This window comes from Anoxybacillus sp. TBDG-1, assembly GCF_054815885.1.
Window position 1 is genome coordinate 1 of sequence record NZ_JBTZSY010000002.1, and the last position, 57,105, is coordinate 57,105.

General features: G+C 38.4%; 66 protein-coding genes, 1 tRNA gene, 1 other RNA gene and 1 pseudogene (1 of these 69 only partly in view). 16 read left to right on the forward strand and 53 right to left on the reverse strand.

Annotated features, from left to right (window positions below; all coding sequences use genetic code 11):
• Positions 1-473: 473 nt before the first annotated feature.
• Complete coding sequence (locus tag ACYQY7_RS00870) at positions 474-1,607, forward strand: diglucosyl diacylglycerol synthase (RefSeq protein ID WP_461200279.1); 1,134 nt, start codon at positions 474-476, stop codon at positions 1,605-1,607.
• Positions 1,608-1,682: 75 nt separating this feature from the next.
• Positions 1,683-2,603: a CobW family GTP-binding protein gene (locus tag ACYQY7_RS00875; protein WP_461200280.1), complete on the forward strand. Its 921-nt coding sequence runs from the start codon at positions 1,683-1,685 to the stop codon at positions 2,601-2,603.
• Between the two features lie 12 nt (positions 2,604-2,615).
• On the opposite strand, the gene ACYQY7_RS00880 is transcribed toward ACYQY7_RS00875, so the two are convergent.
• The 19 genes from ACYQY7_RS00880 to ACYQY7_RS00970 all read right to left on the reverse strand — a co-directional run bounded on the left by ACYQY7_RS00880 (position 2,616) and on the right by ACYQY7_RS00970 (position 18,309).
• Positions 2,616-3,212 carry a ribonuclease H1 domain-containing protein gene (locus ACYQY7_RS00880; RefSeq protein ID WP_461200281.1) on the reverse strand — a complete coding sequence of 199 codons (597 nt, stop codon included), beginning with the start codon at positions 3,210-3,212 and terminating at the stop codon, positions 2,616-2,618.
• Positions 3,213-3,287: 75 nt separating this feature from the next.
• Positions 3,288-3,380: transfer RNA gene (locus ACYQY7_RS00885), tRNA-Ser, on the reverse strand.
• Positions 3,381-3,430: 50 nt separating this feature from the next.
• Positions 3,431-4,390: an MBL fold metallo-hydrolase gene (locus tag ACYQY7_RS00890; protein WP_461200282.1), complete on the reverse strand. Its 960-nt coding sequence runs from the start codon at positions 4,388-4,390 to the stop codon at positions 3,431-3,433.
• Positions 4,391-4,392: 2 nt separating this feature from the next.
• Positions 4,393-5,025, reverse strand: a complete 633-nt coding sequence (locus ACYQY7_RS00895; protein WP_461200283.1) for an NUDIX hydrolase — start codon at positions 5,023-5,025, stop codon at positions 4,393-4,395.
• Complete coding sequence (locus ACYQY7_RS00900; protein WP_461200284.1) at positions 5,025-6,005, reverse strand: ABC transporter permease subunit; 981 nt, start codon at positions 6,003-6,005, stop codon at positions 5,025-5,027. The genes ACYQY7_RS00895 and ACYQY7_RS00900 overlap by 1 nt, the downstream gene beginning before the upstream one ends.
• Positions 5,998-6,909: an ABC transporter ATP-binding protein gene (locus tag ACYQY7_RS00905; RefSeq protein ID WP_461200285.1), complete on the reverse strand. Its 912-nt coding sequence runs from the start codon at positions 6,907-6,909 to the stop codon at positions 5,998-6,000. Before ACYQY7_RS00905 ends, ACYQY7_RS00900 begins: the two co-directional genes overlap by 8 nt.
• The gene (locus ACYQY7_RS00910; RefSeq protein ID WP_461200286.1) at positions 6,909-7,700 is read right to left on the reverse strand and encodes an SGNH/GDSL hydrolase family protein; all 792 of its coding nucleotides are present in this window, start codon (positions 7,698-7,700) and stop codon (positions 6,909-6,911) included. The genes ACYQY7_RS00905 and ACYQY7_RS00910 overlap by 1 nt, the downstream gene beginning before the upstream one ends.
• A 98-nt stretch (positions 7,701-7,798) precedes the next feature.
• Positions 7,799-9,160: a type I glutamate--ammonia ligase gene (gene glnA / locus ACYQY7_RS00915; protein WP_461200287.1), complete on the reverse strand. Its 1,362-nt coding sequence runs from the start codon at positions 9,158-9,160 to the stop codon at positions 7,799-7,801.
• Between the two features lie 270 nt (positions 9,161-9,430).
• Positions 9,431-9,631, reverse strand: coding sequence for a cold-shock protein (locus tag ACYQY7_RS00920; RefSeq protein WP_003398700.1), 201 nt, complete (start codon positions 9,629-9,631; stop codon positions 9,431-9,433).
• A gap of 188 nt (positions 9,632-9,819) precedes the next feature.
• Complete coding sequence (locus ACYQY7_RS00925; RefSeq protein ID WP_461200288.1) at positions 9,820-10,380, reverse strand: thioredoxin family protein; 561 nt, start codon at positions 10,378-10,380, stop codon at positions 9,820-9,822.
• Positions 10,381-10,463: 83 nt separating this feature from the next.
• Positions 10,464-12,929 (reverse strand): U32 family peptidase, encoded by a 2,466-nt coding sequence (locus ACYQY7_RS00930; RefSeq protein WP_461200289.1) that lies wholly within the window; start codon positions 12,927-12,929, stop codon positions 10,464-10,466.
• 128 nt (positions 12,930-13,057) lie between these two features.
• The gene (locus ACYQY7_RS00935; protein ID WP_461200290.1) at positions 13,058-13,675 is read right to left on the reverse strand and encodes a hypothetical protein; all 618 of its coding nucleotides are present in this window, start codon (positions 13,673-13,675) and stop codon (positions 13,058-13,060) included.
• An 83-nt stretch (positions 13,676-13,758) separates the two neighbouring features.
• Entirely contained in the window at positions 13,759-14,253 is a 495-nt protein-coding gene (locus ACYQY7_RS00940; RefSeq protein ID WP_461200291.1) for a zinc metalloprotease, read from the reverse strand.
• 251 nt (positions 14,254-14,504) lie between these two features.
• Positions 14,505-15,170, reverse strand: a complete 666-nt coding sequence (locus tag ACYQY7_RS00945; RefSeq protein WP_461200292.1) for a nitrous oxide reductase accessory protein NosL — start codon at positions 15,168-15,170, stop codon at positions 14,505-14,507.
• Positions 15,171-15,271: 101 nt separating this feature from the next.
• Positions 15,272-15,481: a DUF6501 family protein gene (locus ACYQY7_RS00950; protein ID WP_461200293.1), complete on the reverse strand. Its 210-nt coding sequence runs from the start codon at positions 15,479-15,481 to the stop codon at positions 15,272-15,274.
• A gap of 14 nt (positions 15,482-15,495) precedes the next feature.
• The gene (locus tag ACYQY7_RS00955; protein WP_461200294.1) at positions 15,496-15,699 is read right to left on the reverse strand and encodes a hypothetical protein; all 204 of its coding nucleotides are present in this window, start codon (positions 15,697-15,699) and stop codon (positions 15,496-15,498) included.
• A 111-nt stretch (positions 15,700-15,810) separates the two neighbouring features.
• Positions 15,811-17,019: a threonine ammonia-lyase gene (ilvA, locus tag ACYQY7_RS00960; protein ID WP_461200295.1), complete on the reverse strand. Its 1,209-nt coding sequence runs from the start codon at positions 17,017-17,019 to the stop codon at positions 15,811-15,813.
• 171 nt (positions 17,020-17,190) lie between these two features.
• Positions 17,191-18,087, reverse strand: coding sequence for a manganese catalase family protein (locus ACYQY7_RS00965; RefSeq protein WP_461200296.1), 897 nt, complete (start codon positions 18,085-18,087; stop codon positions 17,191-17,193).
• A 15-nt stretch (positions 18,088-18,102) separates the two neighbouring features.
• Positions 18,103-18,309, reverse strand: coding sequence for a YuzF family protein (locus ACYQY7_RS00970; protein WP_461200297.1), 207 nt, complete (start codon positions 18,307-18,309; stop codon positions 18,103-18,105).
• Positions 18,310-18,483: 174 nt separating this feature from the next.
• On the opposite strand from ACYQY7_RS00970, the pseudogene ACYQY7_RS00975 reads away from it, so the two are divergent.
• Positions 18,484-18,634, forward strand: a pseudogene (locus tag ACYQY7_RS00975) (ATP-binding protein); the annotation flags it as partial.
• A 24-nt stretch (positions 18,635-18,658) separates the two neighbouring features.
• Here the strand turns inward: ACYQY7_RS00975 and ACYQY7_RS00980 are convergent.
• On the reverse strand, positions 18,659-20,074 hold the full coding sequence (locus tag ACYQY7_RS00980) for an alanine/glycine:cation symporter family protein (RefSeq protein ID WP_461200298.1): 1,416 nt from the start codon (positions 20,072-20,074) through the stop codon (positions 18,659-18,661).
• 152 nt (positions 20,075-20,226) lie between these two features.
• Between ACYQY7_RS00980 and ACYQY7_RS00985 the strand changes: the two genes are divergently transcribed.
• The gene (locus tag ACYQY7_RS00985; protein ID WP_461200299.1) at positions 20,227-21,567 is read left to right on the forward strand and encodes an MATE family efflux transporter; all 1,341 of its coding nucleotides are present in this window, start codon (positions 20,227-20,229) and stop codon (positions 21,565-21,567) included.
• 27 nt (positions 21,568-21,594) lie between these two features.
• On the opposite strand, the gene ACYQY7_RS00990 is transcribed toward ACYQY7_RS00985, so the two are convergent.
• The 4 genes from ACYQY7_RS00990 to ACYQY7_RS01005 form a co-directional block, all read right to left on the reverse strand.
• A complete protein-coding gene (locus ACYQY7_RS00990; protein WP_003398685.1) occupies positions 21,595-21,708 on the reverse strand; it encodes a YjcZ family sporulation protein in 114 nt (37 codons plus the stop codon).
• A gap of 26 nt (positions 21,709-21,734) precedes the next feature.
• A complete protein-coding gene (locus ACYQY7_RS00995; RefSeq protein WP_021094060.1) occupies positions 21,735-21,839 on the reverse strand; it encodes a YjcZ family sporulation protein in 105 nt (34 codons plus the stop codon).
• 105 nt (positions 21,840-21,944) lie between these two features.
• Positions 21,945-22,841 (reverse strand): EamA family transporter RarD, encoded by an 897-nt coding sequence (gene rarD / locus ACYQY7_RS01000; RefSeq protein ID WP_461200300.1) that lies wholly within the window; start codon positions 22,839-22,841, stop codon positions 21,945-21,947.
• A 21-nt stretch (positions 22,842-22,862) separates the two neighbouring features.
• Positions 22,863-23,741 carry a cation diffusion facilitator family transporter gene (locus tag ACYQY7_RS01005; protein ID WP_461200301.1) on the reverse strand — a complete coding sequence of 293 codons (879 nt, stop codon included), beginning with the start codon at positions 23,739-23,741 and terminating at the stop codon, positions 22,863-22,865.
• 226 nt (positions 23,742-23,967) lie between these two features.
• On the opposite strand from ACYQY7_RS01005, the gene ACYQY7_RS01010 reads away from it, so the two are divergent.
• Together ACYQY7_RS01010 and ACYQY7_RS01015 are read left to right on the forward strand one after the other, a co-directional pair.
• Positions 23,968-25,278 (forward strand): Na+/H+ antiporter family protein, encoded by a 1,311-nt coding sequence (locus tag ACYQY7_RS01010; RefSeq protein ID WP_461200302.1) that lies wholly within the window; start codon positions 23,968-23,970, stop codon positions 25,276-25,278.
• 80 nt (positions 25,279-25,358) lie between these two features.
• A complete protein-coding gene (locus ACYQY7_RS01015; RefSeq protein WP_461200303.1) occupies positions 25,359-25,691 on the forward strand; it encodes a hypothetical protein in 333 nt (110 codons plus the stop codon).
• Between the two features lies 1 nt (position 25,692).
• Here ACYQY7_RS01015 and ACYQY7_RS01020 read toward each other — a convergent pair whose 3' ends face one another.
• From ACYQY7_RS01020 to ACYQY7_RS01030, 3 genes are all read right to left on the reverse strand, one after another.
• Complete coding sequence (locus ACYQY7_RS01020; RefSeq protein WP_461200304.1) at positions 25,693-26,499, reverse strand: M15 family metallopeptidase; 807 nt, start codon at positions 26,497-26,499, stop codon at positions 25,693-25,695.
• A gap of 69 nt (positions 26,500-26,568) precedes the next feature.
• Positions 26,569-27,273: a purine-nucleoside phosphorylase gene (gene deoD / locus ACYQY7_RS01025; RefSeq protein WP_035046461.1), complete on the reverse strand. Its 705-nt coding sequence runs from the start codon at positions 27,271-27,273 to the stop codon at positions 26,569-26,571.
• A 111-nt stretch (positions 27,274-27,384) separates the two neighbouring features.
• Entirely contained in the window at positions 27,385-27,747 is a 363-nt protein-coding gene (locus tag ACYQY7_RS01030; protein ID WP_461200305.1) for a hypothetical protein, read from the reverse strand.
• A gap of 81 nt (positions 27,748-27,828) precedes the next feature.
• Between ACYQY7_RS01030 and ACYQY7_RS01035 the strand changes: the two genes are divergently transcribed.
• Positions 27,829-27,954 carry a hypothetical protein gene (locus ACYQY7_RS01035; RefSeq protein ID WP_280790529.1) on the forward strand — a complete coding sequence of 42 codons (126 nt, stop codon included), beginning with the start codon at positions 27,829-27,831 and terminating at the stop codon, positions 27,952-27,954.
• Between the two features lie 99 nt (positions 27,955-28,053).
• Here the strand turns inward: ACYQY7_RS01035 and ACYQY7_RS01040 are convergent, their stop codons facing one another.
• From ACYQY7_RS01040 to ACYQY7_RS01070, 7 genes are all read right to left on the reverse strand, one after another.
• Positions 28,054-28,404, reverse strand: a complete 351-nt coding sequence (locus tag ACYQY7_RS01040; RefSeq protein WP_461200306.1) for a hypothetical protein — start codon at positions 28,402-28,404, stop codon at positions 28,054-28,056.
• 108 nt (positions 28,405-28,512) lie between these two features.
• A complete protein-coding gene (locus tag ACYQY7_RS01045; RefSeq protein WP_461200307.1) occupies positions 28,513-29,283 on the reverse strand; it encodes a sporulation protein in 771 nt (256 codons plus the stop codon).
• A gap of 97 nt (positions 29,284-29,380) precedes the next feature.
• Entirely contained in the window at positions 29,381-29,554 is a 174-nt protein-coding gene (locus tag ACYQY7_RS01050; RefSeq protein WP_069201725.1) for a YozD family protein, read from the reverse strand.
• A gap of 232 nt (positions 29,555-29,786) precedes the next feature.
• On the reverse strand, positions 29,787-29,981 hold the full coding sequence (locus tag ACYQY7_RS01055) for a hypothetical protein (RefSeq protein ID WP_461200308.1): 195 nt from the start codon (positions 29,979-29,981) through the stop codon (positions 29,787-29,789).
• An 83-nt stretch (positions 29,982-30,064) separates the two neighbouring features.
• On the reverse strand, positions 30,065-31,057 hold the full coding sequence (gene bioB / locus ACYQY7_RS01060) for a biotin synthase BioB (protein ID WP_461200398.1): 993 nt from the start codon (positions 31,055-31,057) through the stop codon (positions 30,065-30,067).
• 107 nt (positions 31,058-31,164) lie between these two features.
• Positions 31,165-32,601, reverse strand: coding sequence for an NAD(P)/FAD-dependent oxidoreductase (locus ACYQY7_RS01065; RefSeq protein WP_461200309.1), 1,437 nt, complete (start codon positions 32,599-32,601; stop codon positions 31,165-31,167).
• A 147-nt stretch (positions 32,602-32,748) separates the two neighbouring features.
• Positions 32,749-33,687, reverse strand: a complete 939-nt coding sequence (locus ACYQY7_RS01070; protein ID WP_461200310.1) for a magnesium transporter CorA family protein — start codon at positions 33,685-33,687, stop codon at positions 32,749-32,751.
• Positions 33,688-34,010: 323 nt separating this feature from the next.
• On the opposite strand from ACYQY7_RS01070, the gene ACYQY7_RS01075 reads away from it, so the two are divergent.
• Positions 34,011-34,298 carry a HesB/YadR/YfhF family protein gene (locus ACYQY7_RS01075; protein WP_461200311.1) on the forward strand — a complete coding sequence of 96 codons (288 nt, stop codon included), beginning with the start codon at positions 34,011-34,013 and terminating at the stop codon, positions 34,296-34,298.
• 18 nt (positions 34,299-34,316) lie between these two features.
• Here ACYQY7_RS01075 and ACYQY7_RS01080 read toward each other — a convergent pair whose 3' ends face one another.
• From ACYQY7_RS01080 to ACYQY7_RS01125, 10 genes are all read right to left on the reverse strand, one after another.
• On the reverse strand, positions 34,317-34,736 hold the full coding sequence (locus ACYQY7_RS01080; RefSeq protein WP_461200312.1) for an acyl-CoA thioesterase: 420 nt from the start codon (positions 34,734-34,736) through the stop codon (positions 34,317-34,319).
• A gap of 102 nt (positions 34,737-34,838) precedes the next feature.
• The gene (gene tlp / locus ACYQY7_RS01085; RefSeq protein ID WP_461200313.1) at positions 34,839-35,063 is read right to left on the reverse strand and encodes a small acid-soluble spore protein Tlp; all 225 of its coding nucleotides are present in this window, start codon (positions 35,061-35,063) and stop codon (positions 34,839-34,841) included.
• Positions 35,064-35,195: 132 nt separating this feature from the next.
• Positions 35,196-35,339: an acid-soluble spore protein N gene (locus ACYQY7_RS01090; RefSeq protein ID WP_003396082.1), complete on the reverse strand. Its 144-nt coding sequence runs from the start codon at positions 35,337-35,339 to the stop codon at positions 35,196-35,198.
• 34 nt (positions 35,340-35,373) lie between these two features.
• Entirely contained in the window at positions 35,374-35,505 is a 132-nt protein-coding gene (locus tag ACYQY7_RS01095) for an FbpB family small basic protein (RefSeq protein WP_080730362.1), read from the reverse strand.
• An 80-nt stretch (positions 35,506-35,585) separates the two neighbouring features.
• Positions 35,586-36,107 (reverse strand): peroxiredoxin family protein, encoded by a 522-nt coding sequence (locus ACYQY7_RS01100; RefSeq protein ID WP_461200314.1) that lies wholly within the window; start codon positions 36,105-36,107, stop codon positions 35,586-35,588.
• Between the two features lie 46 nt (positions 36,108-36,153).
• Positions 36,154-36,294, reverse strand: coding sequence for a hypothetical protein (locus tag ACYQY7_RS01105; protein WP_461200315.1), 141 nt, complete (start codon positions 36,292-36,294; stop codon positions 36,154-36,156).
• A gap of 56 nt (positions 36,295-36,350) precedes the next feature.
• Positions 36,351-36,623 carry a YpbS family protein gene (locus ACYQY7_RS01110; RefSeq protein WP_461200316.1) on the reverse strand — a complete coding sequence of 91 codons (273 nt, stop codon included), beginning with the start codon at positions 36,621-36,623 and terminating at the stop codon, positions 36,351-36,353.
• On the reverse strand, positions 36,616-40,242 hold the full coding sequence (locus tag ACYQY7_RS01115; protein WP_461200317.1) for a dynamin family protein: 3,627 nt from the start codon (positions 40,240-40,242) through the stop codon (positions 36,616-36,618). Before ACYQY7_RS01115 ends, ACYQY7_RS01110 begins: the two co-directional genes overlap by 8 nt.
• Positions 40,243-40,316: 74 nt before the next feature.
• Entirely contained in the window at positions 40,317-40,823 is a 507-nt protein-coding gene (locus ACYQY7_RS01120; protein WP_461200318.1) for an isoprenylcysteine carboxyl methyltransferase family protein, read from the reverse strand.
• Positions 40,820-41,887, reverse strand: a complete 1,068-nt coding sequence (locus ACYQY7_RS01125) for a type III polyketide synthase (protein WP_461200319.1) — start codon at positions 41,885-41,887, stop codon at positions 40,820-40,822. The genes ACYQY7_RS01120 and ACYQY7_RS01125 overlap by 4 nt, the downstream gene beginning before the upstream one ends.
• 263 nt (positions 41,888-42,150) lie before the next feature.
• Here ACYQY7_RS01125 and ACYQY7_RS01130 point away from each other — a divergent pair, with 263 nt between their 5' ends.
• The 4 genes from ACYQY7_RS01130 (at position 42,151) to ACYQY7_RS01145 (ending at position 45,159) form a co-directional block, all read left to right on the forward strand.
• Positions 42,151-42,606 carry a chemotaxis protein CheX gene (locus tag ACYQY7_RS01130; RefSeq protein ID WP_461200320.1) on the forward strand — a complete coding sequence of 152 codons (456 nt, stop codon included), beginning with the start codon at positions 42,151-42,153 and terminating at the stop codon, positions 42,604-42,606.
• 262 nt (positions 42,607-42,868) lie between these two features.
• Entirely contained in the window at positions 42,869-43,018 is a 150-nt protein-coding gene (locus tag ACYQY7_RS01135) for a cytochrome c oxidase subunit 2A (protein ID WP_009361298.1), read from the forward strand.
• Positions 43,019-43,039: 21 nt separating this feature from the next.
• On the forward strand, positions 43,040-43,513 hold the full coding sequence (locus ACYQY7_RS01140) for a cytochrome c oxidase subunit II (RefSeq protein ID WP_461200321.1): 474 nt from the start codon (positions 43,040-43,042) through the stop codon (positions 43,511-43,513).
• Complete coding sequence (locus ACYQY7_RS01145; protein ID WP_461200322.1) at positions 43,510-45,159, forward strand: b(o/a)3-type cytochrome-c oxidase subunit 1; 1,650 nt, start codon at positions 43,510-43,512, stop codon at positions 45,157-45,159. Before ACYQY7_RS01140 ends, ACYQY7_RS01145 begins: the two co-directional genes overlap by 4 nt.
• 25 nt (positions 45,160-45,184) lie before the next feature.
• On the opposite strand, the gene ACYQY7_RS01150 is transcribed toward ACYQY7_RS01145, so the two are convergent.
• The 7 genes from ACYQY7_RS01150 to ACYQY7_RS01180 all read right to left on the reverse strand — a co-directional run bounded on the left by ACYQY7_RS01150 (position 45,185) and on the right by ACYQY7_RS01180 (position 52,845).
• Positions 45,185-46,696 carry a carboxypeptidase M32 gene (locus ACYQY7_RS01150; RefSeq protein ID WP_461200323.1) on the reverse strand — a complete coding sequence of 504 codons (1,512 nt, stop codon included), beginning with the start codon at positions 46,694-46,696 and terminating at the stop codon, positions 45,185-45,187.
• Between the two features lie 55 nt (positions 46,697-46,751).
• Entirely contained in the window at positions 46,752-48,680 is a 1,929-nt protein-coding gene (locus ACYQY7_RS01155; RefSeq protein ID WP_461200324.1) for an ATP-dependent DNA helicase, read from the reverse strand.
• A 99-nt stretch (positions 48,681-48,779) separates the two neighbouring features.
• Entirely contained in the window at positions 48,780-49,931 is a 1,152-nt protein-coding gene (locus tag ACYQY7_RS01160; RefSeq protein ID WP_461200325.1) for a THUMP domain-containing class I SAM-dependent RNA methyltransferase, read from the reverse strand.
• 6 nt (positions 49,932-49,937) lie between these two features.
• The gene (locus ACYQY7_RS01165; protein WP_461200326.1) at positions 49,938-51,653 is read right to left on the reverse strand and encodes a putative bifunctional diguanylate cyclase/phosphodiesterase; all 1,716 of its coding nucleotides are present in this window, start codon (positions 51,651-51,653) and stop codon (positions 49,938-49,940) included.
• Positions 51,654-51,731: 78 nt separating this feature from the next.
• An RNA gene (gene rnpB, locus ACYQY7_RS01170) (RNase P RNA component class B) lies at positions 51,732-52,124 on the reverse strand.
• A gap of 67 nt (positions 52,125-52,191) precedes the next feature.
• Positions 52,192-52,488 (reverse strand): cell division regulator GpsB, encoded by a 297-nt coding sequence (gene gpsB / locus ACYQY7_RS01175; RefSeq protein ID WP_461200327.1) that lies wholly within the window; start codon positions 52,486-52,488, stop codon positions 52,192-52,194.
• A 123-nt stretch (positions 52,489-52,611) separates the two neighbouring features.
• Positions 52,612-52,845, reverse strand: coding sequence for a CotD family spore coat protein (locus ACYQY7_RS01180; RefSeq protein ID WP_055441280.1), 234 nt, complete (start codon positions 52,843-52,845; stop codon positions 52,612-52,614).
• 372 nt (positions 52,846-53,217) lie between these two features.
• On the opposite strand from ACYQY7_RS01180, the gene ACYQY7_RS01185 reads away from it, so the two are divergent.
• The 4 genes from ACYQY7_RS01185 to ACYQY7_RS01200 are packed head-to-tail and all read left to right on the forward strand — an operon-like array spanning position 53,218 to position 55,598.
• On the forward strand, positions 53,218-54,585 hold the full coding sequence (locus tag ACYQY7_RS01185) for a protoglobin domain-containing protein (RefSeq protein ID WP_461200328.1): 1,368 nt from the start codon (positions 53,218-53,220) through the stop codon (positions 54,583-54,585).
• Between the two features lie 23 nt (positions 54,586-54,608).
• Positions 54,609-54,938, forward strand: coding sequence for a hypothetical protein (locus tag ACYQY7_RS01190; RefSeq protein ID WP_461200330.1), 330 nt, complete (start codon positions 54,609-54,611; stop codon positions 54,936-54,938).
• Positions 54,916-55,308 carry an ATP-binding protein gene (locus ACYQY7_RS01195; protein WP_461200331.1) on the forward strand — a complete coding sequence of 131 codons (393 nt, stop codon included), beginning with the start codon at positions 54,916-54,918 and terminating at the stop codon, positions 55,306-55,308. The genes ACYQY7_RS01190 and ACYQY7_RS01195 overlap by 23 nt, the downstream gene beginning before the upstream one ends.
• Positions 55,305-55,598, forward strand: a complete 294-nt coding sequence (locus ACYQY7_RS01200; protein ID WP_461200332.1) for an STAS domain-containing protein — start codon at positions 55,305-55,307, stop codon at positions 55,596-55,598. The genes ACYQY7_RS01195 and ACYQY7_RS01200 overlap by 4 nt, the downstream gene beginning before the upstream one ends.
• Positions 55,599-55,651: 53 nt before the next feature.
• Here ACYQY7_RS01200 and ACYQY7_RS01205 read toward each other — a convergent pair whose 3' ends face one another.
• Complete coding sequence (locus tag ACYQY7_RS01205) at positions 55,652-56,788, reverse strand: SpoIIE family protein phosphatase (RefSeq protein ID WP_461200333.1); 1,137 nt, start codon at positions 56,786-56,788, stop codon at positions 55,652-55,654.
• A 95-nt stretch (positions 56,789-56,883) separates the two neighbouring features.
• Positions 56,884-57,105 carry the 3' end of an enoyl-CoA hydratase gene (locus ACYQY7_RS01210; RefSeq protein ID WP_461200334.1) on the reverse strand. Its footprint extends 540 nt past the window's final position, so the window shows 222 of its 762 coding nt (coding positions 541-762); the start codon falls outside the window, past its right edge; its stop codon occupies positions 56,884-56,886.

Consider the following 57,105-nt stretch of genomic DNA (forward strand, 5'->3'; position numbering starts at 1 on the left):
ATTATACCAAATCAGGAACCTGTCTTTTTTTCTCCCACAAACATTTTACTCATACTTATATACTTATATAAACAAGTAAAGATTTTGTAAAGAAAAATGAAACTTCATTATTTACTCCTCTCCTTTCAATAAAAAATTCGCAAGGGACTTTTTCCCATGCAGATGGAGCGCAAAAAACGCAAGGAACTGAACCTTCCCTGCAGCATGTAAGTGCTTATTACTTAAAATTGGAAGGTTAAACAATCTCTCTTTGTTCAATTGTGCAATATACTCCCATCATTGTCGTCATGGTTCTTTTCTCCTTCCAAAATCATTTTATGTAGTAAATGATGATTCATATATGTGTTTGTAAATGGATTTTTTAAAAAAAATTATTAATGAAATATTTACATTTCCCTCCTTTCCTTTTTATATTTTCACAACATTCATTTGTTACATTACAAATACATTCGGATGAACAAGGAGTGACGTGTATGCACGAAACAAAAGTATTGATTTTAACTGCAAGCTTTGGAAACGGGCATATGCAAGTAGCAAAAACAATTGAACAGGAATGTATGCGTCAAGGTATCGAACATGTCGTTGTATCGAACTTATTTGCCGAGTCGTATCCACGTATGAACCATATGACAGAATATATGTATTTAAAAAGCTACAGCATCGGAAAGCCTATTTATCGTCTGTTTTACTATGGTATCGAGAAAATATATGACAAGAAATTTATGAACTGGTTTTATTATATGGGGAAAGAGCGGCTCATGGCACTATTAACAAGCGAAAAGCCCAATATAATTGTCTATACATTTCCAATGATTGGTGTTTCACAATTTTTATTCCAACACGGTTTCGTAATTCCGACGTTTAGTGTTCTAACAGATTATTGTTTGCACAAAATATGGATTCACCCGTACATTGATCAATATTACGTCGCTACAAACGATTTGAAGCGACAAATGGTATGCGCAGGTGTTCCTCAATCGAACGTTTGTGTAACGGGTATTCCGATCCGATCGACTTTTGAACAAGTCATGTCACCTTCTGCTATTTACAAAAAATATAATATATCTCCTGAAAAACCAGTTATTTTAATGATCGCAGGTGCTCACGGTGTATTAAAAGATATAAAAACGATGTGCAAAACGTTGATTCATGAACATGTACAATTGGTTGTTGTATGTGGAAATAACGAAATGCTCCGGATGAAGATGCAAGCGTTAGCGGCGCAATTTCCTGAACGTCTCCGCGTATTTGGCTATGTTGAACGGATCGATGAATTACTTCGAATCGCAACGATTGCAATAACAAAACCGGGTGGAATTACATTAACAGAAGCAACTGCATTAGGAGTTCCTCTTATTTTATATAAACCGACACCAGGACAAGAAAAGGAAAATGCATTATACTTTTCAAAAAAAGGCGGTGCAATTCTCGCAGAACATATCGATGAATGGCATATGCATGTTCATCGGCTGTTGCAAAGTAAAGAAGCACTATTAGATATGAAATATGCTATGCGCTCTTTGTATCATCCTCATGCAGCATCAAACGTTGTGCGTCATATGCTACAGGTGGCAAGAGAAAAGCAGTTGCAGACGCTTCCATCGTGAAGAAGCTTCTTTTCTGTTGCGATTCGACGCATTTTTGACTATGATCAAGAAAGAAGGTGAAGAAAGGAGCATTCTATGAAACATATTGATATATATATATTATCAGGATTTCTCGGAAGTGGAAAAACGACATTATTAAAGCGAATGCTACAAAATGAAAAAAAACACGGACGGAAAGTAGCAGTAGTAATGAATGAAATCGGTCAAATATCCATTGATTCACACGCTGTTTCAGAAGATGTTATACTAAGTGAGTTATTAAGCGGTTGTGTATGTTGCACAATTCAAGATCAATTTGAAGTAGAGCTTTATTCGTTGCTCCATGAACATGCATTAGATGTGATTTATATTGAGACAACAGGGGTCGCTCATCCCATCGAAGTACTTGATGCTTGCATGTCGCCATTATTTGCTGATCGCATTCAAATGAGAGGTATTATCACAACAATTGACGCCATGCGTTGGGGCGATCGTCATCAACTTTCCATCCCATTGCAAATGTTGTTAAAAGAACAAGCTCGTCACGCGGATGTGTTAATTGTGAATAAGACAGATGAATTACGTCCCGATGAACAAGCAAAATTGTCGTTTGAGTTACAAGCGATCAACAGCGAAGCACGTATTATTTTTACAACGTTTTCTAACGTACGAATCGAAGATATTGAATTGTTATCGAAGCGTATGCGGGGCGAACATGAGCGACTGAATATCGAGCGACTGCGCATTCAAACGTACGTACATACATTTACTAAACCGATTGATTTAGACATGTTTGAACAATGGGTGCGACAATTGCCTGATACTATTTACCGCATGAAAGGATTTTTGCGTTTTACCCATACGAGCGGAATTTATGCTTTTCAGTATGCGTACGGTACACCGCTTTATATGAAAGAAGAGATGAGCGTACCGTTACATTTTGTTATCATCGGTGAACAACTTGATAAACAAAAACTAAAACATGAACTTGATAGCGTGCAAAAAGGAGAGGGATAGCCCCCTCTCCTTTTACTTTCGTCCAAAATCCGCTTTAATTTCACCCCATTGTTCTGTTTCCCACTTTATAATTTCATTTACATAATGGTGTGTACGCAACCAAGCTTCAGCACGTTCAATAAGCTGCCAGACACGTTCTGTTTTAGTGGTGCGAGCAAGCGTTGTATTTGCTTTTTTCCCTTTCACCCATTTTATAGCTGTCGCAGAATCAGAATAAACGGGCAAACTTTTGTTTTGTTGTTGTAGCCATGCTAATGCATGGACAATAGCTAAGAACTCACCAATGTTGTTTGTTCCAATCATCCGCCCGACATAAAACAATTGTTCTCCTGTTTTCGTGTGTACACCCCGATATTCCATCCATCCGGGATTTCCGCTACATGCTGCATCAACGCAAATGCTTTCTTCGATATAATTCGTTAAGTGTGTTTTATTTTTTGTTGCATAGTTTACAGCCGAACCAGAGGCAAATGCTTGCTCTGCTTCTTCTTTCGATAAAAATGAGCGATATTTTGCACCTGGAATACCAATAACGTATGGTTTACACTCATCCCAAGAAGAAAAAATGCCTGTTTTTGCCCCTTCCCAAACAACGTAATATTTTTTCAATATGTCACATCCTTATAAATTGGAATAAAAAAATAAAATTGAAGATCACAAAAGGAGAAAGACAAGAGGAGAATATGGCGGAGGAGGGGGGATTCGAACCCCCGCGGGCTTTGACACCCCTATCGGTTTTCGAGACCGACCCCTTCAGCCGGACTTGGGTACTCCTCCGTATGGTGGGGTGCCAAAGAAATTATAGCGAAAACATGATTTTTCGTCAATTATCTTTTTTGTTTTTCTATATAATCGACAAGTCCCATCGCACACACTTGTAAATCAAGTTGGAGTAACTTATATACATCTGCATCATCTGGTACTTGCTGTTTACGTAAAAATGTTTGAACGATGTGAAATAAACAGTTGAAAACAGCTTCTGTTTTTTCTGCGAAAGATTTATGCATTTGTTCATTCACAATTTCGTTGCTTTCTTGAACGAAAATAGGTAGCCAATAATGGAGTTGTTCCCAAACCGTTTGTACATTTGTTGACATACCGAAATGCCCAAAATATATACGATCTGGACGTAACGCCATAAATTTCTTAATTGATGCGATCATAGCTTCTGGATCAAATTGGTTTGGTGATGTAGACGGCAAATATAACTCAACGTAGTATGAAAGTAATTGTGGGTAAAAAACACCTGCCGTATCACCTGTAAAAATGCCGTTGCTTTTTTCATCATAAATAGAAAAATGGTGATTCGCATGTCCTGGTGTATGAAGAAATGTCAGTTTGCGATCTTTTCCGATTTGCAACGTTTCTCCATCTTCTTTTACAATTAACCGATTTTCAGGAATGGGAACGATTGGGTCAAATAACGCCTCAAATTTTTCACCATAAACCGCTTTTGCTCCTTGAATGAGACGAGATGGATCTGCTAAATGACGCATACCTTTCGGATGAACAAACACGTGCGCATTTGGACAATGTTTCAATAATAAACCTGCTCCACCAGCATGATCTAAATGAATGTGTGTGACGATAATATTTTTTATATCGTGCAAATCAATAGATAATGCTTCTAATCCTTTAAGTAAATGTGGGATAGATGGACTCGCGCTCGTTTCAATAATTGTTATTTCTTCTTCCCGAAAAACGTATGCCCCTGTTCGCTGAGCAGTTTGTAAATCATATAAATCAATAAGTGAAATGCCAAATCCTAAATCAACAGGTTGTGACATGACTATTCTCCTTTCTCTTTTTGAATGAGTTGAGTGAAATGATATACAATTTTGGCTGTTAATCCCCAGATCACCTTGTCTTTGTAGTAATAAAAATGTTCCTCCATGTGCCGTGGGCGCCAATTATACTCCCTTCCCCCTGGGATATCGTCAAACGGAAAATCGTCTTCCGGTTTTGGCTCAAATGAAACACGATATATTTTTGGTTTTGTTTCTAAGAAGAAAGACAGTGGCACAGTAAACACATCTTTTACTTCTTTCTCATTTATTTGCATACAAGTAATATTAGCAAAACCAACAAATGGATAAATAACCATACCAAATGGTGAAAATATATAGTCAAGCGGGACGATATGTGTAATATGTTTCTTTTCAATCCCTAACTCTTCACACGTTTCTCGCATAGCTGTTTCCCTTGGACTTTGATCACACGAATCCATTTTCCCACCCGGAAAACAAATTTCTCCCGGCTGACGACGTAGTTGCAGTGAGCGTATTTCAAATAAAACAAACACCTCATCGTTTTGTTGGATAAGCGGGAGAAGTACAGCGTATTGAGCAAATTTGTCAAAATCCATGATCGTTGGCGTTCGTTTTTGTAATTCATTGATCAACGTGTCAATCATTTTATTCATTAGTAAACATCCCTTTTCGTAAATACATAAAAAGAAACAATTAGCGCAACAACTGCCCAAGTGGCGAGCACAGTCATTGAAAAAGAAAGTGTCATCCCATCAATAGGTGGCGCCATGCCGCTAATATAACTTGTGAGTCGTAAATTTACCATAAACAAATATTTCGCAGACTCCCACGATGATACCATACTTGATAAAATAGCTCCTGAAATCAGAGCTGCGAGCATAATCCCCATCGCTGCGGCTGTGCTACGTATTAACACCGATAACATAAATGTTAGTGTCCCAACAACGAGCGACACAAAAAAAGCGAGACCAAATTCCATAAGTAAGTATTTCCATTGGGGAATCAGATGAACTGTTGTCGTATTTAATTCTTCACCTTGAATCGAAAATCCTGTTAAAAGCGGCAAATTCCATCCACCATATCCAAATACGATACCAGAAATCGCGTATGATAAAACGGCAACAGAAAACACGATAAACGATGTGGATAAAATCAAAGCGATATATTTGCTCATTAAAATTTTCCATCGTTTCACAGGACGTGTCAACAGCAGTTTGATCGTTCCTCCGCTTGCTTCTGATGAAACAAGATCAGCTGCAATTACCATAACAAGCAGTGGCAAAAACAATTCAATCGAGTTTTCAATAAACATGCGCATAAATGTCGGAGCACCGGGCGCCATCGGATTAATATCATTATCTAAATAGTATTGTTGTTGCTGTAAACGAATTTTGAGAAACTTTTTCCATTCTTCAGAAATTCCTGTTGAGTTTAAGCGATTTTGTGTATCGATGATTTGTTGTTGCAGTTGTGTGCGCCAATCTGTTGTTCCAATGCGTTCTCGAACCGTTTCGATCTGTTTAAATTGCGCATATGTAAATAAACTAACGAGAACAGCTACGATGGCTGCAATGATAAATAGTCGTTTTTTACGAACAATTTTTAACATTTCGTTGTACACGAGATTAATCAATCGTTTCCCCTCCTGTTAATTCAATAAATAAATCTTCAAGTGTTGGAAGTTTTCGCTCGATTCCGCTGACAAGCACCCCTGCTTCAATTAACCGAGTATTGCAACGAGCAATAGTTTCGTTTGATTCATAAATCGTAACGATCGCTCCATCCTTTTCACCGATGATAGTTGTCTCATTTTCTAATATTTCTTTAGCTGTATTAATCGGGATAACATTCCAATATGTCCGTGCTTGTTCTTGTAATAAATGTTCGACCGTATCAATGCGAATAATCTCTCCTTTGGACATAATGGCAACACGATCGCACATGAGTTGTATTTCACTTAATAGATGTGATGAAACGAGCACGCTTAATTGTTCATGTTCAGCAAGTGATCGAATAAATTGTCTCATTTCGCGAATGCCGACAGGATCCAAACCATTTGTTGGTTCATCTAAAATGAGCACTGTTGGTTTTCCAAGAAGTGCTTGCGCAATACCGAGGCGTTGACGCATGCCGAGTGAATACGTGCGGACGAGATCATGAATCCGATTTTGTAAACCGACGAGTTCGACTACTTCTTGAATGCGATGATCGGTAACCGCTGGAACCATACGTGCAAAATGCTCAAGGTTTTCCCAGCCGCTTAAATATGGATAAAGTTCAGGGTTTTCTACGATACAGCCAATGTGTTGAATCGCTTTTGTAAATTGTTTTTGTAAGTTATATCCACAAATCGAAATCGTTCCGGATGTCGGTTGAATTAATCCGACAAGCATGCGAATGGTCGTTGTTTTCCCTGCACCATTTGGGCCTAAGAAACCAAACACTTCACCTTTTTTTAACGAAAACGAAAGACCTTTAATAATTTCCTTTTTTCCAATTGTTTTTCGTACGTTTCGTACAACTAACGTTTCTTCCATTATTTTTCCCCTTTCGTTAACGTAATGAGCGACGCAACACGTTCACCGATTCGTTTATATCCTTCTTTGTTTGGATGGAATTTATCTGTATACAAATAGTCGTTGACTTGCAGTTCAAATAAATCATATGTTGGAACGCAAATGATTGATTTATAGTCGGCCGCTACTTCAGATGCTGCATAATTCCAACTGCGCACAACAGCAGATGTTTCTTTTCCATTGTCTAAATCGTTAAATGGATTGTATAAAGCGATATAAAATACAGTTGCATCATTATTTACTGTGCGAATAAGTTGGAAAATCGTATGTAGCTGCTCAACAAATTTCTTTTTTTCCTTTTCAATTTGGGCATGGGATAGGTTCCTTAGTGCTTCTCCGCCTTGAAATAAGTCATTTCCTCCAATCGTCATTAAAATGATGTCCGCCTCTTTTAATTGGCGTTGCACCTCTTTTTGTTTTAGTTGATTGATGAGTTGAGGAGAGCGTTGTCCTTTAATTGCCAAATTTGTGAATTGAATGTGTTGATTTGTCCGTTTTTTTAAGTCATCTACAACATATCCAACGTACCCTTTCCCTGTTTCATCTCCTGTCCCACGTGTTAATGAGTCACCAAGGGCAACGATAGAAAGTCCGTTATTTTTCTGTATGTTTGAAGTTGCTAGTTTTGTTTGTTTGATCGAGGAAGCTTTGTAAAAAAATTGGTCTTGAATCGTGACGACTAAGCCAACAACCCATAATAACATTGTTGCGGTACAAATCAACACGATCATCGTAATGATTCGTTTAGACACAATATCACCCTTTCGTTATTCTCTATGTACCATCATAAACCATTTGTTGTACAAACACATAATGAAAATATGCAAAAAGCGAGCACAATCGCTCGCTTTTAAAATTTCGCTTGATAATGTTCAATTTCCCAAGCATGGACTGCTGTTCGATAGCTATCCCATTCGTTCTTTTTCAATGCGACATACTCACCAAATACGTGGTTGCCTAACGTATGACGTCCAATTGTTCCATTTTCTAATTCTTCAATCGCTTTTCCTAAACTACCTGGAAGGTTTTCGATACCAAGCTCCGCGCGACGTTCAACAGTCATATGGAAAATGTCTTCATCAATTGGCGATGGACAAGTGAGTTGTTTTTCTACTCCATCAAGTCCTGCCTCAGCAATGACTGCAAACGCTAAATACGGATTAGCAGATGGATCAGGACAACGAAGCTCAACGCGTGTTGCTAATCCTCGTTTCGCAGGAATGCGAATCAGTGCGGAGCGGTTCGATGCTGACCATGCAATATAACAAGGTGCTTCATATCCTGGGACAAGACGTTTATATGAGTTTACAAGTGGGTTTGTAATGGCTGCGAAACTTTTTACGTTTTGCAATAAACCAGCAATGAATTGGTATGCTGTTTCAGATAATTGATTGTCGTCCGATGGATCAAAGAAAGCATTTTCACCGTCTTTAAATAACGAAATGTTCACATGCATTCCTGAACCATTAATACCGAAAATCGGTTTTGGCATAAACGTAGCATGTAATCCGTATTTTTTAGCGATCGTTTTAACAACCCATTTGTATGTTGTCGCATTGTCGGCAGCACCGAGGGCATCGGCATATTTGAAATTAATTTCATGTTGCCCTTCAGCAACTTCATGGTGGGAAGCCTCAATTGTAAATCCCATAGCCTTTAACGCACGATAAATATCTAAGCGAACGCGTTCTCCAAGATCTTTTGGAGATGGCTCAAAATAGCCGCCGTTATCTTGAGGTGTTGTTGTCGGATTTCCATTTTCATCTGTTTTAAACAAGAAAAACTCTAATTCAGGGCCAACGGAGATCGTATATCCTTTTTGTTTCGCTCGTTCAACTGTTTTTTTCAATACGTTACGTGGATCGCCATCAAATAACGTTCCGTCTGGATTCATCACAGAGCAAAGAAAACGTGCTTCTGCATACCCCTCTCCTACTGTCCATGGTAGTACTGCAAATGTTTGTAAATCAGGAAGTAAATATAAGTCTGAGCGATTGATTGGCGAAAAACCTTTAATTGAAGATCCATCAAACATGATTTTTCCTTCTACTACATCATCTAGTTGTTCCGCTGTTACTGTGACGTGCTTTAAAACACCTTCAATATCAACAAATTGTAAATGTAATAGTTCAACATGTTTTTGTTTGATGATTTCTTTAATTTGTTCAAGCGTCGAAGTGTTTGTTTGTTCAGAGACGAGTAGTTCATTCATGTCACATTACCTCACATTATTATGTATAGTTTTATAACATGAGTTTATTATATGGAATCATTCATCATTTTTCAATAGTTTTTTATCAAATTTTCTGTATTTTTATTTAAAAAAACACACTCCTGATATGAGCGTGTTGAACAAACAAAAACGACGGAAACCCTACCTCTCTTCCGTCCTTGCAGCTCCGAAGCTGCGCCAGTGAGAATTTGTTTCGTTGCATATAAAAACGAGATCTCACGAAAAGCGAGATCCCGTACGTTTGACTATTTATGCTTTTTGCACGTTTGCCGCTTGCGGCCCACGGTTGCCATTCACGATGTCAAATGTTACTTTTTCGCCTTCTTCCAACGTTTTGAATCCAGTACCTTGGATCGCTGTGAAGTGAACGAATACGTCTGTACCTCCGTCCGTCTCAATGAATCCAAAACCTTTTTCTGCATTAAACCATTTTACTTTACCTGTGTTCATGTGAATTCCTCCAAAACAATTTTAAAAATTGACCACCGTTTCATTACTCATAAAACAAAAGCTACACTTTCGTCAAGTCCTTATAAGATGAACCTGACAAAGGTGCAGCTTATAACGATCATTGATATAACGAACGAAATGGTACTTCTTAAGTATATAGGCTTGAAACAAAAATGTCAAATGTTTTTTTATTTTTCTTTCCACTTGATACTACAACCGATACTCGGTTTTTGTTCTTTCGGAACAGGTTTCCCTAATAGCAATGCGTCTAAAGCTGTTCGAATCGAAGAACCTGTAACCGGGATTCCGTTACCTGGTCGTGAATCATCGAGTTGACCACGGTAAACACATTGTAGTTCACTATCAAATATGTAGAAATCCGGTGTGCATGCAGCTTGATATGCTTTCGCTACTTCTTGTGTCTCATCAAATAAATATGGAAATGGATAGCCAAGCTGTTCAGCTATCTCTTTCATTTTTTCAGGGGAATCATCTGGGTATTTTTCCACATCGTTTGAATTGATTGCGATAAACGAAACTCCTTTTGGTTGATAATCATAGGCTAAACGAACAAGTTCTTCTTGAACATGTTTAACAAATGGGCAATGGTTGCAAATAAACATGATTACTGTTGCAATATCCGATTTGACATCTTCTAATCGTACCGTTTTTTCAGTAATGACGTTGACAAGCTCAAACGATGGCGCTTTCTCTCCTAATGGAAACATATTTGATTCAACAGCTGGCATAGAAATCACCCTTTCTTTTTTCGTTCATTTACTATTATAGCAAAATGTACACATATGAAAAAATAAGCGAGTCCTAAGCCCGCTTATTTTTTGATTAGCTGTCCGCGCGTGACACCAAGTTGATTAATGGCTTTTAGTGTACGCCATACGCTTGTGCCGCTTCGCTTTCCTTCGAGTGCCTCGCGATATAATGTAATAACCTCTTCCACTTTTTTTGCTGGTTCTTCTAAAAATTCAACTCGATATGAACGGACACCGAGCGATAAAAAGTTCGGAATGTATTCGGCACCAGATTGCTCGATCGCATTGTACACCGTATTGCGACAGCCGATATCGACACGAACAGGATGAAGCATACCGATACGATCTCGCAAGGAGACACGATGTTTTTCACATGGTCGCCCACAGTTTGTAAAATCGGTTCCTTGACTTAAAAATGTACAATATACACAATGCTCAGTATGAAACATCGGCAAATGCTGATGAATGACAATTTCAATATGTTCGGTTGGGGCTGCCTCAAGTAGATCAATCATTTGTTGAATGTTTAAATCGTATGAAGGTGTAATCCGATCAAGTCCTCGGGATAAAAATAATTGTGCAGACAGATGGTTTGAAATATTAAGTGAAAAATCACCAATTAACGTTTGCCCAACTGATTGACTCGTATAATATTGTACAGCTCCCAAACTACGCACTAAAATGGCATCTGGCTCGGCTTTTAAAATTCCTCTCAAAATTCCGTTTTCTCCAGGCATATGAATGCGTGGAGTGGCTAAAGCAATTGGCTTATTTGCAGTTCGTGCAATCTGTACAGCCTTCGGATAATCGGTTGTAAATTCGAAATCAGCATACACCATTTCAACATCTGTATCACATACCGCTTCGACTTGTCCAAGCGTACGGCAAAGCGCCATTAAAGAAGGGGTCTTTGCTTGTTGTTTTTGCCGATAAGGAGATGTTAAATCAATCGGTTGTTTGCTGTATAATCGCGGCCGTTGTCTTTGTTCAATGAGTTGTTCAACAGCTTGTCTTCTTATTCGGTTTAATTCTTTAACAGGAACAATCACATCACCTGTGATATACATATGAACATCTTTTAGTTCAAAAATTGTTCCGCCTAATCTCCCAAATTGTTCTTTTATAAATTCTAGTGTTAACGGTCGTTTTTGAGCAACATCTAACAACTGCTCAGATTGAACGATTACTTCATTTCCTGTCGTTTCATCGTACCATGTCGAAATGAGCGGTTCCCCTGCTTCACCGTACACATGCACAGTTAGCGGAAACAGCCGATATGGTCGCTCGGTTTCAAACGTTTTACGCAAGCGACGTTCAAGTTCTTGATCGCTCGTTTTCCAAATGCGATCTCCGACATGTATACGTGTTAAATTGATGTCATGTCGGCCAGGGATAATTTCAACGACACCTTTTTCGACTTCACCCTCGACTTTTTTTCCGTGTTTTCGTAAGTCATACACGCGGCCGCCTTCTTCTTTTTCTTCTGGACGTCCTGCATCAAATACGATGCCATCCCCACGTTTTAACGGAGCTTGCACCTCACATAAAACACCGTCTTTTAATACTTTTTTAACCGTTCCAAGAAATACACCACGACTTTTTGGAAACGTTCCATCAACAAGCTGTTTGTTGTTCGTTCCTTTTAAAAATCCATGTGTAAATCCACGACTAAAACTTTGTTGAAGTTCGCGTATTTCTTCTTTCGAAGGGGTATAATGTCGCCCCGCTAAATATTCATCAATCGCTTTTCGATATTTACTAACAACATTAGCTACATATTCTGGTGATTTTAATCGACCTTCAATTTTAAATGTGCTAACTCCCGCCTCAATAAGCTCTGGAACGAGATCAAGAGCAGCTAAATCTTTCGGTGAAAGTAAATAAGCGACGTTTCCCATTTCTTTTTGCTCGCCATCAACGATTAAATCGTATGGCAGACGGCAGGCTTGAGCGCACTCACCACGATTGGCAGAACGCCCTCCCCACATTTCCGATGTTAAACATTGTCCGGAATACGATACACAAAGCGCCCCGTGAACGAACACTTCCAATGGTACATTCGTTTTCTCGGCAATTTTTTGAATGTGTGTTAAATTATTTTCCCGACCGAGCACCATGACTTCTAAATGATACGGCTTTAAAAATTCAACCGCTTCTGGAGATGTGATGGTCATTTGTGTCGATCCGTGAATCGGAAAATCAGGTGACATATCACGAATGAGTTGAACAAGTCCTAAATCTTGTACGATGAGCGCATCTACCCCTGCATCTATACATGCTTCAACTAACTGCTTTGCTTCTTCTAGTTCATTTTCAAAAACTAAAATATTAAAAGTGACATATCCGCGAACATTGTATTTATGCAAATAAGCCATGACATCCTTTAATTCTTCCATGCGAAAATTTTTTGCCCGTACACGCGCATTATATTTATCGACACCAAAATAAACGGCATCTGCACCGTTTGCGACGGCGGCACGAAGACAATCCCAATCTCCGGCTGGTGCTAATAGTTCAATTCGTCTCACAACTAGTCAACCTCTCTATTTTTTATCATGGACAACAATATATTACCGAATATACGTAGCTTTTGCCAACAACGAAAAAAAGACCTGAGCACTCAAGTCTTCAATTAAGGAATGGAGGGATAAAATGTTTAGTAAATATTAAACTTTTTCATCAATTCCTCTTTAAATTTATAATTCTTTTCTTCATGAGGCACACCAACTTTTTCGCCATCATTACCAGGAATATCAATGTTGTGTTTACCCTCATTGACACCAGAAATTACGTACAGATCATCGTATTTAAAATCGGGCACAAGAAGCAGCATGTAGCTATGGTTTTTATCCATGTTTCGGTAGTTATTAATTGAAAATTTAGTCTTTCCGGGCATAATACCATTATCGTAAACGTAGCTTGGTTCAGCTACCTTGATAATATCCCCAGCTTTATAATCGTGAGTAGTTCTATTTTCAAGGACCTTATTTATTTTAAACTGAGTAATTGTATACGCATCTACTGTAAACCCTCTCTCATCGAATGTTACGAAGTTCTCACTTTCAATTGGTTTTCCAGTGACAACAAGTTGAGAAAAGGTAATCATTTCATCTACTGTGTTAAAGCATACTTGTTTAGCATCAATAGTTGATAAACTTACTTTTTTATCAGCCGACATATACCATAGACTTGAGCCGAGAGAAATAAAACCTAACAGAGCTATTGAAACAATGATAATCTTATTTTTTTTCATATTCGTAATATCTCCTTTCATCTATTAATTTCCCCATTTTTGTTTTAGATGGTCTTTATCCGTCTGTTGAGGGGATCCGTATGTTGTTAGTTCATACTCCTTCATTACACAGAGGCACCTGAATTGTCATTATGTCTCAAGCTTAGTGCGTGTCCAAATTCGTGAATAATAACGTCAGTTGATTCAGCAGAAGTTAGTGTGTTCATTTGAGGTGTATTGAGTCGAATTCTTGAACGATCCCTTGCATCCTCCGAATTTACTTGACGCCATCCGAAAAAGCCATACGTCCAATAATCTGCGGTAGCATAAACGGTCGAGCCTGAGATAGTTCCTGCATAAACAACAATGCTATAATATGTAGGCTCAGAAGTGACTTGTGAAATAGCAACCTTTGAAGAAATGTTATTCCAAGTTGCATATGCGGTGTCTGCACGATTATGGTAACCTGCACTGGAAACACTAGCATCACGCCAATACTTAAGGTTTTGTGCCCCAGTATATCCATTAGGATTATAATGATCTGAGTGGGCGTTAACTAAGATGGTTGGTAGTAAAAAAGCTAGCGCGAGAATAAGTAATAAAATTCTTTTGACTTTCATAATTTCATTCCTTTCTATAAAATGTTAATTTCATGGATATCGTTCTCCATCGATCCTCTTCATTCCTTTCTTTTTTACAAAAATATTTCGTCACAAGCGAAGAAGCATAGAATAATGGCGAAATGTTATTCTTGGGAATCCTATACTCATTAAGCACCATTTCATTTCAATGTATATATTTCTGATTTATATCTAACAATACGTTAATTGTAGTTTTCAAAAAATAAAAAAGCCGCCCAAAAGGCAGCTTTTTAATTATGGTTATGCCCATCGTTGTTCATATTTCCATCTTGATGACCATCTTGTTGCATATTGTCGCTATGACCGTGACCTTGTCCATCGTTTTTATTTTGCATCATTTGTTTCTTTTTCATATAACGTTCGTGAGCGACTTTGTCAACATCGTCCCATGATACAATCATTGCATTCGGTTGTTCACTTATAAATTTATCAGCATCTTCTTTCTTTGCAAAAAACGCATATCCGTAGTTCATCGGTGTTTTAATATCTGCTTTCACCACTGTCGCGTTTTGTAATTCAATCCATTCTAATGTATTGTAATCACGTACATATTTTTTTGTAGCTTCACCGTGATCTCGTTCATAGTTAAACAAACACCCGATGTCATCAAAAAACGATACGTCACCGTTTTCAGTTGCAGATTTGGCAGTAAATTTTCCAAGCTCATGTTCTTTCGGATATACTTTCATATTACAAAATACGCACATCGTGTTTTCATCTGGCTCGGCCGTTGCTGCTTTCGCAAACACATCTTCTTCATTTGACTGTTCTTTGTTTTGTTCTGTTTGTTTTTCCTCTGTTTGTTTTGTTTCTTCTTGCTTTTCCTCTGCTTGATTGTTGCATCCTGCTAGAGCGAAGAAAAGAGCACCGATCAACAGTACGATCCATTTTTTCATCACTAAGATCCCCCTTATTTTCGTTCAATCCGTAAGCGAGTATAATACATAATTGTGAAATTTATTTGAGAATGTTGTGTAAAAAATGAAAAAAAGCGGCATTACACCGCTTTTTCTGTAAAATAATGCTTATAATAGCCACCGACTTTGCCTCGATTATCGATAATAAAATAAAAATCATCTGTTTCACTTTTTACTTCATACTCTTTGCCTGGTGTTAATACGTTATGTACGATGTATTTTTCGGCATTTGTATGGTTACATACAACCTTTTTTATCGTTGGACGTTCGTGCCAGTTTAAATGAATCAAGATTGATTCCTCCTTCAAGAACCTTTATATTTATTTAAAAATTTAGCAAGCTCATGTAGTGCTTGTAATACTGCTAAATGTTTATCGTTTCCGCTCGCTTGTGTTGTGGCCACATCTTTAAACTTTGCATGCGCTTCGTACGACCCGTTCTTTTTATATACATCTACTCGTACGGTTCCCCTTGGGTGCGGAACGATAAAAAACTCCATTTGTTTCATTTGTTCTCCCCACCTTTAATGTCAATCGTTTATTTAATTTAATAATAGTAAAAAAGGCATCATTTTAAAAGCATTGTTTTACGTGAAGAAAAAAATGTACGATTTACGTTTTTAATCAAGACGACGAATCACGTATCCAGATTCTATCAACACACGCTGAATTTGATCAATATGCTCCCTATTTTTTGTTTCGAGGGAAAATCGCACTTCTGCTTGCCCTGGAAGAACGTTTGTCCCTATTCGTTGATGATCAATGGACATGACGTTCGCTTCTAAATCGGCGATAATGCGCAATAATTTATTTAACTGTCCCGGTTTGTCAGAAATGACTGTTGAAAATGTGACGAATCTTCCTGATTCAACGAGCCCTCGTTCAATAATTCGTGAAATGAGCGTTACATCGACATTTCCCCCACTTAAAATGGCCACAATATTTTTTCCTTCAAGCGGAATTTTTTTATACAATAAAGCTGCTAGTGAGCAAGCCGCCGAACCTTCAACAAGTAATTTATTTCGTTCGAGTAAATATAACATTGTTCGTGAAATATCTGTTTCTTCCACACAAACGATATCATCGACATATTTCTGTATGTATGAAAATGTTAAGTCCCCAATTCGCTTCACAGCAATCCCATCTGCAATTGTATTCGATGGAGTAATGATAATCGGTTGATTATGTTGTTTCGCTGCTGTCGTGCTCGCGCAAGCAGTCGATTCAACTCCGTATACGCGGATAGCTGGATTTTTTTGTTTCATTGCAATAGCTACGCCTGCAAGCAATCCACCGCCACCAACCGGACAAATAACGGCATCGATGTCATTCAGTTGTTCGAATAATTCTAGTCCGATTGTTCCTTGTCCGGCAATAACAGCTGGATCGTCAAAGGGGTGAACAAACGTTGCTCCTGTTTCCTGTTGCAACTTTCGAGCATATTCCAGTGATTCATCAAATACGTCTCCGTGTAGAATGACGTTGGCACCATAACTTTGTGTCGCTTGAATTTTACTTAATGGTGCTCCCTTAGGCATGACAATTGTGCATGGGATACCGATCATACGGCTTGAATAAGCAACTCCTTGAGCATGATTTCCCGCCGAGGCTGCAATAACCCCTCGACTTTTTTCCTCATCACTTAATGACATAATTTTGTTATATGATCCTCGCACTTTAAATGAACCTGTTTTCTGTAAATTTTCTAATTTCATGTATACTCGATTGTTTGATAAACGGCTAAATGTTTGAGAAAATTCAAGAGGAGTTTTATGTACAACGTTTTTCATTCGTTGTTGAGCTTCTTCAATATGTTGTAGTGAGATCAATGGTTTTCATCCTCCTTTGTGTCTTCTTTATTATATGTTATTTTTAACTACTCAATCAATTGTCTATTGTTTTTTTTCTTTTTACATTGATTATTTAGAACATAGTTTAATTAATTGAAAATGACGAAAGAAAAAGCTATGCGCCCGGCACAGCTTGTTATTTTCTTATTGTTACAATCCGGCAGATCGTTGCAGACGTTTCGCGATTTCAAGAAAATCTTCGTATGAAATGCCTGGGGCAAAGGTTTCCTCAACAGCTTCTAAATCTGGAATTGGGCCACCTGCTGGCGTACCTTGAATAACTTCAAGCTGTCCTCCATCAAGCGGATGCGTACCTTTCCAAATTTGTTTAACATCTTCATAATCATGTTCGCTAAATGTATACAATCTTCGGTGCCATCCCTGCGCTTCATATTTTCTTGCTGCATCAAACTTATCGTTACTTAAATTAGGGATTGGTAGCATTTTTGTAACATCAACCCCTGTAACAATTTGAAGGGCTTTAGCATATGCGATAACGTGAACTCCTCCTCGTACAAGTAAATAACCAATCATTTCTCTTGCGACAGGATGCTCCGTCATCTCATATACACGCATTTTATGTGTACGTGCACCACATTCTAAAAAGAAATTGTGCAATAAATCTAACACTAAGTTTCCGCTATTGAACACGTAGTCACCTGACCACGATTTTCCCATCGAATCTCCTGGCAACGCTGTTTGTGCAGTTGCAATAAAATGATATGTGTTTCGCTGACCCACCCCGTTTTGCATTGGCGTAATATCCGGGGCACCTTCATGCGTTGTTCCTGTTAAACATAAGTTTATAGCTGTTGTAACAAGCTCCACATGACCTAATTCTTCTGCAGTAATACTTGCAACTAAATCGTAAAAAGGCTTCAATTTTTTCTTTTCCCGAAAATTGAATGATTGAAACAAGTAATTATTTAATGTTGACATTTCTCCAAACTTTCCACCGAGTAACTCTTGAACGGCCGCTGCTGCATTAGCGTCCGCATACGTAGATTTTGGCAACTCAATTTGAAGCTTGTTTATTCTTGTAAACATCAAGTCCCCTCCTTTTTACTTCGGCATAATCCAAACGATTTGCTGGATGCGAACAAAAAAAAGGGTATCGCTACTTTTTAACACAATATGATCTGGCTTCACGTCTTGAATGATACCTTGCATATTTCCCCGTACTGTTTCGACCACTACCTCTCTTCCTTTAATTGTTTGTAACGTTTGGTAAACATAAGGGTCGATCAGAGACATAAATTGAGGTGTCATCTTCTTCCCTCCTTCTTATTTTTTCTTTCTCATCTTATTCATTTCTATTTTCGTTTATCACTTCTTTCATTTAGAACATAGTTTTATAAAAATGAATTTACATACTAGCTGATAAGGAATAGCGAAATGAGGTTTGCATTGATCAAAACCAACTGTTGCAAGTTTTTGATCCGTTTTTTTTCGATAAAGCCTACGGGAACGGGGCTTGGCTTATCTTTATCACGTAAAATTATTGAACTGCATAAAGGTTCAATGCGTGTTCCAAGTGAATTCAGTCACGGTTTATGTTTTAATTATTGAATTACCTGCTTATTTAAAAAAATGAGACTGCAGTCATGCAGCCTCATTTTTACACGTCTTTTTTGACGTTTACCCGTTCTTCTTTCCAACATTCTACTTCATGATCTACACCGATATTCCGCGCGTAAAATACTGGATTTCCCCCTTGTTTTCGTTGTGCCATATAATCCTGCAATGCTGCAAAAGCCACTCGACCAAGCAGGGAAATTGAAACTAAGTTCACGATAACCATAAACGCCATAAATAAATCAGCTAAGTCCCATACGATTTGAATGCTCGACACAGAACCCCAAACGACCATCCCTAATACAGCGAGACGGTACATAAGCAACGATGTTTTACTTGAACGAATAAATTCAATATTTGTTTCACCGTAATAGTAGTTTCCGATAATTGAGCTGTATGCAAATAAAAACACACTTACTGCAACAAATCCTTTTGCCCATTCACCAATATGTGTGCTTAATGCTGTTTGTGTTAAAGTAATTCCATCAAGCCCTTCTTTCATATAATCGCCTGATAATAAAATCATAAATGCTGTCGCGCTACAAACAACTAATGTATCAACGAATACACCTAATGTTTGAATAAGTCCTTGTTTTACAGGATGGGAAACTTCTGCTGTCGCCGCAGCGTTCGGAGCGCTACCCATTCCAGCTTCATTCGAGAATAAGCCACGTTTAATTCCCATCATGATTGCTGCACCGACTCCGCCACCGACTGCTTGTTCAATACCAAATGCATGTTTAAAAATTAATGCAAAGATAGCTGGTAATTGAGTGATATTTGTAAGTACAACATAAAACGCGATCAATAAGTATAAACCGGCCATCACTGGAACAATAATCGATGATGCTTTCGCCACGCGATGCACACCACCAAAAATAATAAATGCGGTCAAAATTGTAAGTACAACACCAATCACTGTTCGATCCATTTGAAAAGCATGTTCAAATGCAAACGTAATCGTATTTGCCTGGACGGAGTTAAATACAAGACCAAATGAAAACGTAATTAAGATAGCAAACAATACGCCTAACCAACGTTTTTTCAATCCTTGCTCAATGTAATATGCCGGACCACCGCGATAATTTTTTCCATTTTTAACCTTATAAATTTGGGCAAGCGTACTTTCAACGAAACTTGATGCACCGCCGATCAAAGCAATTAGCCACATCCAAAATACCGCACCAGGTCCGCCAACAGAAATGGCTAGCGCTACACCAGCTAAGTTACCTGTTCCAACGCGGGACGCTGTACTCATAAAGAACGCCTGTAACGACGAAATCCCACCTTTTTTTTCTGGTCCCTCTGTGATGACGCGGAACATTTCACCGAAATAACGAAATTGAACGAACTTTGTACGGAATGTAAAGTACAGCCCGAAGATGATTAAAAGAGCGATAAGAACATACGACCATAATATGTTGTTTAAAAATGATACAACTGTTTGGAATAATTGCATATTCGTCACCTCACCTAATGTTCTAATAAAAAACGGCTTTTCTAATGTAACAAAACTTAACATGAAAAGCAAGAGGGTTATATATGAATATATAAAAATAGTATGTTATAATATCGTCTGTCCACATTTTTTACATGTATTTGGAGGAGCCGATGAAAGAAACATATACGTTAAAAGAAAAAATAAAACAATTTTTACATATACTATTTCCGATTTTTCTCACGCAAATAAGCCTATATATGATGAACTTTTTTGATGTGATGATGACTGGAAAATATGGCGCTGTTGATTTGGCAGGTGTAGCCATCGGATCAAACATTTGGGTTGCTATATTTACAGGGATTGGGGGGATCTTGACTGGTCTAACTCCGATCGTTTCCCAAGCATTTGGAGCGAAAGAACACGAACATATTTCTAAAGCAGTGGAACAGGCGGTATATGTAGCGATCGTTTTTGCCTGCTTTGTGTTGACAATTATTTATTTTCTCGTCCCTATTTTATTGAAAAACATATATATCGAGAGCAATGTGCAAACTGTTGCCTATCAATATTTGCAAGCATTATGTATTGGTGTTGTTCCAATTTTCATTTATTACGTTCTCCGTTCGTTTATGGATGCCCTCGGTCAAACAAAGATTACAATGACGTTAACATTATGCTCATTACCTTTAAATATTTTATTGAATGATATGCTCATTTTTGGACGATGGGGCATCCCAGCGCTCGGTGGAGTCGGTGCAGGATACGCTACAAGTATAACGTATTGGTGCTTATTGATATGCGCACTTTTGCTCGTTCGCTTTCGCAAACCTTTTTCCACATATAATATACTGAAAAAGTTTAGCCCCATTTCATTTTATATTTGGAAACAATTAGTTTCGATCGGTACGCCTATTGGACTATCCATCTTTTTTGAAACAAGCATTTTTTCTGCTGTCACCTTGTTAATGAGTCAATTCGGAACAATGATAATCGCTGCCCATCAAGCAGCGATGAATTTTGCTTCACTTTTATACATGATTCCGCTAAGCATTTCTCTCACTTTAACGATTATTGTCGGCTTTGAAGTGGGAGCCAATCGTCTGGAGCACGCAAAACGTTATTGCATGGTTGGCATTACTTTCGCCGTGACGATGGCTATTGCTGCCTCTATCGTCCTATTGTTATTTCGTGAAACGATCGCTTTCCTATATACGAATGATAAACATGTGTTACAATGGACGAAGCAATTTTTGTTATATGCCCTATTTTTCCAACTTTCCGATGCCATTGCCGCTCCGATTCAAGGGGCATTGCGAGGATACAAAGATGTTCGATTCCCGTTTTTTATTGCACTTGTATCTTATTGGTTAGTCGGCTTACCGGTTGGATATGCACTAGCCCATTATACCGTTGCCGGACCGTTTGGGTATTGGCTCGGTCTTATTATTGGCTTAGCTTCAGGTGCAAGTCTATTATTCATGCGACTACGTCAAAAATGGAAACATGCATAAAAGCAAGAGGGAAATCCCTCTTGCTCTTCAGCACCAAGCCGCACCGACGATAATAAGCAAGATAAAGAGCACAACGATGAGCACAAATGTTTTTCCGTATCCTGGATAACCATAGCCATATCCACATCCATATCCGTACATAACATATTTCCCCCTTTATTGTTTAATTAATATCCCCAGCCACCAATATAAGCACTACCAACAATGATTAACAAAATAAATAATACAACAATTAACGCAAAGCCACCGCCATGATGATGTCCTCCACTCATCTTTTGACACCTCCTTCTTGTACTAACAACCTATTCAACTACTAAGGAAAACGTTATGGTTTTTGAAAAAATGGGTAAAAAAATGTCTGTCCCTTCAGACAGACGCTACATGTTTAACGACTTTTCTCTTCGTTTTTCCCGTGTACTAGAAATTGAAAATAAAATCAATGCAGTCCAAATGCAGCTAAATGCATATATATGAGCATTTGTAAACGGCTCATGAAACAAAAACACTCCTAGCAGTAAACTTAATGTCGGTGAAATATATTGTAAAAATCCTAAAAGAGTTAGTGAAATATGTTGCGCCCCTTTAGCAAAATACAAAAGAGGCAATGCGGTTGCTGGTCCAGCACCAACAAGCAACAACATCGTCATCAATGAAAAAGAAGGTTCTGACCATTCACTAGAATGAACAATCCATGCTAGCGCAAAAGGAGTAACAAGCATCGTCTCTACTGTTAAACCGATTGTTGCATCAACTTTAATCACTTTTTTCACAAGGCTATACAACGCGAAGCTGCAAGCAAGCGACAGAGCGATCCATGGAAATTTACCGTATTCAATCGTCATCAGCACAACGCCAAAAGCTGCTAAAATAAACGAGACAACTTGCCATTTGTACAGACGCTCTTTTAACACAATAACACCTAATAAAACATTTAATAGCGGATTCATATAATAGCCTAGACTTGCTTCAACCATATGATCGTGATTAACAGCCCATATGTAAATAAACCAATTTGTACTAATAAGCATCGCGGCAACAATGAAAGCGACTGCTCGCTTTTTTTCTCTCCATAACCATCGACACGTATGCAAAAACGTACACCAGCTTTTTTGAATAAACAACAACGCAATCATAAATAAAAAAGAAGTGACGATACGATAAGATAAAATCTCTTCTGCCCCGATATGCTGAAGTAACTTCCAATATAAAGGTAATATTCCCCATAGTACGTACGCAGATAGTGCATAAATTACTCCAATTGTTCTGCTTTCCATTTTGTAACTCCTTTCCTCATCTCACTCCCCACGAAAAACATGGTCTTGTTCATACGGCTCAATATGCACATGGGCATAAACAACGCCATATTTTTGTTCAAGCAACCGCTCCACTTGATCGGCAATGTCATGACTTGTGACAACACTTAAATGCGGAGCAACACAAATCGTAACATCTATCACCACTTCATTCCCATACATTCTTCCTTTAATATCGACCACTTGTTTTACACCGTCAATACGCTCAATCTCCTGTTTATATCTCCTTAACATTTCATCATCAAAACCGTCCGTCAACGTATGGGACGCTTCCTTGAAAATATCCCATGCTGTCTTGCAAATTATAAATCCAATAACAAAAGCGGTAACAGGATCAAGCCAACGCATATGTAACTGAGCGCCAACCACACCAACGACGGTTCCTACACTAACAAGCACGTCAGATAAATGATCTTTAGCTGCAGCCGCAAGCGCTTGACTATTTGTAACCATCGCTAAACGTTTGTTAAACATATATACAAAAAACATAAATCCAGCTGAAGCACCTGCTGTCCATATTGCTATTACATCCGGCTTCATATACTCCCCATCTTTCAATATTTGCACCGCGTTTATTAACACATCTACCCCGATAGACATCATAATAAATGCTGCAATTAAAGATGAAATATGTTCCGCACGCGAATGACCGTACGGATGATTGTCATCCCGAGGCTTTTTTGCGATGAGCAGTCCAATTAAAATAGCGATAGAAGTAAGGATATCTGTAAAGTTATTCCACCCATCAGCTTTTAACGCCTCGGAATTTGACATATATCCGACGTATAACTTCCCCAAAGATAAGATAATATAGGAGCCGATGCTTACCCATGCCCCAATTTCAGGTTTCATTTGCGTCATATGTTCACCAACTTCTTGATCATTTTTGCGTTAACATTGTAACAGGCATATATTGTGTGGGTCTATAGCAACAAAATTGGTTCATTGAAGAACAGTAGGGAACACGCAATAACATTGCCTTTAACCAAATTTATTGTTGACGGCTGATTGGTAAATGTGATAGATTGTTTAGTGTTTCATCACTCTACCATTTTATCAAACTAAAGTATTTTGTGGAGGTCATATTATGAATGCTGTTGTCGTCTCAGTACTCGTCATGCTCATTCTTAGTTTAATGAGAACGAACGTTGTATTTTCATTACTAATTGCATCATTAGTAGGGGGATGGATCGGAAATCTCAGTCTTTCGAAAACCGTTGAAGTATTTTCTGAAGGATTAGGAAATAGCGCGGAAGTCGCTTTAAGTTATGCATTGTTAGGTGGATTTGCGATCGCTATTTCCAAAACGGGATTACCGAACGCCATTGTTCATATCATTATAAAAATCGTTGGAAAACAAGGAGAAGGAAAAAGGGCACAATATTCCAAAGCACTTGTTCTTCTTGCCATTTTATTAATGTCTTGTTTTTCGCAAAACTTAATCCCCATTCATATTGCATTTATTCCTATTTTGATTCCACCACTTTTGCACGTCTTAAATGAATTGCAAGTGGATCGTCGGTTAGTGGCATCAATCATTACATTCGGCTTAATTACGCCTTATATGTGGCTACCTACCGGATTTGGAGCAATTTTTCATGACATTGTACAGTCAAATATGGCTCAAGGTGGATTAATTGTCGCAAAGTCGGATATTCCAAAAGCGATGTTTTTACCTTCACTTGGAATGATCGTTGGTTTACTTCTTGCTTTTTTCACATATCGAAAACCGCGCACATATCAACAAGTAAAATTAGAAAGCGAAGGGGCTCAATCGTTTCAACAACGCGGAGTGTGGTTTGCAATCATTGCTGTCATCATCGCTTTAACCGTACAACTTGCTCTCGACTCCATGATTTTTGGAGCATTTGCAGGAATTGTCGTCATTTATTTAAGCGGATGCATTCGTTTAGCAGAGAGCGATCGTTTATTGACAGAAGGTATGCGCATGATGGCGTTCATTGGATTTGTGATGTTAAGCGCCTCGGGATTTGCTAATGTATTAAAACAAACTGGCCACATTGAGAAACTCGTTGAACAAGCCGCTTCACTTATTGGTCATAACGCAACGCTTGGTGCATTGCTTATGTTAATTGTCGGACTGCTGATCACGATGGGAATTGGGTCTTCGTTTTCTACTGTTCCGATTATCGCAACGATTTTCGTTCCGCTTTGTATGAAGCTTGGACTTAGCCCGATGGCAACAATTGCGATTATTGGTGCGTCTGGTGCACTTGGTGATGCTGGATCACCTGCCTCTGATAGCACGCTTGGTCCAACATCAGGCTTGAGCATTGACGGTCAACATCATCACATTTGGGATACATGTGTCCCAACATTTATTCATTACAACATCCCTGTCATTATTTTCGCATGGATTGCAGCAATTGTATTATAAAAAGGGAGCTACTGTCACACAGTGGCTCCCTTTTTTGTCGAAAATTCATCGCACATTCCGACATTCTTTTCGAATAAAATATGTTAATGTATTGTAAAGTATATTTCAAGATTGTAAATATGCACGAAGGGGGAATGAGAACGATGATTTCGCAATTTATCGATCAAACAGAGGCAACGATCCTTCGCTTTTCCGTGTCATTATTGAAAGAAATCGAATTAAAAATTATAAAAAAACAAATGATTTCACAACATCAAGCAATGAAGTACGCCAAGCAACAAATTGATTTATTTGTTAAACAAATGCATTTCCGTCAAGCACTAATCGCCGTATATCGATCGGAATTATATATATACATCTCTAAAAAGCTGGCTCTTGTATTTGAAAAATATCGCGTATTTAAATGTGTGTAATTTATATTTTCTTTACGATTTGAAAATATTCTTCCAACGTAATTTGTTTCTCATAAATGACTTTGGCCACTTTTTTACCAACATAACGCAAATGCCAAGGTTCGTATTGATATTTCGTAATATGCTCCTTTCCTTTCGGATAACGAATAATAAAACCAAATTCATGAGCATGCTGGGCTACCCATTTCCCCTCCGGTGTGTCACCAAATGCAGGCGTAATCGTATATTGAACGCTTGGGCTTGTAATATCGATCGCTAATCCTGTTTGATGTTCACTTTTTCCCGGCATCGCAACGGCAACAACTGCTTTCTCTTCCCCTAACCGTTGAACTTCAGATGCAAATAGTTGTTGTTGTCGCTCATATGAACGATATCCTGATACAGCATACAGCTCAATTTGTTGTTGTTTCGCTGCTGCAAATAGCTCTTCTAACGCCTTTGCAGCTTCTGCACGCATGTGACGCTTTTCAACATCTGTTTCTTTGAACGTAAACGGAACATTTGGAATGACTAAGTCAGTCGGCTTGTAGTCGGCCGGCAATTGTTGTTCTTTATTTACTAAGGCAAGCACGTTATCCGGATTAACAATCACTTTTACCCCGTTTTGCACTTCAACTCGATTCCAAAATTGTTCTTCAAGCACAAGTTCTTCTTGTTCCTTTGTTTCGGAAGGTGGTATCGGTATTTCAGAAGATTGTGTCGGTTGTTCAACTTGTACAGGGGGGATGGGTTTTTGTTCTTGCTCAAGTGATCCAAATGATTGACATCCACTAACTATAATTAAACAGCAACATATCCATTTTTTCATTTTTCTCCCTCACGAATAGAAGAAAGCTCCGCGGAGTGCCTCCCGCAAGAGCTTTCATTTTTTCATTTTTTATTGACGAATCGCTGTTTCAAGTGCGACTTCGATCATTTCATTAAATGTCGTTTGACGCTCTTCAGCTGTTGTTTCTTCCCCAGTTAAAATATGATCACTTACAGTTAGGACAGATAACGCTTTTCTACCAAATTTAGCAGCTAACGTATAAAGCGCTGTTGTTTCCATCTCTACTGCAAGCACACCGTAGCGTGCTAGCTTTTCAAACTGCGCATTTTCATTATAAAACATGTCAGCTGTAAATACACTACCAACCTTTAGTTGCAATCCTTTTTCTTTTCCAATTTCATATGCCGTTTTCAGCAAGTCGAAGTTAGCCGTTGGAGCGTAATCAATTCCTCCGAACGTCATGCGATTCATCTGTGAATCCGTTGACGATGCCATTGCTAAAATGACGTCACGAACTTTTACATCTTTTTGAATCGCACCGCACGTTCCGACACGAATTAATGTTTGAACGTTATAACTTTGCATCAATTCTGTAACATAGATAGAGATAGACGGAACCCCCATACCTGTCCCTTGAACAGAAATCCGATGTCCTTTATATGTACCTGTAAATCCTAACATACCACGAACTTGATTATAACAAGTAGCTCCCTCTAAAAACGTTTCTGCAATGTACTTTGCACGAAGCGGATCTCCAGGAAGTAAAATTTTATCCGCAATTTCATGCTCTTTTGCACCAATATGAACGCTCATATGTATCCTCCTTTAGCCTTTATCGCTGCATATATACTATACCACACTCTTATATTTCGCTAAAGCATTGTTTTTCATGTATAAAAAAAGAGGGGCGCCCCCTCGCCCTTATTACGATATCTTTCGAAAATACTTTGGTTTTACATATAAAACTTTTTTATCTTCACTTACGACATATTTTTTCTTCGCTTGCTCATAATGTTCATATATTAAATAGCAAACAACGTAAATCGGCAACATCGCCTCTAAAGACGCTAAATATATAAGATAAAATGGATGTGCGTTCGTTTCAAACATTCCGCTAAACACATAGTAAGCGCTTGCAATAACAACATTAGTGATGCTAATGTTTGCAAAATGAAGGAAGAAAATTTTCTTTCTCCGCCCAATTAATCGCTCCAATTCAAATTTAATAAACAATGAACAAAAAATTGCAACAATCCCGACAATCGAAGAAATGATGAACGCAAACATCGCTTTTCCCACCCCATATGTATATTTTTTATGTTCTTGTCGATGTTAATGGATGTAACTACATGTAAAGGAGGATGACGATTGGGAAAAAAACATCGCAACCGCATCAATAGTCCGAAGAAAAACAATCATGTTCCAAAGGAGACGTTAATCGCTGAAGCTGAAGCACACGATAAAGAGTACAATGCTAATAAAAGAAAAAAATAATCCCCTTGTGCACAAGGGGAATTTTTTATCATACTCTAACCTTGTGCTAATTGTCTATATACAATATAGCACAATTTTGTGAACATTTAAAGACATTTTTTAACGTACATGCATACGATGAATGCGTTCCCATCCGTTCGGACTTAAACGATAAAAAAATTGACCGTATTTTCCTTCATCAATGAGCAAAATGTCCCCCGTACCTACATAACGCGCTTCATAGTCTTTCGGTACTAAATCAGGAACATTAAACATACGATAAACTTCAGCTAATACGTCATCATGATCTTCCCCATCCACCGTCAGCCGATACACTTGTCGATATCCTTTTGTTTGACCAAATTGCGGAGTTTGAAATAGCGTGACGTCATAACATTGTGTGGGTTTTAATATTTTTCCCATAAACATCCGAATCACTAACATCCACTCCCTTTCTTCTTTACGTAACATATTAGTGATTCGTTTTGTCGATTCCTTTTGCATTTTTTTACTATTTTTGTCGAATATATATAATATTCCGACATTTATGAACGAAAAAGATTGGGAGCTCCCAATCTTTTAAGCATATCGTCGAATTAATGAAGCAAGATCTGTTTGCAATGTTTGAATATGCTGCTCATGAATGGTGACGCGGATAAATGTTTCGTCTAAATCAAGTGCCTCTGCAAATAACCCGGCTAACCCGCGCGCGCGTCGATCGACTTGTATAAGCAATTCGCATTCATCTAGTGCGTGTGGGGAAAAGATGATTTCCACCTCATCAAGCTTTCCACGAAATTCACCACTAACCGGTACAAATTCAAACTCTTGAACAAAAGGGAGGTTTTTACGAACATGATAAGCGATCTCTTTGCACTCGGCTTCTTTCAAACGGAATCCTAAGTTTTCCATTACCCGAAATACTTCGTTCATCATCCGATTAGGTTGAACACGAATATAATCTTCATCTGTCGGATCGACGGCATTTTTAATATCAAGTCCTGTGTGTAACCACACTCTTGTTTTTCCAACTGTAATTGGTGTGTCAAGCGGAAGGGAGAAAGAAAACGGAAATTGTTTCTTTTCTCCAGCACGAATCACGAATGATTGGGCAATTTTCCACTTTTCAATAATTGCTTGCTTCGTTACTTTTCGATCATCTACTTCTTTTGTATATGTAGCACAAAGGGATAAATATATATCATCAATTTGTTGGTCTATATTTCCTCCTGTCACCTCTACAACTCCTGTGACGCGTTCACCAAGTGATAATTGTGACTCGTGTAACTTCGTATCTACCTTCGCTGCCCCGATACCAATACTTGCTAAAACTTTATTAAATAATCCCATAAAAACAACCTCCCATTCTTTTTATTTTATATGTTTTACGAATAAAAAAGAAAAATGTTTCAACTTTCAAATAAAAAACGACGGAACAACCGCCGCTTTATTCGTCAATTATTTCTTCATCAATAATACACTTTTCGATCAAATAATCAAACATAATATCTGCCATTTCCTCAATTTCACGCTCTGTTGGGACAAAGCCTCGCCGAACAAGTTCATTGTAAAAGAACTCCGCAATTTCTTCCGTATCAATAACGACTTCAATTTCTTTCACAACATCGCCCCCTTTGTATTATGTTATGAAAAAATGATTCATTTATGTCATCCGATTTTATGTATATTTACTGCTATGTACACATACGTTGAAAGTAAAAAGAAACGGAGGACAAACTTATGGACGAACGAATTGATCAATGGATGGAAACGATCACGAATGCACTATTTTGCATCATATTCTTTTTTTGTATTCCATATTTCATATATTTGTTATGGCAATGTATATAGCGTTATTCGCGTCGTTTCCGTAGAGTAAACTTTTTTAGTTGTTGAACGATTTGCTTCATCATCTGTTCATACCGTTCGTCACCAAACCATTCATACAACCATTTATAGTCGTTATAAATATCTAATAAACCGTCAATAATTTCTTTTTCTTCTTGTTTTCGTCGCAATCGCTCATTTTCAAATTTTCGTGATATCACATGAACTTCACTCCAATGTTGAGCATCGTAATTAGTAATAGTATATGTATAGATAAAAAAGCCGACACACAACGTCGGCTTTTTTATCTCGCATGAGATGCTGGAGCAAAGTCAATCTCAAATCCTAAATCTTCGAGCATTTGAAAATCAGCATGTTTTTCTTGTCCGGCAGTCGTTAAGTAATCGCCAACAAAAATGGAGTTCGCAGCATACAAACCAAGTGGTTGCAAGCTACGTAAGTTTACTTCTCTCCCTCCAGAAATACGAATTTCTTTCGTAGGGTTAGTGTATCGAAATAGTGCCAACACTTTTAAACAGTAGCGCGGATGTAATTCTTTTACCCCTTCTAACGGCGTTCCATCAATCGCATGAAGAAAGTTTACAGGGATCGAATCCGCATCTAGCGCTTTTAAACTCCTCGCCATCGCGATTACATCTTGTTTTGTTTCTTTCATACCGATAATTACACCTGAACATGGGGACATCCCTACTTCCTTGACCGTTTCCACCGTACGTACCCGATCATCGTATGTATGGGAAGTCGTAATGTGAGGATGATGTTCTTTGGATGTGTTAATGTTATGGTTATAGCGATCAACACCCGCCTCTTTCAAGCGCAACGCTTGTTCCGGCTTTAATATTCCTAGACATGCACATACTTTTAAACCGTACATTTCTTTAATTTCTTTCACTGCAGATACAACGATATCAATTTCTTTATCGCTTGGTCCCCTTCCACTTGCAACAATGCAGTATGTTCCTATTTTTGATTCATACGCTCGCTTGGCTCCTTGTAAAATCGTATCTTTATTTACCATTTTATATGTCGGAACTGAAGCAGTTGATATAGAAGATTGAGAACAGTATCCACAATTTTCAGGGCACAATCCCGACTTTGCATTCATAATCATATTTAATTTCACTTTATTTCCGTAATACGTTTTACGAATGCGATAAGCGCCTTGGAGTAATAGTAACAGCTCATCATCGGGGCAATTTAATATAGCAAGTGCCTCATTATCTGTAATTTCTCCCCCATCTAACACACGATCTGCTAACGATAACCAATCCATTATTCTCCCCCTTTTACTTCTAATTACCAATAATCGTATTCGATCAATACATTTATGTCAACATTATTTTTATATAAGTTAACAAAAGAAAAGCTAGCGAACTATTCTCGCTAGCTATACGTTTCTACAATATGTCGTGCAATCCACACCCCACATGCCCCCGCTTGTGCCAAACCACGTGTAATTCCTGCACCATCTCCTCCAACATATAATCCTGAAATTTCTGTTTCAAAACGTTCACTTAACTTTGGACGAGCAGAATAAAACTTCGCTTCTACTCCGTAAAAAAGTGTATGTTCTGACGCAATGCCTGGGGTGACATAGTTCAATGCTTCTGTCATCTCAATTAAACTTTTCATCGTATTGTAAGGGAGAACGAGACCTAAATCCCCTGGAACCGCTTCTTTTAACGTTGGTTCGATGAATCCTTCTTTAATCCGTTTTTCTGTTGAGCGTCTACCTTTTAAAATATCTCCGTATTTTTGCACGATAATACCGCCGTTAGATAATGCATTCGCTAAACGAGAAATTTGATGGGCGTATTCGTTCGGTTGATCAAATGGATCTGAAAATTTATGAGAAACAAGAAGAGCAAAGTTTGTATTATTGCTTCCTAGTTTCGGATCTTTATACGCATGACCGTTTGCAAGCATAATCCCTGAATGATTTTCAACAACAACATGGCCAGAAGGGTTACTGCAAAACGTCCGAACTTGTGTCCCGACGGATGTGTTAAAAATGAACTTCCCTTCGTACAAATGTGTATTAATTTCTTCCATAACTACGTTAGACGTTTCAACACGAACACCAATATCGACTTGATTATTGATCATTTTCAATCCACGTCGTTTCAATATATTCGTTAGCCAAGCTGAGCCATCACGTCCTGGGGCGATGACAACACGATCAGCATAGAGCATCTCCCCATTTTTCAGTTGAACTCCTTTTACATAATTCGCACCATCGATTTTTTCAGTTAAAATGTCGCCCACTTCTACTTTGAACATCATATCAACATGTGTTCGCAAATATTCGTATATACTCTTTAAAATTTGTAAGTTTTGTTCCGTACCAAGATGACGAACTTGCGCACGAAGCAATTTTAATCCAGCTGCATAGGCACGTTTTTCAATTTCCCGCACTGCATCTGTAAGTGGATTGGTTAATGTATGGGTAGCACCATGCTTTAAGTTAATTTCATCAACATAGCGAATAAGTTCTAACACAGTCGAATCAGGTAAATAATCTGTCATCCATCCACCGAACTCGCTCGTAATGTTAAACTTACCATCTGAATAGGCGCCTGCCCCTCCAAATCCGTTTGTAATCGAACAAGCAGGTAAACAGCCTGCATAATCTTTTTTTCCAACTGGCGGGGGACATTTCTCAATTTTTTTCTGCAAAATTGGACAATTTCTTTTATAAATATCATGACCTTTATCAATGAGCAATACGCGCGCTCCTGGCAATTTTAACGTCAATTCATAGCAAGTAAAGATCCCTGCCGGACCTGCTCCAACAACGATTACATCATAATAATTGTTCATCTTTCATCCCTCACCTTTCTTTTTTCCGAATGTTAATATACTAAACAGTACACAATCAGTCAATAAAAACGATCTTTTTTTAATTTATTTTCATCTAATGTTCGTTTTTATTTAAGACACAGAAAAAGAACGGTGCATACCGTCCTTTTAAAAATAACGCTTCTTCCAAAAAATAAACGCTGTAACACTCGAAAAAACGAAAGAGATACTTAACGCGACTAGATAGGCGTATGGTCGATCTTGATACGGAATCGGAACGTTCATTCCGTAAAAACTTGTCACCATCGTTGGGAAAGAAATAACAATCGTAATGGCAGCTAAAAACTTCATGACGATGTTTAAATTATTCGAGATGACGGAAGCGAATGCATCCATCATTCCACTTAAAATGCTACTATACACCTCTGTCATTTCAATCGCTTGTTTATTTTCAATAATGACATCTTCTAACAATTCTTGATCGTCTTCATACATCCGTAAATAATTCAACCGAAGCAACCGTTCCATCACAATATTGTTCGCTTTTAATGATGTCGTAAAATAAACGAGGCTTTTTTCTAAACTAAGTAAAGAAAACAACTCTTTATTTTGCATCGATTGATGTAGCTGTTTTTCAATTTCGCTCGTTTTGCGATTAATTTGTTTTAAGTATCTTAAGTAATACGTTGAAATCATATATAACATTTGCAAAGCAAAACGCGTTTTCATATACGTATAAAAGTTTTTTACTTTATTTTTTGTAAACTCTTCAAAAATTGGATTTTCTTGGAGGCATACAGTAATAAAACAGGTGTTTGTAATAATCATTCCAATTGGAATAGTTTCATATGTTGGAATGTTTCCTTCATCGTACGTAATAATTGGAATGTCGACGATGATGAGCACATGGTTGTCTTCTTTTTCGATGCGTGACCGCTCTTCATCATCGAGTGCATCTTTAATCGAGTCAATAGGAATATTAAGATGCTCTGCGATGTAGCGAATTTCACTTTCTGTTGGAGAAACGAGGTTTACCCAACAGCCGTTTTTGAGCTCGTGAATTTCCTCTAATTTCCCTTGATCATTGGATAAATAAATGTTCATCATGGCGTAACTCCCCCCTATCTTCCCTACAAGAGGTAAGCGCCACTTTTTTGTCGTTGGAGCACCTGTTTCGTCTGTGAGCAGTACGTTCCAGCGCCAAAAAACGAAGCTACTTCCTCTATTATTGCTGGTTCTGGTTCATTCGTGTTCGCCCTGCTCATAACGGAACTGTCACTCCTTTCCCTTTCACAATCATTACGGATTAATGATACATGGTTTGTCATCAGTTGTATAGTTCCTTTTTTATTTTTTCTTGAATCGGGTATTCAAAAATAGAAAAATATTTCTCGTTCTTTTATAATCATTGGTGAAGGATGGTGAACATAATGAATATATACATATGCGATCGAGCGTTTCAGTGGTATAAAGAAGAACTCCAATTACAGCGTGGGGACTATGTTCGTTTTTTCGCTCGATATGGTGGGTGTAGTAACGTACAAAAAGGCTTTTCTCTAGGAGTGAATAAGGAAGAACCAATCGATGTAGCCGTAACGTTAGAAAAAGAGGGCATCATCTTTTTTATCGAACAAAACGATATGTGGTATTTCGATGGTCACGATTTATATATTGAGTTTGATGAAAAGCAAAACGAACCGATATTTATGTATAGATAAAAGCGGGAGATCCCGCTTTTATCTCTTTTTTGCGCGTTCATACGCTTCGTGCCAATCTGGAAAATATTTTCTAATTAAAACAGGTTGAAACGTTTCTTTCGTTACACAAACATGTTTTGAAGTTGCTGTTGCCGCGATTTCATTCGTTGGAGTTAATACTTCATACCCATAAACAACTCGAATACCATCATATGATTCCACCCATGTTTTGATTGTGGCTGTTTCTCCGTATCGTAACGGTTTTTTATAAGAGATTTGTAAATCTATAACTGGGGACACAATTCCCTGCTTCTCCATATCAGCATATTGAAAACCAAGTTGTTGAATAAAATGAGCTCGTCCTATTTCTAGCCAAATTAAGTAATTTGCGTGATAGACGATCCCCATTTGATCTGTTTCTGCGTAACGCACTTCAATTTCTTTTTGTGAAATCATCATTCGTTCTCACTCTCCGAAATAACAATACTTTATTTTTCTATTGTACCATACATAAGAACATGTAAACAGAGCATACAAAAAGCCGCACGTATGCGGCTTTTATCATTCATATCCTCTTTCACGAGCTCTTGCTTCATCTTTGATTTCTGCTCGCATCGCCTCAATTGCTTCTTCGCGACGATGATTTTTTTCTCTAATTTTTTCGCGCTCCTCTGGACTAGCGAATGCCATTGTTTCTTCTGCCTTCTCAATATTTTCGAGCGTGTTTTGTACCATGTCTTGTAACTTCTCTACATTATCGCGACGGTCATCATGATTAGGCTTCATTTTACCATCCTCCTTATCAAAATAAAAATGTACACCCTTTATCGTGTACGTTTTTTTTTTACGTTATACATATCATTTTGTTTATCGTAAAAATATTATGTAAACTATAATAAGGGCGAACATCCGCCCTTATTATTCCCCTTTCGTTTGAATCACTTGTGGATGTTGACCAGATTGATCTTGCATTTGCTTTCCTTTATTGCCACCTGCCGCTCTTGGCTTCGTCCCGATATGTTGCGGCACAAATGGCTGTTGATTACTTTTTGGATTACCCATTTTTCATCCCCCTCTCCCTTGTAGTATGACCACATTACTCCGCTTTATGAAGCCAGCGTGTTTCCATTTTCTCTTCCAATTTTTCTAATGCACGGACATCGTTCAATAGCTGTCGCTTATTTTCCAGTACTAGCTCTGCAAATGTTCGTTTTCTTATTTTCCGCATCACATATTCACCTACTTTTTGTTTTTTTCTATCTTTTCCAAACATAATGAAAAATATACAAAAAATAGCCGACTGCTCGGCTACTTCCCCCATTTTTCTGCATATCGCACCATTTGTTCGTATGACATGGGACCAATTTGTTTCTCACGAATAATTCCTTGGTGGTCGATAATAAACGATGTTGGAATTGGTTGAATATTATATTGTTTCATCACATCGCCATCAACATCTAATACAACAGGAAACGTTAAATTGTAATCTTTAACAAACTCACGTACCTTTTCTTGTGAATCTCTCACCATCACATTTACAGCTAAAATTTCTACTTGTTGATCATATCGTTCATAAAATTTTTGCATATCTGGCATTTCTGCACGACACGGCGGACACCACGTCGCCCAAAAATTCACAATAACTGCTTTCCCGCGCAGTTGTGAAAGTTGAACCGTTTTCCCGTCGGTTGTTTGTAAAGAAAAATCAGGAGCCTTCATTCCTACATGAATACCAGTTGCGATCGTTTGTCTTTCCGTTATATGTTCCCAAAGCATGTATGCAAAAAAACTAAATAAAATAATAATAGCGAGCCACTTTTTCATTGACATACCGCCCTTCGATTTGTCATCTCAAAAAAAGGCGCATATGCGCGCCTTATCGAATATTTTTATGCTCGTTGCTCATTTTTTTTGCTTCAACTTCAGCATATGAAGCAAACTCATTATTGAAGTCGTTTTTCTGTTTTGCGTTATTGTTTCGTTGTGCATTTGCGTTTCCTAATTTTGTTCGTCCCATTGTTTCACACCCTCCTTTTCGTACACGAATAGTATGCACGAATGGGACGTTTTACACTACGATGATTGATTATTTAATTTTTGGACATATTCCTTTACCATGTCAACCGTCACATATTTTCGTTGTGGTACAATCCCATTTTTTGCTAGTTCATTTATTTGTTTTGTCACTTCGTTAATCTTGTGTACAGAAAATGACTCGCCTCGTTGACATAAAGCAACAGCTTCTTCAATATACGCTTCCCGTTTCGCATTTAATTGTGCAAATGCGCGAATGAGCGCATGCTGTTTTTGTGAATGCGCTGTAATAGCTTGGTGAACTTCACTCATCATTCATTCCTCCAATCATGTCGTAAATACGTTGTAATTCGTCTATTGGTGCTTTAGCCGTTAATGCGGCAAATAAACCCGTAAAATGCTCATTTAGTTGTTCACGCATATGACAATGAAGTTGCTCAATAATCGTATTCCACTGTTTTGTATAATGCGTAAGCAACCGTTGCTTTTGTTCAGCTACATACGCTGCAATCGGCTCTTGTAATTGTTTTTCTAGTTCTTCTTTCATAAATCGCTTTTCATCTTTTTCAAAAAATGATTTTGCATTTTTGTACAACGATAGCGCTTGTTTAAATATATTGCGATCTAGTTGTTCAAAAGCAAGTGGAAATTCCAATGTCGGAAAAACAGGAAGATCTACTTTTGCTACAATGAGATCATGAACTTCCTCCCACCGTTTCTCTAGCGCCATAAAATGATGATCATAACGTTTGCTTATAAACGCTTCCATTCGCAAGCTAGTGGCTCGCATTTCTTGCGCTAAATCGAATCCAACGGAATACAACAATTCGTCTAAGCATAATTGTAACACTTTTTTTATATTCGCTTGTCGATCATGAAGAACGGACGGATTAAACGACTCTTTAAACCAATCTGGCAAACGGAAAAAAATGCGCTGTTGAATGTAATAAACTAACTCGTTCAACTCTTGTTCGATTGCACGAATGTCATGATTTGTTTCGTATTGTTCGATAATCCGTCCAAGCTGTTGTTGCTCTTGTTGCAATGTTTGTAGCTTCTTGCGCTTTATATCATCGCTTTGTTTTGCTTCCGCAATATATTCTGCTAACCGTTTGTGCGCTTGTTTCATTTGTAAACGAGCGGAAGCTACCGCTAATGAACCGATCTCTTGATGAATAAACGGATAAAAGACTTGCTCAAACGTGCTCATTCCTGAAGTCGATAATACGCCATGTTTGAATGTTTCCCCGTTCTTTTCGGCAAGCGCCCATTTACTCGATAATGGAAAAAGACGAGGATGGCGAATACCAAATTGTAAAAGCTGATCCCTCACATAGTGAACAACGGCTTGTAATTCCTCTGTTGTATGCGCTAAATCAGCTGCATTAATGATAAAAAACATTTTATCTAAACTAAACGTATCTTTTACCCGACCAAGCTGAATTAAAAATTCGCGATCCGCTTTTGAAAACGCATGGTTGTAATATGTGACAAAGAAAATCGCATCAGCATTTTTTATGTAGTTAAATGCAACCCCTGTATGACGAGCGTTGACAGAATCTGCTCCTGGTGTATCGACAAGGATGATGTTTTCGCGAGTTAATGGGCAATCATAATATAGCTCAATCCATTCAACAAAACACGATTTCGTTTCATTCGCTACATATTCGTGAAATTGCTCAAGTGAAATCGTAAGCAAGTGTCCAAGCTTTTCTTTCATTTGTTCATACCCACGCACAACAGCTTGTAAAAACGCCCAATGTACGCGCTCTTTTGCTTCAACATGGTGATTACAAATCGCCTTTACGCTTTCTTCGATCGCCTCCTGTAATGAATGAACTTGTACACCGAAAAAACGCAAAGAGTGTTGTAAATCGTTTAAAAGCTGTTGCTCCGTTTTTACTTGTACGACAACGGTTCCATGTGGATGCTCATCTGTTGGTGGAACAATTTTATTAATTGTCGCCGTTGTTGGATGTGGCGAAACAGGTAAGACGTGTTCGCCAATTAACGCATTTGCAAACGAAGATTTTCCAGCACTAAAGGCTCCGAATAGAGCAATCGTAAACGTCCGTTGTTGAAGCTGCCGAACCTTTTCGTTCATTTCTTTCGCTAGTTGTTTTAATCCTTCAATCGGAGCGATCATTTGGCTAACCGTACGCAATTTTTCAACCATTTGTTCAACCGTCTCGCTCGTTGTTTGTGCTGGTGGAATTGGATGTTCTTCTTGCATCTTTTCGTTCACACAGGAAACTTCTTCGGTATTTCTTTTGCTCTCTCGCATCATAAACGTCTCATGAATAAACGGATAAACGGCTTCATCGTTTCGTAGCTTTGCCGTTTCGACAGTTTTTCGCAACTGTTGACGCGTATGTTCACGTTGACGCGCAAGTTGTTTTAATCGTTCCCAACGCGCCTGTTCCTCGGTGAGCTGTGCAAGTTGTTGTTCATACATCGCTAATCGTTGTTGTGCTTTTCCTCTTTCAATCATTTGCTCCACTACTTGAAGGGCTACGTCGCGATATAACCGTTTGATCTCGGTTGCTATATCGTTTGTATACGTTAACACATAATCTCCTGTTACAAGCGGTTGACTCGTTTTCCGTTCAACAATCCATTGTTCTGAGAATGGAACCGTTAATTGTTGGATACGATGTAACAACTCATGGTCATGGACGTCATATTGTTGATAAAAACGTTTCAGCAAGTCACGAATGTGCCATTCCAACTGACTTTCAATTTTTTTATGTAAATCTTTATAAAAAACACGCAACCGCTTTTTACGTTCTTCCTCCGTTTTTTGCTTTGTAAATAAGAAACCAACTTTAAAATCAGGTTGACATGCTTCTAAATAGGCACGCGCATACTCTCGTGTTTCATAAGGCATCATATAGGCGTTATCTAATGTTGTTGCTAGCTGCTGTTCAACCTGTTGCTTAGCAATTGACCACGTTTTCTTTATGTCATTAATCGTTCGCTCCATTTCTTCGATCTTTTTCAGAAGTTCCTGCTCATTATTGAACGAAAGCAATTGACGAATGTTTTGTTCTTCTTCTTCCTGTTGCGCAATCACTAATCGCATATGTTCATCAATCATTTGCTCGACCGCAATATGTATACTTTGTAGAAGCCGCTCATTTTTCCTTCTGAAAAGCGACTGTAATAGTTGTTTTAATGCTTCGAACTCGTTATATACATTGTTTTTTTGTTTCAACGACGTATAAAAAATGCGTTCAAATGCGACGCCCCATTGCTGAAACGCTTCTTCCACCGAGCGAGCAAATAGTGAAAACGGAAGCTCTTCTTCACGATGTTTATCAATTTGATTCACAACTAAGTATATCGTTTTTCCATACTGCGACAACCGTTTGGTAAACTCGAAGTTCATTTCCGCTTGCACATGGTTGTAATCCATCACATAAAATATAACATCCGCCAAATGAAGAGCAGACTCTGTCGCCAAGCGATGCGCATCATCTGTCGAATCAATACCCGGTGTATCCATCAATACAATTCCACTCGGAATCGCATCTGTTTCATCGCTAATCTCAATCATATCAATGGTATCACCGTCTCGACAAAACGTTTTTACCTCTTCGTAATCGTAAGGAGCAACATATTCAATCGGCTGACTAGCTTTATAATATACGCGCGCATACGGTTTTCCCGCCTTTACTTTTACAAGATTTGCACTCGTTGGAATTGGACTAGATGGTAAAAGCGGAGCCCCAATCAATTCATTAATTAAACTAGACTTTCCAGCAGAAAAGTGACCACAAAAAGCAATTGTAAACTCTCCATCATACGCTTTTTTAATCAATTGTTTTGTTTTTTTAGCTTGCACTATGTCGCCTATCTCGACAAATTGATCATGAAGTGCAATTAAGCGATATATCCATTGTTGCAACGGTTCTGTTTTTGTTTTTTGCATTTTTCCCCATACCCCTTTTAAAAAATCTACATTCATTTTACTGTAGTTCACAAAAAAAATACATAAAAATTCCCCTACTTATGAGGGGATTTTAATAAACGTAGCGCCTGTTCCTCTACACGAATACGGATCAATAAAAGGTACGCGTTCCATACTGTAAATATGACTGCCGTCCAATATGCTTGAAACATAAGGGGGATAATGATAAATTCAAGGACAACAACAAGATAATTGGGATGCCGAAACCACCGATATGGGCCTTTCTGTATCCGTTCTGTATTTGGCAATACAATAATTTTCGTATTCCAACACCGTCCAAGTGAAGCGATAATCCAAAAGCGAAACAGCTGTAAAATGATAAATATGTTAAACAAAAATGACCATAAAGTCGATTCGCGTTTCTTCCTTCCTTCGAGCAATAGCGAAACAAAAAATAAGATATGCATACAGACAATATATTTATAGTGATTTTGCCCAAATTCTTTTGCTCCTCTCTCCTTCATCCATCGTTCATTTCTTTTTGCCCAGCACAACTCAACAAATCGTTGAACAATTAAAAGAAAAAATACTCCCCATTTCATACTTCATTCCCCCATTTTAACAACAAAAGCTCACAGCTAAATCCAGGACCCATCGCCATCATTAGGCCGTGTTGTTGTTGAGTGATAGACTGTTGTAAAAAACGCCGTAAAACAGCAAGCACAGTCACAGACGACATATTTCCGTACTCTCGTAAAACATGAATGGCGTGAGTTAACTTATTTTCATCTATATGTAAACTATCTTGATAGGCATCAAGCACTTTTTTGCCACCTGGATGTACAACAAAATGTTCAATTTGCGAAACGCCAAGCCCATTTTTCCGTAAAAACAATTCCACGATTCCACCAATCGATTGACGAATAATAGTCGGAATATGCCGAGAGAACACCACGTAAAACCCTTTATCTTCTATATTCCACCCCATGACATCTTCCATATTACGCATAAATACCGATTGCATATCGATCACCTGCGGGGCTATACTTCGCAACTGCACATCATCTCCTACAACACACGCACAACCTACTCCATCAGCAAATAGTGATGTGCCAATAAGATTGCTTTTTGACACATCCTCAAGTTGGAAAGTGAGACTGCAAAATTCTATCGCAAGGACAAGCACTTTCGCTTTTGGATATGCTCGACAGTAATCGACCGCGCGAGCAATGCCAGCTGCTCCCCCTGCACATCCGAGCCCCCATACGGGAATTCGTTTCGTATGTATCGAAAAAGGTAGCTCGTTCATGATTCTCGCCTCAATGCTCGGTGTAGCGATCCCAGTCGTTGAAATATAAAAGATGGCTTCAATGTCTTCAAAATGAATATTGGTGATCTGTAAACAACGTTCGATTGCCTCTTTCCCATATCGAACGGCATGTTCAATATACAGCGCATTTTTTTCAGCAAATGAATGTTCTGTCATATACCAATCTAATGGTTGTACAAACGTTCTTGATTGAATATGATCGTGTTCAAAAATGCATAATAGACGGTCAATATGTTCATAACGATGTTGAAACATACGTTTTATTGCAACCATCACTTCTTTTTGCGAAGCGCGGTAAGGAAGCTCAGCTAATTCCACCGCAACGATGCTCGGCATATATTTCCCTCCTTTCATTAATGATAATATTTTTCTGATAAAGCAATTTTATACATACTAAGTAAAAAAAAGCTTTCCCCATAAAAATAGGAGGAAAAGCTTTCGACGTTTTGAAAGGAGGTATGTTGTTGTGCACTTTCATTATAACGCAATTTATTGTTTCGTCACTATGTTTTTTATGTTTTCATTGTCTGTATTTGTCGAAAAATGATGTAATCAAAGTGAAAAATTTGTTATGATGAAGAAAAAAGGGGGTGCTTTTTATGGCTTTAGGTGAAAAAATTACAACGATTTTAAATGGAACGATCGAATCGATTCGCTCTATCATCCCACTAACGATGACAATTGACAAACCTTCCTTGTTTACACAACCTTTCACCCAAACGTCCATTAGTGTATTGGTTGGAATGACTGGAGATTTACGCGGACGCCTCATGATCGAAGGACATGAAACGATGTTTGGGAGTATCGGAGAAACGATGTTCGGTATGCCTTTAGAAGGTGAAATGCTCGAGTCATTTACCGGTGAACTCGGTAATATGATTGCAGGAAACTTAGCAACGATCGTATCTCAAAAAGGAATTACAATCGACATTACTCCTCCTACTGTCCTCGTTGGTCAAACAAAAATTTACGGTTTTGATAAAGCATTTCGCGTCCCAATTCACTTCGAAAGTAAGGGAGAATTGCAGCTCATTTTAACGATTGATAATGAGTAAACAAAAGAAGCTTGCGTTTGTGAGCTTCTTTTTTATTTCATACCCATCTTTTTCTAAACATTTCACACTTTTTTCACAACCTCACAAAATCTGTGTGACAAAAGTCACAGCTACCCCTTATTTTTACGGTTATGATGATGGTAAAGTAACGAATGAACAATTTGTGAAACATATGAAGAAAGCGTTTCATTTCACAAATTGTTTTGTATGATGAAAGTGCATACATTTCTATTTAATGTTTATTAAGGAAGGAGGGCTGAAAGTGAAAACTCAACTAAACACAAACACACCAAAAACAAAAGTGGAGAAAGAACCTGCATTAAAAGGAACGCTTGCTTCCGTTTTGTTTTTAGGATTTTTCCTCATTTTCACGTGGGTAAGCGTATATTTCTTGTTTTTAAATCGTTTATAGGGAGAAAGGAGAAGAGATGTTATGCACATGCATAAATATGAAAAGATTTGGCTGTTTTTCGGCATCGGTTCGCTATTCGTATTTTTAGCCGTTTTAGGAGTTGGAGCATTTGCACAAGGCACACAACCACCGAGCTGTTTAACAACAATCGATCCAGAAAAAGTCGACCAAACGCCACCTTTTGATAAACCAGGTCTTGTTAAAACAGGGGATAATGAATATCAATTAAACATGGTTGCTTCTGCATTTGCGTATATGCCAAATCAAGTAGAAATTCCAAAAGGGGCAAAAGTAACGATTAACGTAACCACAAAAGATGTTATTCATGGTTTTGAAATAGCTGGAACAAACGTGAATATGATGGTTGAGCCGGGGTACGTAAGCAGCTATACACAAACATTTAATAAAGTTGGTGAATATGTCGTTTTATGTAATGAATATTGCGGTACCGGTCACCACTTAATGATGGCGAAAGTGAAGGTGGTTGAACAATGATGAACGGAACTTGGAAAGTAGATGCGCGTGATGGCAAATTAGCCATGGCTCATATGTATGTCGCTTTCGTTGCACTTGCGTTAGGAGGACTTGCTGGTCTATTGCAAGTGCTTGTGCGCTCTGGAAAATTTGAATTACCGGCAGGTATTAGCTATTATACAATTTTAACAACTCACGGTGTATTACTTGGACTTGTTTTAACTACATTCTTTATCATTGGTTTTCAATTTGCGGCTGTAAGTCGTACTGCTGGGACACTTTCTGATCGCGTACGATTTTGGGGTTGGGTCGGTTTTTGGCTCATGACAATCGGTACAGCAATCACCGCATTTTATATTTTAATCGGTGAAGCTTCTGTTCTATATACGTTTTATGCACCTCTCCAAGCACATGCAGGCTTTTATATCGGTTTGACACTTGTTGTTGTCGGTAGCTGGGTTAGCGGTTTTGCAATGTTCGCCCACTATGCTAAATGGAAAAAAGCTCATCCAGGTCAAGTAAGTCCGTTGCTTACATTTATGGCCGTTGTTAACATGATATTATGGCTCATTTGCTCGCTCGGTGTGGCAGCAACTGTATTATTCCAATTTATTCCTTGGTCATTAGGTTACGTTGACCGTATTAACGTACTTGTAAGCCGAACATTGTTCTGGTATTTCGGTCACCCGCTCGTATATTTCTGGTTATTACCGGCATATATGATTTGGTATGCGATTATTCCAAAAATTATTGGTGGAAAAATGTTTTCTGACTCTCTTGCTCGTATGTCATTCATTTTATTCTTAATTTTCTCGATTCCTGTCGGTTTCCACCATCAACTCGTGGAACCTGGGATTGATCCAGCTTGGAAATACGTACAAGTCGTCTTAACGTTTATGGTTGTTATTCCATCGCTTATGACTGCATTCTCAATGTTCGCAACATTTGAAATGTATGGTCGCTCAAAAGGGGCAACAGGCTTATTTGGATGGTTACGGAAATTACCTTGGAGTGATGCGCGTTTCTTTGCACCATTTGTCGGTATGTTGTTCTTTATCCCTGCTGGTGCTGGTGGTCTTGTCAACGCATCTCACCAATTAAACCAAGTTGTTCATAATACGATTTGGGTAACAGGTCACTTCCATTTAACATTAGCAACAACGGTCGTATTAACGTTCTTTGGTGCAGCGTACTGGCTCATCCCACATTTAACAGGACGTGTGATGACAAAAGCGATGAACCGTTTAGCGATCATTCAAACAATCGTTTGGTCAATTGGTATGATTTTCATGTCTAGTGCAATGCACTTTGCTGGGTTGCTTGGCGCCCCTCGCCGTTCAGCATTTTCAACATACGGCGATGCACCACAAGCGCTAGAGTGGATTCCTTATCAAATCGCTCAAGCTGTCGGTGGAACAATCTTGTTTATCGGTATTATTCTTGTACTTATCATCGTTACAAACTTAGCGTTTTTCGCTCCAAAAGGTGAGACAGAGTTTCCTGTTGCAGAAGTTGCTGAACAGGCTGAACGTACACCGCTCGTATTTGAAAACTGGAAATTATGGATCGGTATTGCTGTTGTACTCATTTTAATTGCATATACTGTTCCATTTATCGATATGATCCAAAATGCACCTCCTGGCTCAAAAGGATTTAAACTTTGGTAAAAAAACCGGGCACTCGCCCGGTTTTTTATAATCGATAAATATGTTTATATTTTTCTTCTAAGTAATGGATTAAGTAGGTCGGATTTAGACCTTCCCCGGTTACTTCATGTAAAATATCGAGCGGTTTTTTCGTCTTTCCGAATTGGTGAACATGCTTTGTAAGCCATTCTCGAATACGAACAAGTTCCCCATTTTCAAGCAACCGATCAAATTGTAGCTCTTTCTCCATTGTGTGTTTAAACTGTGCCGCGTACATATATCCAAGTGCATACGATGGAAAATAACCAAAACTCCCTCCAGCCCAATGTACATCTTGAAGAATTCCTTCTGCATCACGTTTCGGACGAATACTTAAATACGCCTCGTATTTTTCATTCCAAATGTGTGGCAAATCTCTCACTTCAATCGCGCCATCAAACAACGCTTTTTCCATTTCATATCGAATAATAATATGTAATGGATACGTCAACTCATCCGCTTCAATGCGAATAAGAGACGGTTTTGACTCATTAATTGCACGATAAAAATCATCCAATGGAACGTCAACAAAATGCGGAGCATATTGTTGTAACAAGCGATAGTACCGCTTCCAAAACGAATAATGACGAGCAATAAAATTTTCATAAAATAGCGATTGTGATTCATGAATGCCCATTGATGTGCCATCGTAAAGAGGTGTACCCGCTAGCTCTTTAGAAATATTTTGCTCATAAAGAGCATGACCGCATTCGTGAATCGTACCAAATACAGCCGTCCGAAAATCGTTTTCGTCATATTTCGTTGTAATTCGGACATCCCCTTCATTTAACGTTATCGCAAAAGGGTGCGCGGTTTCATCGAGCCGCCCTGCATCAAAATCGTAGCCTAATTCTTTTAAAAGCGCTAAACTAAATGCTCGTTGCTTTTCTTTCGGAAACGGCTGAAATAAAAAGTTTGTTTCTGGCTTGTATCGCGACTCGCTAATTTGTTGAACGAGCGGAACAATATGGTCGCGTAATTTTGAAAACACACCGTCTAGCAAATCAACGGTCACACCCGGTTCGTATAAATCTAATAACGTATTATATGGGTGTCCATTTGTCCCCCAATATGTGATAAAGCGTTTTGTAAAATCAACAAGCTGTTTTAAGTACGGTTCAAAAAGGGAAAAGTCAGATTTCGCTTTCGCTTCTTCCCATACGCTTTCCGATTTGGACTGTAAAATGACATATTGTTTATACTCATCAGCAGGAATTTTTTTATTTCGCTCGTATTCCTTTTGGCATTCTGCTATCGTATAACGGGTGACCGATGACAATTGTTCCTGTACAGGCTTCGCTGAAAGTTCCGCAATATATGCCGCCATTTGCTCTGAGGTCGACATATGAAATACATCTTGCGATAACATCCCGATCACTTCTGAACGTTGGTCAACCCCTTTTTTCGGAGCCCCTGTACGCAAATCCCAATACATAAGCGAAATAGCTTCTTTGTATGCCATCATTTTTTTGACGTACTGCAAAAATTGCTTTTCAACTGCCTGAATATTTTTCTTCATTTTCTTCCCTCCATTCCATTGTATTTGTTATTCTACAATACTTACAAATATTCCTTTATTTTTGATGTACCTCTGTCGGTAATACACGTTTGATCGTTTCAATCACCTGCATTGGTTCATCATTTGTCACAAAAATACACACGATTCCTCGATCATCCCGTTGACGAATAAGACGCCCTATCCCTTGTCGCAATCGTAAAATCATATACGGAACATCCACTTCCCAAAACGGATTGTCCGTTTGTTTTCGCTTCGCCTGAAAAACAGGATCATTCGGTGGATAAGGAAGCGCCCAAATGATGACGTTACTTAATGATGGACCTGGAATGTCTAAGCCTTCCCATAAATGTTGGGCACATAAAACCGTTTCTTCTTCATTTTGAAAACGAGAAACAAGTTCGCTTATTTCTTGATCGCCTTCAAATAAAAAAGTGAATCCGTCTTCTTGCTGAGCACGGGCTTTAAATTCATTTAATTGTTCGCGTGTTGGGAATAACACAAGAGCACGCCCATTCGTTTCGCGTATTTTTTGCATGGCATATGCATATTTTTCTTCAAATATACGCTCATCGTTTTCAAACATTGGCATATAAATCGTCATTTGTTCATCATAGTCAAATGGAGAATCAACATGAAATGATAAATATTCGTCGATGCCAAGACTTTTTGCCATATAATCAAATGATTTTTCATTCGATAATGTGGCAGATGAAAAAATAAATGGAATATGTTTAGAAAATACTTTTTCACGCAACACTTCTTGTACCGTCCTCGGCATAATGACAAGCGTATTGCCATCTAGCGATGATTCAAGCCATGTAATGGCATCACGATTATGAATGAATAAATATAGCGAATGATGAATTTGGTCTAAATATTCGTCAACAACTTTCAATTGATAATGGTCAATCGTATACGTTTCACTCTCAAATACGAGTTCGTCTCCAATTTGTTCTACTTTTGTTCGTAACGTTTGTGCCAGTTGCAAAAGAGACGCGGTAAATGTTATCTCTTGACGATTAGATCCCGATACCGCTTTCGCATGATTCATCAATTCATCAAAAAATCGTGCACTAAGTTCCAATGTATCTTCGATTAAATAAGCTAATTGTTCGCGAATATCATTTTCTAATAAACGGGAAAGTAACGTTTCTAATGTCGTTTCTTTCATACGATAGGTTAACGCTTTTTGAGCAGCAAACTCTAATAAATGTCCTTCATCAAAAATGACACAACTCGCTTCTGGTAACAGTGGTAACTGTCCTTCACGCTTTCGTGCTTCATACGTCCAAATATGTTCCATATAAAAATCGTGAGAACAAATAATTAAATCCGTTGCTTTGCGATAATAATCGCGCGATAACGTTTGACCACAACGATGACGCTTTTCACATGCTAAACAGTCTTGAAACGGATCCCAAGCAATTTTTGACCATTGCTCGTCGCTTAAATGAGAGTAATCTTTCCGATCACCGTAATGATAAAACGTTTGAAGTGGGGCATGATCATGAACAAATGGAGGCAATTCATCAAAAATTTGCTCATACAATTCCTCTTCTTCCGTCATTAATATATCGTCCAATTTGTTTAAACATAAATATTGATTTGGTGACTTCGCTAAGCGAACATCAATGTTTATGTTTAAAACGCGCGAAATTTTCGCAATATCTCCCTCTTTTTTTACAAGCTGTTCAATTAACGTTTCATCTGCACAAGCAATAATGGCAGGTTTTCCGATATAACGTGCATAGCAAATAGCATAAAGCAAATATACGATCGTTTTTCCTGTTCCTACACCGGCTTCAGCAAACATCACTTTTTTCTCTTTAAATGCCCGCTCAAGTTGAAATGCCATAAAAATCTGTTCATCTCGCAATTCAAACCCTGCTTCAGGTAAAATATCGTAAAACACGTCCCCAATCCATTCGTTTAATTTATCAAAAAAGTTTTCGTTTTTGCTTAATGTAAACGGATATTTACTCATATTTTTTAGCCCCTCCATTAATTTTAACGAAGTACACAAACATTAATTATCGACCAAAAAAAGAAAGAAGTCAATGAAGTTGAAAAGAAAAAGAAGCTGTCAACGAGACAGCTTGTCATATGAACGCGGCGGACGAGGCCCCCAAAACTGATAATATTGTGTTTCAATGAAGCCGTTAAACAATTTGCGACGCTTCGTTGCCTGTTTTCCGTACAACTGTTCAAATTGACGATGGGATGTTAAAATATAAATCGACCACGTATCGAGTGCAACGAATGTTTTTCCTATTTCCCGATATAACTGCTCTACTTCCTCTTTTTCCCCTAATCGCTCACTATAAGGAGGATTGCCGACGATGACGCCGTACTCATCTTTCGTTCGAAAATCTTTCACCTGCATTTGTTTAAACGCAATTAAGTCGGCTAATCCTGCTTCTTGCGCATTTGTTTTTGCAATGTCTACCATGCGATGATCAATATCAAAGCCGGCAATATGTAGCGGTTGATCGTAACGCGCTAAATCTTCCGCCTCTTCTCTTGCTTCGTCCCACAATTGAGATGGAATCCAACTCCATTGTTCGGATACAAAATCGCGGTTAAATCCTGGTGCAATATTTTGACCAATCAGTGCTGCTTCAATCGCAATCGTTCCCGATCCACAAAACGGATCAACAAACGGACGATCTGGCGTCCAATTCGTTAATTGAACGAGCGCTGCTGCTAACGTTTCTTTTAATGGCGCTTCCCCTTGCTTGATACGATAACCCCTTTTATGCAACCCAGCACCACTCGTATCGATTGTTAATGTAGCGATATCTTTATGTAAAGCAACTTCAATACGGAATTGTGCACCTGTTTCCTCGAACCATGAAACGCCATAATGTTGTTTTAAATTTTCAACAATCGCTTTTTTTACGATCGCTTGACAATCCGATACACTGAACAATTTTGATTTAACCGACTTCCCAACGACAGGAAATTGGGCGTCCATAGGTAAAAACTGTGCCCATGGCAGCACTTTTGTTTGTTCAAACAACTCATCAAACGTTGTCGCCGAAAATTCGCCCACTTTGATTTTTACACGATCGGCTGTGCGAAGCCATAAATTCGTGCGACAAATCGCCCGCTCATCTGCAACAAACGTCACCTTTCCATTATCCACCTGACAGTCATACCCGAGCGCGCGTACTTCATCTGCAACAATGGACTCAAGCCCCATCGCTGCAGTAGCAATTAACGTTATGTGCCCCATATTCATTCACCTTTCATTCATATATTCATCCCATTCTTGAATAAAGTGCTGCACCTCATCTATTGGCATCGGCTTAGCAATGTAATATCCTTGTGCCATATCACATTGTTGTTTATTTAAAAACTCATATTGTTGCTCTGTCTCGACTCCTTCCGCCACGACTGATAAATGCAAATGATGAGCCATCATAATAATTGTTGAGACGATCGTCGCATCATCGCTATATAGAGATAAGCGACGAATAAACGATTGATCGATTTTTAAAATATCAATTGGAAAACGATGTAAATAACTTAATGAAGAAAAACCTGTCCCAAAATCATCAATAGCTAGTTTAAAACCACACTGTTTTAACTGTACAAGTTTTTGAACAGACTCCTCTGCATTTGGCATAATCGTACTTTCTGTTAGTTCTAATTTAAAAAAGCGCGGATGTACATCGTTTTGTTTGACAATCGTTGATAATTGCTCAACAAAATCGTCTTGTTGAAAATGAACAGCAGAAATGTTGATTCCGATTTTCATATGTGGAGCGAATTGATGCATCGCCTTGATATGTATACACGCTTGTTCGAATAGCCATTTTGTTATTGGAACAATCAATCCCGTTTCTTCTGCAAGCGGAATAAATTGCGCAGGAGAAACGAACCCGATATTCGGTTGTTGCCAACGTATTAATGCTTCAAGTGCTTCAATTTTTTTCGTTTTCATATGAACAACAGGTTGGTAGTAAACAAGCAACTCGTTTCGTTCAATCGCTTTTCGCAAATAATTTTCTAACATGACCACTTCGCTTTGGTAGTCTAACTTAGCTGTATATAATTCAAAGCGATTTCTTCCGCTTTCTTTCGCTTTTTGCATGGCGCGATCGGCTCGACGTAATAATGTTTCCCCATCATCTCCGTCGTTTGGGTACATGCTTATGCCGATGCTTGCGGACATATATACATCTTTTCCGTTTAACATAAAAGGAGCTTGTAATGATTCAACCATTTGTTCTGCTATGCTAACAGCTTCTTGAACATCTTTTAGTTTAGGTAAAATGACAACAAATTCATCTCCACCAATACGCGCTAACGTATCTTTTGTGCGCAGTAGCTTTTTTAAACGATTGGCTACCTTTTTTAACAATATGTCTCCATTGTAATGACCAAGCTCATCGTTAATATATTTAAAGCGGTCTAAGTCAAGAAACAAAATCGCTAATTGCTGATTGTAGCGACGTGCCATATCAAGTAAATGTTGAAGACGTTTCGTAAATAATTGTCGATTTGGAACGCTGGTCAACAAATCATAGTTCGATAATCGCGCAAGTTGTTCCATCGTCCGCTTATGCTGCGTCACATCTGAAAAGATCGCTACATAATGCGTTGGATTTTCGGTAGCATCATAGATGGCTTTAATCGTTAACCATTCGACAAACAACTCGCCATTTTTTCGTTTGTTCCAAATTTCTCCCTTCCAAACTCCATGATCGCGCAACGTTTCCCACATGTTTTCATAAAACTTGCGATCGTGTAAACCAGAGCGAAGAATATTCGGTTTTTTTCCGAGCACTTCTTCTTGCGTATAACCTGTCACTGTTTCAAAAGCTGGGTTAGCTAATAAAATATGCCCTTCACTATCCGTAACAATGATTCCTTCGTCTGCTTCTTGAATAATGGCATGAGACACAGATAAAAATGTATCTAAACCAAACAAAGATGCTAATTTTTTGTTCAAAGCCAACTCTCCCCTCGTACTCCCAAAAAAACAAAAACTCCCCTGACGTTATGCAGGAGAGTGATGCCATGAATCATGTTCTGTAAGCCATGTTCTGTTCCGTCGTACTGCAAACGGCTTGCGCCTCGTACTTCGGTGGTAATCATCTATCTACAGGCTGTACGCCTGTCCTTCTCTCCGTTCATTTCCTTTGAGAAGGTGCCCCTACCATCATTTGGGTTTCTCGCTCGTGGGGTTTACCGCGTTCCACTCTTGCCGTTTCCAGCAAGACTACGTCACTGTGGCACATTAAAGGTAGTCGAGCCATATCCATTGAAGGACGTAGGCTCTTTCCCTGCCGTCAGCCCAGCTCATCGCCAGACTGCCCTAGCTTATGCATTCGCTAGGCACGAACACTACGGGCATCTCAGCACCGTGCGAGCATGGACTTTCCTCTACGATGCATACACATCGCAGCGATTACCCGAACATGATTCATGTAAGCATATGTTAGTATATCCGAAACGATAAGCCAAATCAATAGAAAAGGTTGGAACATTTATTCATAAAGTTTGCTACCAAAAACATGCTTCTCTAAATTAGAGAGACGTTGTAAAATATCAAAGTTCGTCGTTCCCGTTTGAGATGGCTGACGTTTTTGTGCCTCCTGCAATTGGCTTTTCAATTTTGCATTTTCTTGTTGTAATTGTTCAATCATTTGATGAAATGTTTCATAGTCTTTAATGACTAAATCAAGAAAGCGATCAACTTCATCTTGATTGTATCCGCGCATACTTATTTTAAACTCTTTTTCAAGAATGTCTTTTGCTGTTAAGTTGATGCGATCTGAAAGCACGTTTGCTCACCTCAATTATCCATGTCTACACCTATTCTTTCAGAAAAAGCAGTCGTTGTCAATTTTTCATTTTCACAAACTTCGTCTTTTTTTCGACAAAAACCGAAGGCGAATTGCCTTCGGTTAAAATGGCCGTGGAAACGGACCAGGCCCTGGACAAACAACATGTTGATGTGATACATCGTTCACAACAGATTGTGTATGAGGAAAATAATGTTGATGCTGGAACAAATGATGATTCACATACGTCGTATGTGACGGATGAATGTGTGGCACAATTGTTGTTTGCATCTGATGTTGCGTACAACATTTTGTTGGATGAACGATTGGCGGCATCATATTCGGACGACAGCGCATATTTCATCCCCCCTTCGCATTAAAGTTTGTTACACTTCTAGCGTATGTACGAAGGGGGATACATGTACTAATGGAAATACCTATTTTACATAAACGTATAAATGTTATGTTTCATATTCGCAAAAATAACGACCGTAGCCCCTATTAAAACAAAAAATAAGTATAAAATTTTTTTACTCATCGCTTCTCTCTCCGCAGTTCATATGGTTCACAAATATACATTCTACTTTATTCTTTTTCATTCGACAAGTAGAGAAAACTTTGTCATTTTTTGCGCTTCCCTCGGAAATAAAATGAAAATTTTCCTTCTTATTTTTACAGTACATGATATAATATTATGGGGGATTTTTTATGAAAACTGGAGGGAAAATGATGTCAAAATGTCCATTTCACGCCCTTTTTAATGAACATGGGGGCATTCAATTGTTTCGCAAAAAACATCAAAAAGAAAAAGAAAACTCCACTCTTCACCTTTCTACATTTTCTCATGTTTCAACATATTATCGGCAACTTCTTTCAAGCGATCGAAAACAGCAAGTTGCTTTCGTCGCATTAACAGAAGAAGATATACAACAACTTGCTTCCATTCGCCCGCTCTTTGCTAAGCATGTCGAACGAATCGTCAATGCGTTTTACGATCAAGTTGGGCAAATGTCACATTTAAAACGCATTATTGACAATCATTCGACGATTGATCGCTTAAAACAAACGTTGCGCGCTTATTTAATGGATATGGTGTCTGGAGAAATTGGTGAACAGTACATCATTCGGCGAAAAGTGATCGGCAACGTTCATAACCGAATCGGTCTATTTCCAGAATGGTATTTAGGCGCTTATACGATCATTCAAAATGAAGTGCTTAACATATTGATGGAAGAATTACCTCCAACAGAAGCAACAAACATTTACCGATCGTTTGCTAAACTTTGTTCATTCGATATGCAAATCGCGATTGAAACATATATTGAATCGTACACATCGTCTATGATGAAGTTAAATGAAATTGCAGAGTTGCAGCATCGTTTAACAGAATCATCGACAACGCTTGCGTCAAGCGCGGAAGAAACGACTGCTTCCATTTTTGAAGTACAAAAAAATGTGCAAAGCATGTTAAATGAAGTAACAAGTATTCAACGTCAATCCGTTCAAATGAGCGAACGAGTCGAAAAAGGAAAAGAAGATGTAAAACAAACGTTAACAAAACTAGATGGTGTTGCTACATTAATTGAAGGCACAAAGTCGCTTACGAACGAACTGACCGATAGCTCGCGAAAAATTGGTGAAATCGTCAACGCGATTCGCAACATTTCCAATCAAACAAATATTTTATCGTTAAATGCCAACATTGAAGCTGCGCGTGCGGGTGAACACGGAAAAGGATTTGCCGTCGTAGCCAATGAAGTGCGAAAACTTGCAACGCAGACAGAACAATCGCTCGACTACATTCAAAATCACATCGATATTGTTCAACAAACGATTCGAAAATTTGAACATGCGTTTCAACAAATTGTCGAGGAAACGCGAGCATTCCGACAAGCAAATGAAAGCATTATTCATATTTTTGATCAGTCCGTTACTGATGTAAAATCAACAAGTAAAAAAATCGATCAATTTACTTCACTCATTGAACAGTTTCATCAAATGTTTGATGAAATTTCATCCGCTGCCTCACAAATTGCTGAAATGGCCGAACAGTTAAACGACTTAAATCAAGAACTGACTGAAAAGTTTAATTCGTAATTGTTAAACGGAGGAAGATGACGATGAAACGTCCACGGCTGAAATACGAGCAACGCACATTTGCGCATATCGATGAAATGGCGGAAACGTTGCTTCACGAAGTAAACGAGCAACTCATTCGCATCGATATGGGGCTTCTTCCAAATGATGTGCCGTCACGAAATTATGCAAAGTTTCGTCTCATGCATTTGCAACGCTCATTTGGAGAAAACGTTCCGCTCTCGTTTCGTTCAACATATAACTCTTTATGGAGTCAATTGTATCGTCTCGAGCATCAAGGGGATTATAAACATCCTTATATAAAACAACTTTTGATTCAATTAAAAAACAATGATTCAAGCTCAACTAAATGAAACAAATTATAGCACAATGATTTCAGCGATGCTCGAGCAAATACATGGTCATATTCAACTGGACGAAATACAAAAATATACAATTCAATTAATATTATGGGAGCTCGTCTCAAATGTTATTCGACACTCTACAAAAAAATATGCTGCTGTACAAATCAGTTGGTCAGATGAAGCAATCATCATTGAAGTCATTGATGAAGGAGACGGCTTTCAATGGGAGGAGAAACTCAACGCTCCTCCTCCTGATTTAACTCATCAAGGAGGACGCGGACTTTTTCTCGTTCAACAGCTTGCTTCCCATTTTTCATTTGACGAAAAAGGAAAACGCGCCGTTGTTATTGTCGCACGAAATAAAGGGGGAGAAATATGATCGACGTTGTTACATATGATGATAAAATCGTTGTCTCTTTTCAGCAAGATATTAACTTTGAAACATCACGCATCATGGAAGAAACAATTCAATCACAGCCGTGGGAAACATCTCATTTACAAATCGATTTATCTGCTGTTCGATTTATTGATAGCTCAGGCGTTCGTTTGCTGATTAGCTGGTTGTATCCATTGAAAGATCGAATGCGTATTGAAATGACAGGCGTTTCAGCACCTATTAAGCATATATTATCGATCTGTCAACTTGATCAATTTGTAGACATCAAATAAGTAGGTGCCCTGCTACTTTCAGGGCACCCGTTTTTTTAAAAGATAGATGAGCCTTATTTTACATGAATAGAGACGAATGTAACATCGTCATTTCCTTTATCATATTGTGCTTTTTCATTTATTTTTGTTACCATCTCATCAAACGTATGAGCCGTTTGCATCATATCGGCAAGCTGATTTGCACATTCTTCACCTAACACGTCGATTAATCCGTCTGTGTAAATCATAAGATAAATGTCATGTTGAAACGAAACCGTCCCTTTTTTATATGGAGCATTTGGTACAATGCCAATTGGAATGCCCCCCTCTTTAAGAAACATTGTTTTTCGATTAGTCATCAATATGGCTGGAGGATGGCCTGCGTTTACATATTCAATGACTTTCCTTTTTACATCAATTGTTCCGTAAAAAGCAGTAAAGTAATGTTTCGTTTCCTTTCCAAACAATTGAAAAGCATGTCGATTTAATTCATGCACAACAAGAAGCGGGTCTGTCACTTTCGTCATTAAGCCGTGTAATAAAGAACGAATCGACATCGCGACAAGTGCAGATGCAACGCCGTGCCCCATGACATCAATCACAATAAAAGCATACATATGCGGACAAACTTGTTGCCAAAAATATAAATCACCAGATAGTTGTGAAGAAGGAATATACGTCCCGACAAAATGAATATGTTCATTATTCAGCGGTTCAGGAAGTAAACCTTCTTGAACGAGTCGAGCTAAGTGTAAGTCTTCATTCATCTTTTTTTGCATCGTCCACATATGCCGATAACTTTCCATATATGCTTCGTTCGTTCGCTTCAGTTGATCCATCGTTTCTTTTTGGCGATATGCCAATTGAACACGCGAAACGAGTTCGACCATGGTGAACGGCTTACGAATGTAATCAAACGCCCCCGCTGCAAATGCCTCTTCTAATTTTTGTTCATCATCGTAACCGGTAACCATTAATACAGGAACGTGCTGCAATTGCTCATGTTGCTTCAATCGACGACACCATTCAATACCGTCTGTTTTTGGCATACAAATATCCATTAAAATGACATCGACATGTTGAGATAAAATATATGCATACGCCTCGTCCGCATCTTCAAACGGATGAATGGAAATGCCTTTAATATGTTCGAGCATCGCCTCCATCATTTCTAATGTCGGCGCGTAATCGTCAATAATCACTACTTTCATCTTCAGCCGCCCTTTTCGTCATATTTTCTATATCTCATTTATACACGTCACAGTCTCAAACAGGCTAGGGCAAAGATGAAAGTTTTTCAAATTTTTTATTTTCCGCTAAAATGCGGGCGACGCTTCTCTAAAAAGGCACGAATACCTTCTTCGTGATCTTTTGTTTTACGCATTTCCGCTTGATACGCCGTCTCCATTTGCAACGTGTTCAATAACTGTTCTTCACTTAAATAAGCATACAACTGCTTTGTTGCAATCATCGCACGAATCGGCTTTGCTAGCCACTCCGTTACTTTTTGTTGAATCGTTTGCTCATC

Excerpts from the sequence above, each read along its gene's own strand:
- ACYQY7_RS01160 (WP_461200325.1), bottom strand. The coding sequence starts at position 49,931 with ATGGGGCACATAACGTTAATTGCTACTGCAGCGATGGGGCTTGAGTCC.
- ACYQY7_RS01190 (WP_461200330.1), top strand. The coding sequence starts at position 54,609 with ATGAAACGTCCACGGCTGAAATACGAGCAACGCACATTTGCGCATATC.
- ACYQY7_RS01075 (WP_461200311.1), top strand. The coding sequence starts at position 34,011 with ATGAATATATACATATGCGATCGAGCGTTTCAGTGGTATAAAGAAGAA.
- ACYQY7_RS00955 (WP_461200294.1), bottom strand. The coding sequence starts at position 15,699 with ATGAAACAAATGGAGTTTTTTATCGTTCCGCACCCAAGGGGAACCGTA.
- ACYQY7_RS01105 (WP_461200315.1), bottom strand. The coding sequence starts at position 36,294 with ATGGGACGAACAAAATTAGGAAACGCAAATGCACAACGAAACAATAAC.
- ACYQY7_RS01010 (WP_461200302.1), top strand. The coding sequence starts at position 23,968 with ATGAATGCTGTTGTCGTCTCAGTACTCGTCATGCTCATTCTTAGTTTA.
- ACYQY7_RS00905 (WP_461200285.1), bottom strand. The coding sequence starts at position 6,909 with ATGGAAGAAACGTTAGTTGTACGAAACGTACGAAAAACAATTGGAAAA.
- ACYQY7_RS01115 (WP_461200317.1), bottom strand. The coding sequence starts at position 40,242 with ATGCAAAAAACAAAAACAGAACCGTTGCAACAATGGATATATCGCTTA.
- ACYQY7_RS00870 (WP_461200279.1), top strand. The coding sequence starts at position 474 with ATGCACGAAACAAAAGTATTGATTTTAACTGCAAGCTTTGGAAACGGG.
- ACYQY7_RS01185 (WP_461200328.1), top strand. The coding sequence starts at position 53,218 with ATGTCAAAATGTCCATTTCACGCCCTTTTTAATGAACATGGGGGCATT.
- ACYQY7_RS01090 (WP_003396082.1), bottom strand. The coding sequence starts at position 35,339 with ATGGGTAATCCAAAAAGTAATCAACAGCCATTTGTGCCGCAACATATC.
- ACYQY7_RS01065 (WP_461200309.1), bottom strand. The coding sequence starts at position 32,601 with ATGAACAATTATTATGATGTAATCGTTGTTGGAGCAGGTCCGGCAGGG.
- ACYQY7_RS01130 (WP_461200320.1), top strand. The coding sequence starts at position 42,151 with ATGGCTTTAGGTGAAAAAATTACAACGATTTTAAATGGAACGATCGAA.
- glnA (WP_461200287.1), bottom strand. The coding sequence starts at position 9,160 with ATGAATGAACTACTCGTCTCTGAACAAACAAACACTTCGACGCTTGAA.
- ACYQY7_RS00990 (WP_003398685.1), bottom strand. The coding sequence starts at position 21,708 with ATGTACGGATATGGATGTGGATATGGCTATGGTTATCCAGGATACGGA.
- ACYQY7_RS01155 (WP_461200324.1), bottom strand. The coding sequence starts at position 48,680 with ATGAGTAAATATCCGTTTACATTAAGCAAAAACGAAAACTTTTTTGAT.
- ACYQY7_RS00995 (WP_021094060.1), bottom strand. The coding sequence starts at position 21,839 with ATGAGTGGAGGACATCATCATGGCGGTGGCTTTGCGTTAATTGTTGTA.
- ACYQY7_RS00875 (WP_461200280.1), top strand. The coding sequence starts at position 1,683 with ATGAAACATATTGATATATATATATTATCAGGATTTCTCGGAAGTGGA.
- ACYQY7_RS01140 (WP_461200321.1), top strand. The coding sequence starts at position 43,040 with ATGCACATGCATAAATATGAAAAGATTTGGCTGTTTTTCGGCATCGGT.
- ACYQY7_RS01095 (WP_080730362.1), bottom strand. The coding sequence starts at position 35,505 with ATGCGGAAAATAAGAAAACGAACATTTGCAGAGCTAGTACTGGAAAAT.
- ACYQY7_RS00940 (WP_461200291.1), bottom strand. The coding sequence starts at position 14,253 with ATGAAAGTCAAAAGAATTTTATTACTTATTCTCGCGCTAGCTTTTTTA.
- ACYQY7_RS01110 (WP_461200316.1), bottom strand. The coding sequence starts at position 36,623 with ATGAGTGAAGTTCACCAAGCTATTACAGCGCATTCACAAAAACAGCAT.
- tlp (WP_461200313.1), bottom strand. The coding sequence starts at position 35,063 with ATGAAGCCTAATCATGATGACCGTCGCGATAATGTAGAGAAGTTACAA.
- ACYQY7_RS01125 (WP_461200319.1), bottom strand. The coding sequence starts at position 41,887 with ATGCCGAGCATCGTTGCGGTGGAATTAGCTGAGCTTCCTTACCGCGCT.
- ACYQY7_RS01080 (WP_461200312.1), bottom strand. The coding sequence starts at position 34,736 with ATGATGATTTCACAAAAAGAAATTGAAGTGCGTTACGCAGAAACAGAT.
- ACYQY7_RS01030 (WP_461200305.1), bottom strand. The coding sequence starts at position 27,747 with ATGTTTGCGTTCATCATTTCTTCGATTGTCGGGATTGTTGCAATTTTT.
- rarD (WP_461200300.1), bottom strand. The coding sequence starts at position 22,841 with ATGGAAAGCAGAACAATTGGAGTAATTTATGCACTATCTGCGTACGTA.
- deoD (WP_035046461.1), bottom strand. The coding sequence starts at position 27,273 with ATGAGCGTTCATATTGGTGCAAAAGAGCATGAAATTGCGGATAAAATT.
- ACYQY7_RS01145 (WP_461200322.1), top strand. The coding sequence starts at position 43,510 with ATGATGAACGGAACTTGGAAAGTAGATGCGCGTGATGGCAAATTAGCC.
- ACYQY7_RS01150 (WP_461200323.1), bottom strand. The coding sequence starts at position 46,696 with ATGAAGAAAAATATTCAGGCAGTTGAAAAGCAATTTTTGCAGTACGTC.
- ACYQY7_RS00980 (WP_461200298.1), bottom strand. The coding sequence starts at position 20,074 with ATGCAATTATTCCAAACAGTTGTATCATTTTTAAACAACATATTATGG.
- ACYQY7_RS01005 (WP_461200301.1), bottom strand. The coding sequence starts at position 23,741 with ATGACGCAAATGAAACCTGAAATTGGGGCATGGGTAAGCATCGGCTCC.
- ACYQY7_RS00895 (WP_461200283.1), bottom strand. The coding sequence starts at position 5,025 with ATGAATAAAATGATTGACACGTTGATCAATGAATTACAAAAACGAACG.
- ACYQY7_RS00935 (WP_461200290.1), bottom strand. The coding sequence starts at position 13,675 with ATGAAAGGAGATATTACGAATATGAAAAAAAATAAGATTATCATTGTT.
- ACYQY7_RS01015 (WP_461200303.1), top strand. The coding sequence starts at position 25,359 with ATGTTAATGTATTGTAAAGTATATTTCAAGATTGTAAATATGCACGAA.
- ACYQY7_RS01020 (WP_461200304.1), bottom strand. The coding sequence starts at position 26,499 with ATGAAAAAATGGATATGTTGCTGTTTAATTATAGTTAGTGGATGTCAA.
- ACYQY7_RS00890 (WP_461200282.1), bottom strand. The coding sequence starts at position 4,390 with ATGTCACAACCTGTTGATTTAGGATTTGGCATTTCACTTATTGATTTA.
- ACYQY7_RS01120 (WP_461200318.1), bottom strand. The coding sequence starts at position 40,823 with ATGAAATGGGGAGTATTTTTTCTTTTAATTGTTCAACGATTTGTTGAG.
- ACYQY7_RS01100 (WP_461200314.1), bottom strand. The coding sequence starts at position 36,107 with ATGTCAATGAAAAAGTGGCTCGCTATTATTATTTTATTTAGTTTTTTT.
- ACYQY7_RS01045 (WP_461200307.1), bottom strand. The coding sequence starts at position 29,283 with ATGGGATTATTTAATAAAGTTTTAGCAAGTATTGGTATCGGGGCAGCG.
- ACYQY7_RS01205 (WP_461200333.1), bottom strand. The coding sequence starts at position 56,788 with ATGAAAGTAGTGATTATTGACGATTACGCGCCGACATTAGAAATGATG.
- ACYQY7_RS01195 (WP_461200331.1), top strand. The coding sequence starts at position 54,916 with ATGATTCAAGCTCAACTAAATGAAACAAATTATAGCACAATGATTTCA.
- ACYQY7_RS01070 (WP_461200310.1), bottom strand. The coding sequence starts at position 33,687 with ATGATGAACATTTATTTATCCAATGATCAAGGGAAATTAGAGGAAATT.
- ACYQY7_RS00920 (WP_003398700.1), bottom strand. The coding sequence starts at position 9,631 with ATGAACACAGGTAAAGTAAAATGGTTTAATGCAGAAAAAGGTTTTGGA.
- ACYQY7_RS00925 (WP_461200288.1), bottom strand. The coding sequence starts at position 10,380 with ATGCCAGCTGTTGAATCAAATATGTTTCCATTAGGAGAGAAAGCGCCA.
- ACYQY7_RS00965 (WP_461200296.1), bottom strand. The coding sequence starts at position 18,087 with ATGTTTACAAGAATAAACAAGCTTCAAATTGAGTTGCCAAAATCTACG.
- ACYQY7_RS01040 (WP_461200306.1), bottom strand. The coding sequence starts at position 28,404 with ATGTTACGTAAAGAAGAAAGGGAGTGGATGTTAGTGATTCGGATGTTT.
- ACYQY7_RS00970 (WP_461200297.1), bottom strand. The coding sequence starts at position 18,309 with ATGACACCTCAATTTATGTCTCTGATCGACCCTTATGTTTACCAAACG.
- ACYQY7_RS01200 (WP_461200332.1), top strand. The coding sequence starts at position 55,305 with ATGATCGACGTTGTTACATATGATGATAAAATCGTTGTCTCTTTTCAG.
- ACYQY7_RS00945 (WP_461200292.1), bottom strand. The coding sequence starts at position 15,170 with ATGAAAAAATGGATCGTACTGTTGATCGGTGCTCTTTTCTTCGCTCTA.
- ACYQY7_RS00985 (WP_461200299.1), top strand. The coding sequence starts at position 20,227 with ATGAAAGAAACATATACGTTAAAAGAAAAAATAAAACAATTTTTACAT.
- ACYQY7_RS01180 (WP_055441280.1), bottom strand. The coding sequence starts at position 52,845 with ATGCGCTGTCGTCCGAATATGATGCCGCCAATCGTTCATCCAACAAAA.